Below are 57,671 nucleotides of genomic sequence, written 5' to 3'. Positions count from 1 at the left end.
TTATTATTCCAAATTAGTATCGCTTAGAAGAAATATCGTTGGATATCATTCCAAGTGACTAAAATCATTAATAACATCAAGAGGCCAAAACCAATCAAGGTAATGACACTTTCCGTTTCCACTCGTAGTGGTTTACCCCGAATGCCTTCAACAATGTTTAATAATAGTTTACCACCATCAAGGGCTGGAATTGGTAATAAATTGACAATTCCCAGGTTGATCGACAAGACTGCCAGCAAATAAATCACCGTTCGCAGACCTGATTTAGCCGCTTGCGAGGTCGTGGCAAAGATAGCGACCGGACCACCTAAATCGTTCAAACTGAAGCCATGCGTGACCATCCGGCCGAGAACCTGAAAAATCTGTTTGGTGATATTCCACGAGCCCGTAAAACCATAGGCCAATTTGGCACCAAAACTCTTGTCAGTCTTCGTCGCCCACATCACGCCGATTTGGCCGATGCGATTACCAGAGACCGTCTTAGCAGCTGGTGTTACCATAATTTTTTTGGTTTGACCATCACGTTTGACCGTCAAACGCAACCGTTGCTTGGGACTGTCTTGAATCAGGAGCGAAATCGACTGCGCACTGGTCATCTTTTTACCATTGACAGCGACAATTTGATCACCTTTTTGAATCCCAGCTTGGCGCGCAACCGAATTGGCCGTCGTCGCCGCAACATTAGTCGTCGTACTCGTCACGCCACCCTGCATGAACGCCAGGATTGCAAACGTGATGATGGCTAAGATGAAGTTATTCATGGGACCAGCAAAATTGGTCAGCATCCGCTGCCAGAGCTTGGCTGACTGAAATTGAACATCTACTGGGGCAATCTGCACCTCAGTCCCATCACTTTCGATAATGGTCGCATCGTGGTCGACTGAATAACGTTTAACTTCGCTCTCATCGCCATTCTCATAGCCTTCGATCCATAGCTCGCGCTCTAAGTCGGTCGCCGTGACAGATAGCGGAATCCCGTTGAACAACGTCGTCTTCTTACTAGAATTGATTGAATGGACGATGCCATCCTGACCGATCTGTAAGCTGACTGGCGTTCCGGGTTTCAGTTCCTCATCTTCATCGTCAGCGACTCCGGCCATCCGCACGTACCCACCAATTGGCAAGAAACGTAACGTATAAGTCGTCGCATTCCGCCGAAACGCAACTGCCTTGGGTCCCATCCCAACAGAAAATTCACGCACCAAAATCCCAGCCTTTTTGGCAAAATAGAAGTGCCCAAATTCATGGACGATAACCAAGATTCCGAAAACGATAATGAACGTAATAATTGTAACGATCAATTTAGCGCCCCCTTTCTTCCGCGTTTCGGGTATTCGCTTAGAACAAGCCGAATAAGTGTGCAATTGGGAAAACTAATAACATACTATCAAAACGGTCTAAAATCCCACCGTGTCCTGGTAAAATCTTACCAGAATCTTTAACGCCATAGTAGCGTTTTAAGGCTGATTCGACGAGATCGCCGAATTGCCCCACGATTGATAAGACAATCGTAATCAAAATCATACTGATGGCACTCGCATAGCCAACATGGAACCCGATGGCAAACGCACTCGCGATGATGACGCCAATCACGCTACCACCGATGCAGCCTTCCCACGTCTTATTGGGACTAATGGGTGTCACCTTATGTTTACCAAGTTTGCGGCCAACCATGTAGGCACCACTATCTGTCGCCCACACGATGAACATTAAGAACAACAACATTTCAACGTTGATGCCACGTGCCGCGGTAAAGTAGTTAAAGCCCATCCCAATATACAAAATACCAAGCGTCAACACACCCGCATCATCGAATGAGAACCGATTGCGTGACCAGACCGTGTGCAGCAACAACAGAATAACTAAGAAGTAAACCACGTATTCTTTATTGAGCTGATCTGGTAACCCGTTGAACCATTTTGTCGGCGCAATTTGAATCATAACTGCGAGCATACTAACGATGGCTTCAAATGAAATCAATAGTTTCTTACGCATGATGAGTAATTCACTCATCGCGATGGCACCGAGCAACATGGCAACGATGTCTAAAGTAATCCCACCCACAAAAATGACTGGGATAAATAAAATTAACGCAACGACTGCCGTAATGACCCGTTGTTTCATACTGAAAACTCCCTTTTATTTATGATCAGACAACCCGCCGAAGCGCCGATCACGACTCTGAAAGTCCGCGATACAAGCTTGCAGGGTCGTCGCTGTGAAGTCTGGCCACTTGACATCCGTGAAGACCAGTTCACTATAAGCAATCTGCCACATTAAGAAATTTGAGATTCGTTCTTCACCGCTCGTTCGAATCAGCAAATCTGGATCATTATAAGGGGCAAGTGGTGCCGTCATCAACGCCGCGTCGATGGTCGCATCATCAATATCAGCGACATCTAATTCACCATCACGCACCCGCTTGGCAATCTGTTGCACACCCGTCACGATTTCGGCTCGCGAGCCATAGTTAAGGGCAAAGTTTAACACCATACCGTCACACTGCTGCGTATCCGCAATCGCATCTTGAACGGCTTTTTGCGTGGCAACGGGCAACCGGTCGATATACCCCATCACCTGTACCCGCACATTATTCTTGACTAAATCGGGAACGAACGTGTCAAAGAAACTCACGGGCAGCTGCATCAGGTAATTGACCTCGTCAGTTGGCCGCTTCCAATTTTCAGTAGAAAATGCATACAGTGTCAAGACTTTGACGCCTAAATCACTGGCTGCGATGGTAATTTTTTTGACCGTGTTCATGCCTTCTTTGTGTCCAGCAATTCGCGGTAAGTGCCGTGACTTTGCCCAGCGGCCGTTGCCATCCATAATGATGGCGATGTGTGCTGGAATGCGGTTTGGATCCAGTTGAATCTCAGTTTGATCGGCAGGATCATCCTTATTAAAAAAAGCGAACAAAGCGCACCTCCATAAAATTAGCTTAACTATGCACTATTTTACCAAAAAATGCAGCAATTAACTATTCGTCAACAAAAAAAGGCTTGAATTTCTCCAAGCCTTAATAAATTGGTCGGTAATTAGCCTTCCAAAATTTCTTTTTCTTTGTCCGCCACGATCGCGTCGACATCCTTGCCGGCTTGATCGGTCAGCTTTTGGGCTTGATCTTCCAACTGATGAAGTTGGTCATCAGTGAATTGACCATCCTTGTGGCCCTTCTTCAAAGCTTCCATGGCGTCACGCCGAACGTTCCGTACCGCAACCTTCGCACGTTCACCTTCAGCCTTGACATCCTTGGCTAATTCTTTCCGGCGTTCTTCCGTCAATTGTGGAATCACCAACCGAATGGCAGAGCCGTCATTAGCAGGACTGATTCCTAAATCTGAAGCCAAAATTGCCTTTTCGATTTCCTTAAGGGCGCTCTTATCAAACGGTGTCACCATTAAGACCCGTGGTTCTGGGACCGTGATTGCGGCCATCTGATTCAATGGTGTTTGTGCGCCATAGTAATCTGCTGAGATCCGGTTCAACAATGAGGCGTTGGCGCGTCCGGCACGAATGTTACCTAATTCGCGTTGGAGTGCGGCTTCAGCCTTCTTCATCCGTTCTTGTGCTTCTTTTAAAATTGGTTCTGTGACTGCCATCTTATTTCCCCCTGACTGTTGTACCGATGTGTTCACCGGCAACGACTTTCCGAATATTGCCAGGCTCGTTCAAGTTGAAGACCACAACCGGAATATCATTATCCATCGACAATGAACTAGCCGTCGTATCCATGACTTGAAGGCCCTTGTTGATAATATCAAGATGCGTTAAATTATCGAACTTGACCGCGTTGGCATCCTTATTAGGGTCGGCGGAGTAAACACCATCAACCCCATTTTTAGCCATCAGAATTGCATCTGCGTTGATTTCTGCAGCCCGCAAAGCAGCGGTCGTATCGGTTGAGAAGTATGGACTACCCGTACCACCGGCAAAAATAACGATTCGCCGCTTTTCCAGGTGCCGCATTGCCTTACGCCGAATGTAAGGTTCCGCGATTTGCCGCATTTCAATCGACGTTTGGACCCGTGTCGGAACACCAATCGACTCCAAGTTATCTTGAAGCGCGAGTGCATTCATGATTGTTGCAAGCATGCCAATATAGTCGGCTTGTGCTCGTTCCATTCCCATCTGGGCACCGGCTTCACCGCGCCACATGTTGCCACCGCCGACAACGATTGCAATTTGTACGCCCATGTCATAGACGTCCTTTAATTCCTCTGCCACCGTTTTAATGACGGGTGGATTGATTCCAAAACCCTTTTCACCCGCTAAGGCTTCACCACTAAGTTTTAGAATCACGCGCTTATATTTAACTTCCGACATCGTCTTGTCCTCCTCGAAATTATCTGTCTATTATTTTACCATATATTTGAATTAGCGTTTGGCTTGCAAGCACAATCCGCGCGAAAAATTAACCGAATTCTCTTTTTAAAGCGGCTTCACGCCCTGGCAACAAAAAAGAGACCGCGGCAAAAATGACTTTTTGTCGCAATCCCCAATTAGCTAATCCTTTAGACAGTAATTAGTCTTTGATTTGGCTCATAACTTCATCGATAAAGTTGTCAGCCTTCTTTTCGATTCCTTCGCCAACTTCGAAGCGAATGAATGCGTTAACCTTGCCACCCTTTGATTCAACAAAGTGTGCAACCGTTTGGTCAGAATCCTTAACGAATTCTTGGTCGTCTAAGCTGATTTCTGAGAGCCATTTGTTCAAACGGCCTTCAACCATTTTTTCAACGATCTTTTCAGGTTTACCTTCGTTCAAGGCTTCCTTAACTAAAACTTCTTTTTCATGTGCTAACCGGTCAGCAGGCACTTGTTCGCGGTTAACGTATTCTGGGTTGATGGCAGCAACGTGCATGGCAACATCCTTAGCAGTTGCACTGTCCGCACCGTCTAACACAACTAAAGCGGCAATTTGGCCACCATTGTGGATGTATGAACCAAAGTTTTGGTCGGCACCCTTTTCAACCACTTGGAAACGACGAAGGCTGATCTTTTCACCAGTAACTTGAGTCGTTTCGATAACGTCATCCTTAATCGTACCGTTAGCCGTCTTTAAAGCTAAGGCATCGTCAACAGATGCTGGGTTTTCTTCTGCGATCTTGTCAGCAACTTCAGCGACTAAGTCCTTGAACTTGTCAGTTGAAGCAACTGAGTCAGTTTCACAGTTGATTTCAACAATGGCAGCCTTGTTGTCTTTGATGGCAACAGCGGCGATACCTTCAGCGGCAACCCGGCCACTCTTCTTTTCAGCCTTGGCAACCCCTTTTTCACGTAAAACGTCAACGGCTTTTTCCATGTCGCCTTCAGTTTCAACTAACGCCTTTTTAGCGTCCATCATACCAACACCGGTTTTATCACGAAGTTCTTTAACTTGTGCTGCAGAAATCTTTGCCATAGTTTACTCTCCTTTGAGTCTCTTGTTTTTAGATAAAAAGCTGCCCACAAAATCAGGCCGTAATGGTCCGCGATTTTTAGGCAGCCTAATTATTTCAATTAATTATTTGTCAGACTTTGCGTCGTTGTCGCCTTCAACAGCTTCAACGATGTCTTCCAATGAATCAACGGACTTCTTAGCATCCTTGTCATCTTTGAAAGAATCTTCAGTAACGTCTTCGTCTTCACCTTGACGACCTTCAATGACAGCGTCAGCCATCTTAGAAGTGATCAAACGAACGGCACGGATAGCGTCATCGTTTGATGGGATAATAACATCGATATCATCTGGATCGGTGTTCGTATCAACCATGGCAACGATCGGAATGTTCAACTTTTGAGCTTCCTTAACCGCAATTTGTTCCTTGCGAGGGTCAACGATGAAGATAACGTCTGGAATCCGAGGCATGTCTTCGATACCGCCCAAGAATTTTTCGAGCTTAGCCCGTTGCTTCATTAATAATGAAACTTCCTTCTTAGGTAAACGTTCGAAAGTACCGTCAGCTTCCATCTTCTTCAAGTCTTTAAGACGCTTGATCCGAGTTTGGATGGTGTTCCAGTTGGTCAAAGTCCCACCTAACCAACGATGGTTAACGTAGTATTGACCTGCACGAGTTGCTTCTTCTTCGATTGAATCTTGGGCTTGTTTCTTAGTCCCAACAAACAAGATAACGCCATCATCAGCGGCAGCGTCCTTAACGAAGTTGTAAGCTGAGTCGATCATCTTGACCGTCTTTTGTAAGTCAATGATGTAGATTCCGTTACGTTCCGTAAAGATGTATGGTTTCATCTTTGGGTTCCAGCGACGAGTTTGGTGACCGAAATGGACACCGGCTTCAAGCAATTGTTTCATAGAAATAACAGCCATAATAAATGTGCCTCCAAAAATTTGTTTTATTCCTCCCCACTGCTCATCTAATTACGACACTCTCCCGAGCACCGCCGCAATTATCCCAGTAGGTGTGAATTGGTTTTAACACCGAAAATTAGTATACCGAAAATCCCGGTTGTATGCAAGCAATTTCAGCAAGAATTTGTGAATTACAGAAAGTGTGTTAAAATACTATCTCGCATAGGGGGCTCACTTAATTATGATAAAAGCCATCATTTTTGATCTTGACGATACGTTATATGATCAAAAATCACCGTTCGTCGCTGCTTTAACAAAAACTTATCAATCGGTTTTAAGTCAGGACGAATTGGCAAAAATATTTAATCGGTTCCACGATTTCAATGAACAAACCTTTAATCAAGTCATGGACACGACGATGAGTCTTGAAGCTTGGCAGACCGCTAGAATTCGCCACGCCTTAGCACCCATCGTCAAACACGTCAGTACCGATTGGGCCATTCAATTTGAAATGACTTATCAACAGGCGCTCGACCACATCAGTTTGTTCGATGGACTGGCTGGCACGCTGACCAAGCTAAGCCACGCGTTCAAAATCGGCATCATTACGAATGGTCCAGCACCGATCCAACATCAAAAGCTGCACCAACTCCAAATTGAACATTTTGTTCACCCAGACAATATTTTCATTTCTGATGAACTGGGTATTGCTAAGCCGGACCCATCCATCTTCACCACTTGGGCACATCAGGTCGGCATTAAGGCTAATGAAGCCGTCTATGTCGGTGATAATGCGGCGCTAGATATGACCAGCGCCAAACACGCCGGCTGGCAAACTTTTTGGTTTAATTATCGACACAATGACCAAGTCACTCCAAGTGTCATTCCGGACCAAATCATTCAGAGCCCTGCTGAATTAAACGAGCTCCTACTAGCATTGGTTCAAGCAGCCAGTGCGTCGTAAGCTGAAGCATCGTGAGTTGATTTCGATTTTCAGTGATATTGTTAAAACAGACCTTAGTCAGCAAGCTTGGCTGAGGTCTGTTTTTTTGTTGCGCAATTCGCAACAGTCTTGATTGTTAAAACCGTAAACATATTAAAAAGACGTGATAACCGTCCCAGTTGCCCTGGTATACGTCGTCTGCTTGTGCAGTCTTAACAGTTCGTTAGGTTATTTATGCTGTCCTGACCCGTCTTAAGCAGCTGTACAACTTCGGTTAATTGACCTGTATCCTTTCCAATTTGAGATGCAGTCAACTCGGTGCCTGATATCTGTCCGTTGTACCGATTGCGCCACCGTGATATGATATCACATGCAGAGACAGGGCTACTTGAACTAGCCTTGTCTTGCAAGTTCGACGCAATATCTTAATTTGCAACATCGTACGAGATTGCTTTTTTACTGTCGTTAAAAACTTAAACCACATTATATCAGTTTTAACCCTGATATTTTTTGCACGGTTTAAATTTAGGACTGCACGACTGTAAATGTCATACGCGACTGCAAGCAAAAGGATAGCTTGAACTGCCGATACGACAATCATCAAAGTAAAGCACCATCATGACGCACCGCAACACCTCATTCAATTTCAATTAACTTTTGTAAATGTTGTCCTGCGCCATCGCTGCGATGTACCACACGGCCTAATTACCCGTATGCAGCGAATAACTGATCGTGTCGCCTTATGCTTTGCAGATCGGTTCCAATACAAAAAGTGTGTTCTAGCCTTCTTTAAAGGAAGTTTAGAACACACTTTTTCTTTTTCAGTCACTGCGACGAACATCGATGCTTTTGGCTCATTAAAAATCCAGTCTAGATATGGCTGCTGCTTTTGAGCATAGTCGCTGACTTTGCGAGATGCACAACATCCCGGCAATGCGACATGCGATGGAACCAGCACCAAATCAAAATAACATTCTTAAACTTATGGCTCATTTGTACCGCCTACAAATGGATTTTGCGATAAATATAGTTATTCAAAGGCTTATCAACGCTCGTCAGGTACATTAATATCATGGCGACAATAAAATACACGATATTAAAATAGACATTATTAAATAAATAGATTGCTAATGCCACCACAAGGATCAAAAGTAAAAATGAAATCCACGAAATGAATATTTTTAACCGTTTTTCTTTCATTGGTTTGCCTCCTCAATCCCTCAATATTCTGAAATATAAATGTACGCATTGTGCTAGCTAAATTGTCATGATTCATGGTTAAATCATGACAATTTGGCGTCCTGTTCGTCTGCCGGTGCGCGCCTTAGTCCGACTTCCGGGGCTGGCTGACAACGCTGGAACAGGGCGGACATCGATTTGAACTCACGCAGAAACCCACTGCGCAATTTCAAACACGAGTCTTCTTCTAGCCCGGGAAACTCACCCGGACAAGAAGAACTTCGCCCTTGAGCATTGTCAGCCAGCCCCTACAGTCGGGAACCCGCTCGAATGGCAGATGAACAGCCACCTATCTGGGTGCAATTGACCACTGAATATTAAGTGACTGGTCCTTCAGGCAAACTTTTAGTTGGTATCGATAAAGACTTATAGCATTTAATTACTGAGAAGATTTCTGAATGCTATTTGCTCATCTCAATACCACAAATTCAATGGCAATTAGTCTTGAAATGAGTCGATGAAATTACCGTCGTTTAGAATTTGAGATTTTGCCATCTCAGGTGACTAGAGGAAATTCTGACAATTTCAGTGAAACTGCGTGTCCGAAGTATTAAATCATGGATAAGGAAGCTGAACAATTATTAGAAAACAGCTGATAGTTTAATGCCAAAATGACCGTCTACTTAGGAGCCAACGATCAATCCATCAAAATTTGAGTCCACAATATTCGCCTTTCGAATACCATCCAGGCTGGAGGGTGTTTCTGACAATGCTCAGCGTTTTTCAGAGTGTGAGGTTCAGACGGGTTGGGACTGAGGATTAGCCTAGCTAGAGCGTTAAGCGGTGCATTTCCGCTTGGCGTTCTGGCGTAGCTAACCGGAAGTCCCAGTCTGACCTGAACACGTTTCATCCATACTGCAGCTAACGTGGAAGACCAGTATTTAAGACGTGGGCTTTCGGCTTAAATCTGTGTCCATCGCGTTCCAGCGTTGCCAGAAATACCTGGAAGCCGGTGTAGGACGAACAACACGACAGCTTTACGCTAAGTCGCACTTTTTCCAGCGAGTCTCAGCTGGCAGCACTTGAACTTAGAAATTGTCATGATTTAACCATCTTTAAGGCTAAATCATAACTAGCACAACGCGTAAATGTGTATAAAGCTAATAAGCACGAATTCTCGGCTTTTCGATGCACAATGCAATATAACCAATCGCCTAAAATTTCAGCTTTAATGATTGCTGGTTTGAGGCCATTTCACAAGACTTAGGCGACGAGTTCACGTTTTTCCTGCTTGGCGCGCTTAATTCGTCGTTGAAACAATTCTACCATTATCAAGCGTCCCCCCTCAAGTACATGTGGCCATCCGTGCTGTGTAATTCCAATTAAAGAAGGACAGAATGGCATCGCTTTCTACCGGTCGACAGCTGCACGCGCATTCTTGTAATCAATTCCTTCCAAATTCAACATAAAAATAAAAAAAGATGGTAACGGAAAATCCAGAAAGATTTTTCGTTACCATCCATTTTACAAACCGAAACCTAAGTCCCAGTTGCTTTTAATTAACGATTGTCGAAATTAGTCAAACTTAACTTGCGTGTCAGCTTTACCAGTTTCGATGAATTGCTTGTTGCTGTTCATTGAAACGTGCACCATGTTGTGAACGGCAGTTTCAGTGTAGAAAGCCGTATGTGGTGTAATCAAAACGTTGTCACGGTTGAACAAGTTCATGAAGACCTTGTCATCAATCGTTTGACCTTCAAGATCCTTGTTGAAGATCTTAGTTTCGTATTCGTAGGTATCGAGGGCAGCACCGGCAACTTTGCCACTGTCCAAGGCTTTGATCAAGTCTTCTGAGTCGATGAGTGTCCCACGAGCGAAGTTTAAGATGTAGGCGCCATCTTTCATCTTGCTGAAGGCATCCGCATTTAACATGTGGTAGTTATCCTTCAATGCAGGAACGTGTAACGTGATAACATCAGCTTGGGCGTATAATTCGTCCAAAGTATCAACGTACATACCTTCTTTTTCAAGTTCAGCATTCCGGTAAACATCGTAACCGATAACCTTAGCACCGAAACCTTTGAAGATATCAATGGCTGCGCGACCGATACGGCCAGTACCAATAACACCAACAGTCATCGTGTTTAATTCTTTAGCGATGTCTGGAGCCCAACGGAAGTCTTGCTTAGCTAACTTCTTGTTGAACATTGGGGTTTGACGTAATAATTGCATCAATTGCGTTACTGATAATTCAGCAATCGCATTTGGTGAGTATGCAGGTACGTTAGAAATGTTTAAGCCACGTGCTTTAACAGTAGGAACGTCCAAGTTATCAACACCAACGTTACGAAGAGAGATGTTCTTAACCCCTTCGTCGGCTAACTTGTTTAATACTTCAGCAGTATAGTCCTTTTGTTGGTATACATCGGCACCGTCGAAGCCTTTAGCTAAGTCAACGTTGTCTTCAGTAAGTAATTCTGGAACTAATTTTACTTCAACATCTGGGTTTTCTTTCATCCAAGTATCGAAGAATGGACGTTCGTCATCACGTACAGCATATGCAATAATTTTCATTACAAAAATTCCTCCTATATATTGATACATTAAACATTATAACAGTAAATGCCAGAAATAAAATCATAAATTGTGAAAACTTTGCTAAATTTTTACATCGTGTGCTGACAAGTATTTTAGCTTGGCAGCTCTCGATTGATGTTTGAAGGCATATTCGGCCTTTAAGGCGCTTGATTTATCATTGAAAGTTTCATGGTAGATCATTTTAACGGGCCGTCGTGATTTGACCCGCGTATACTTGGCACCCTTCCCGGCATTGTGGGTCGCGAGCCGCCGTTCCAGATTGTCTGTAAAGCCGCCATAGAGGGTCGCGTCTGCACAGAGCAACACATAAAAGTAGTACTGCTTGCCAGTCACTTGGTCAGCATGATGTGTATCAGCAGTTTGTTTGGCCATTGACTCTGTGGAAGATTGTGAATCGGCTGTCGACGCGTTGGCCTTCAGCTTTTTTTGTTTCGACTTTGGCTTTACCGGCTTCAATTTTTGGGACTTCGACTTTGGTTGTGTCGACTGCGACTTTTTTGACCGCGGCTTTAGTGCGACCTGCTTACCTTTCGTCCGTCGCTTAGAAGCCGTAGTAGCTGGCGTCGCTGGTTCAGATTCAACTGGTTTATGCTTTTGTTTCGCCATAAAGTAACGTGTGCACCTCTTTTCCATAGGTGCCATCGGCGTGGTAAACGACTAACGGCGGTAAAATTCGAACGCCGTTTGGTTTGCCGTCCTTGATCATTTCGATCAGGACCATGTTCGCTTCCCGGTCAGCCTTGGGATGCACGAATCGCAGCCGTTTTGGTGCTAAACGGTGAGTCTGCATTAAGGTGAATAATTCATCTAGACGTTCTGGACGATGAACAAAGTAGGCTTTGCCATTCATTTTAAGTAAATCACTTGTCACAGCTAAAATCTGATCCAAGTTGGCCGAAAGTTCATGGCGCGCGATGGCCAGGTGCGGATTGGGATTTTTGACGCTCTGTGGCTGGTCCTTAAAATAAGGTGGATTACACAGCACCGTATCCACGGAATCTTTGGGTAGTTGCTGCGTAATTTTTAATAAGTCTTCATTAAGTACCGTCATCTGCACCGTCAAATCATTCAAAATAACGCTCCGTTCGGCCATATCCGCAAGGCGCGGTTGGATTTCGACAGCGGTGATGTGGCCGTGCGTCTTGGCACTGACAAATAACCCAACGGCACCATTGCCAGCACACAGGTCGACGATTTGACTCTTAGCCCCCTTCGCAACCTGGGCGAAGTCCCCCAATAAGACCGCGTCTAATGAGAACGCAAAGACTTGGGAACTCTGAATAATTTGAACTTGTTTACTATATAGTTGGTCAATCCGCTCATCGGCGTGTAACGTGACATCTGCCATGTTCGGCCACCTCTCTTCTGAATTCACTGCAACGTTATCATACAATTAACTTGCAGAATTTATCAAATTTCGTCATACTGTGAGCAGTTAGTAATTGAAAGGAAGATCGTCATGTTTTATTCATTCATGCGCGGGCTCGTCCGGCTCATCATCACGGCAATCAATGGTCGCCCCCGTTATCAAGGACGCGAAAACCTTCCCGAAGGCGCTTATATCCTGGTTGGACCGCACCGTACTTGGTTCGATCCGCTGTACTACGCCCTCGCCGGCAGTCCAATGAAATTCAGTTTTATGGCTAAGGAAGAATTATTTAAAAATCCGGTCTTGCGGTTCATCCTGGTTCATGCCAATGCGTTTCCAGTCAACCGGAAACACCCCGGTCCGTCCGCCATCAAGACGCCCGTCAAATTTTTGCGAAGCGGCAAATTATCACTGATTATGTACCCTTCAGGAACGCGCCACTCGCAAGAATTAAAAGGCGGTGCGACCGTGATTGCCAAGATGGCGGGTGTCCCACTCGTTCCAACGGTATATCAAGGCCCATTGACCTTCAAACAACTGTTTAGTCGCCAGCAAGTCACCGTACGCTTCGGTGAACCAATTTACGTTGACCGCAAGCTCAAACTCGATGATGCCGGTCAAAAACTAATTGAAACACAAATGTTAACGGCGTTTGATGACTTGGATCGACAAATTGATCCATCCTTCAAATACGTTGATCCTGCTAGTACCAAGAAATAGGTCTAGCCATCAAAAAAGTGTCGGTTGCAACTTGCGACCGGCACTTTTTTGAATGCTTACTTTTTATCGTTTTTAGAAGCAGCCTTCATCGAGTTCAACATCTGATGAAGCTTCTTTTCGGATGGGCGCTGACCCATTTGCATCATCATGCTCCGAAGCATTTCTTCGCTAATCGGCGGGTTTTGCTTCAAGTAGTTTTGCATATAGTGTCGCGCACCAAAGAAACCACCGGTTAAACCGACCAATACACCGATCACGACGATTAAAATCCAAATTCCAGTAGACACAGTCATTCCCCTCCCTTATTACAGTCTTCATTAAACTAGTCTACACAAATTAATAATAAAAGAAAAGGAAAATTTGTCAGTTGGCAAATTTTCCTGAAATCGGTTAATCATCCCGGAGACCGCGATCACGTTGAACCTGGCGGACCTTTTCTGGGGTAACTTCCTTACCGTCCTTATCATAGACCTGAAGCATTTCGACTTGTTGCCGAAACCCAGCCCGGAATTCTTTTAAATATTTTTCGCGTAACTCTTGTCGTTCCGCTTCTTCTAACTCGGTGAGCCCTTCAGCTTTCGCCTTATGAGCCAACTCATTGATCCGAGCGATTAATTCTTTTGAAATCAAAGCAGCAGCTCCCTTCATCAAAGCAATATACACGAAAATGGACACTAAATCAATTAATTGTGTTTGTCAACCGAACATTTGTTTGAAAGCTGGCAAACGCTATGCTACAATTGGTTTAACCATTAATGACAAAAAAATGAGGTGCCAAGATGAGTAAAACATCGGAAAGCAAACAAATGGCCGTTCTCCGTTTTATTTATGAACGCGTCAATGAAAAAGGATATCCGCCAACCGTACGTGAAATTGGCGAAGCCGTTGACTTATCTTCGACTTCCACCGTTCACGGACATATTTCACGGCTTGAAAAGAAAGGGTTAATTCAAAAGGACCCGACTAAGCCGCGAGCAATCGAAGTCACGCCTGCTGGTTTTGAAGCCCTCGGAGTCGAAACAACGCCCCACCAGATTCCAGTGCTTGGGACCGTCACTGCCGGCCAGCCAATTCTCGCAGTCCAAGAAGCAACTGACTATTTTCCAATTCCAAAAGAACTCGAATCATTTGGCGGCGATCTGTTTATGCTGACGATTCGCGGTGAAAGTATGATCAACATTGGCATCATGAATGGTGACCAAGTCATCGTTCGCCGTCAAAGCTCGGCTGACAATGGCGACATCATCATTGCGATGACCGACGAGAACGAAGCCACTTGCAAGCGGTTCTTCAAGGAAGCAGACCATTACCGCCTACAGCCAGAAAATGATACGATGGCGCCAATTATTTTAAATAACGTCTCCGTATTAGGTAAAGTTGTGGGACTCTACCGTGATATGCTCTATCAATAAACACTAATTTAAGGTGGCCTTGTGCCACCTTTTTTATTTTTCAGTCAAACAATCACCACTTCGGAGACGTTTAATTGTAGGTCGTGCCAATTAATCTGGGCGATACGGCTGATTCCACTTTCCGGCCCCGCTACAAACCAGTACAAGTCATGGGTCATGTGATGATTTTGGCATTGCACTGGCTGCCAAAGATAAAATATTTGAATTCCACCCGAACTGGTCGATAGTTCAATGGTATAATGATTATACTATTTCAAACATTGGGAGTTGGTTACATGTTGTTCCTAGCCATTATGGGCTTGATTGTTTTTCTATTAGCATTATTTTCTGTGATTTACGCACGTCAAACCGGTGGTGGTTGGAAGTTTCTGACAGTCGTAACGGTTCTGAGCGCGGTGGTCACCATCTATGCGGTGATCAAATTGCCATACTGGCCTTATAACCAGTCACACGCCGCAACCACCAGCCAGACTGCTTCGAGTTCGACAAGCAGTTCCAGCACGAGTAAGTCTAAAACGACGAGTTTAAGTTCCTCACAAGTTGTCTTTAATGAAGGTAGCGCCAAGCGTGAGGCTGCGACGACTAAGTTGAACGAAGAAAATATTCTCAAACAGTTGCAGGAAAATTACAAGTCAATTGGTACCGTCGCCTTCACGAAAGCCACTAAGACATATACGATTACTCCAACCGGTAAAAAATACGTCAAATCGTTAAAAACGATCAAATCGTATCCTGATGAAAACCAGAAGGCCATCACGACAATCACTTCCAATTTCAAGTCCCTATCCAAGTCGCTTAAAAAGAATTTAGCTGCTGGCTATACGATTCAACTTTTGCAACCTGATACGACAGATAAGACCTTGTTGAGTGTCAAAGATGGTGTCATTACCGCTAATAATTTCAAATAACAAAAAGCACTTGTTCTAGCCATCTTGCTAGTAACAAGCGCTTTTTTATTAAGCCTCACGATCCAAGTACTGGCGTTGCTCATCCTGCTGACCAGTCAAGACGAATCGATGAGGATCATCGGCCACATCAATGGTCTGGTCATCCGCGCGCCAAGCTAACTGTCCGTTGAACAGCTTTTCGTACTCGGACACACTGACCCGTTGACGGCGTGCTAACCGTTGTGGTAACCCAACATCCAAGCCGGCTTGGTAATCTGGTTGCAACTCACCCGTGAAGAATTCACCTTCAGCCCCGGAACCATAACTGAATAAGCCTAAGCGGTCACCGGCCTTTAATTTGTCATCAGTCAACAATTGTGACAACAAACTCAAGTACAATGAGCCGGTGTACAAGTTACCCACCTGTCGATTTAGTTGCCGAGCGTGCTCGAAATGGGCGAGCCAACTCGCTTGTTGGGCATCATCTACTAATGGCAAGGCGCTCCGAAGTGCTTTAAGTCCCATCTTTGTATATGGCAAATGAAAGACGAGCGCCGCTAAATCTTCTGGCTGCATGCCCGTTTTCTGCAAGTATCCCTTGAAGACATCTTGAAAATAATCGATATAGATGTTTGATGAGTATTTGCCGTCCACCAAGGCAGTTGTATGATACAACGGTCGCCAAAAATCCATGACATCTTCACTCAGCACACATGATTCGGTCCCCAGCGCTAAGACTTGAGGATCAGCACTGACTAACATGGCGACTGCACCGCCGCCCTGAGTGGGTTCACCAGGTGTGTTGAGTCCGTAGCGTGCAATGTCGCTACCAATAACGAGTGCTTTCTTATCAGGATGAGCGCGGACGTGGTCTTGCGCCAATTGCAATCCTGCCGTAGCCGCATAACAGGCTTCCTTCATTTCAATGGTACGGACCCGGCGATTCAATCCTAACAGCCGGGCTACATAGATGGCACTGGCCTTTGAGTTATCAATGCCTGACTCCGTTCCAACAATCAGCAAGTCGATTGCTTCAATGTCAGCGGCTGTTAACATCGGCGCAGCAGCGTTTGCGGCTAAGGTCACCGTATCCTGACTCGGTGGGATGACCGCCATCCGTGACTGACCAATTCCAATCAAATATTTGTCAGGTTCTTCCTGACGTGCCGTTGCCAACTCTGCCATATCAACGTATAGATGTGAGGTTGCAAAATGCAACTTGTCAATTCCAACTTTCACGTTCGTTCCTCCAATTTATTCAGACTGAAGCTAGCCTTAATGTGCCCGGCCTAGTGGTCCCAAATAATGAAAATCCGGGTCCTTACCCACGCGGTAACAACTGAATGCCTGACTAATCTCATTATGAAAGGTTACCACAATTGCCGGTGTTGCCCAAGTGGAGGCCGCCCAGAAGACCGTATCATCAAATTCACGGTTATCATTTGGATAACGATGGTAACCCGTTGTACTGTCCCAAATCGTGCCATGCGTATTGAGCCAATCTTCTGCGAGTCCGGCTTCCACTTGAGCCATCACATCCTGGTTATCGCGAATCAGCCGTGCGAGTTTGTCCCAATCTAGCTGCCACGCATGTACTTCTGGCAACTGATTACGCGTGCCAAGCGGCGTATGTTCTAAGGCAATCGGTGTTAAATCCACAAAATCCATGCAACCACCCTTTCAGGCCATGTTCATTAACTATCCGAAGATTTCTCAACTATTATATCATGTTGCCATACATTTATGATTGCCCTAGCTTGACCTGAAACGGGTCCCATAAGTTATGCTTGGCATGAAAAGTTGAAGTAAGCGTTAATCATTTAGTAAGGAGCGAGCAATCATGGGGTTATTCCGTCGTCAGTATCAAATTCGTCTACACCAACCCGTTACCGGTTCCGCCAGGACCATCCAGTCATTGCCATCGGTAGCGCATCAAACGCCATTGATGCGCATTCAGCCAAATGACAGGATCATCAGTGCGCCCCTCGATGGCGAGATTGTCGCTCTGTCACCGCGGCATTTGACGATTACTGCATTGAATGGTCAACAGTTTGTCCTCCAAATCGAGACGACTGATTATCATGCCATGGTTGATTGGCAAGTGCGTATCGGGGATTCCGTCTCACCGCTGACTATTTTAGGCCTTTTGGAGGGCTCGCTGACGGCGACCTCGCTGGTGGTTTCACGCGTACATGCAGTGAGTCAGATGACCAAAGCGGTGGTCACAAATAGTTAAGATTTCTATATGTTTAATTTGTATCATTAAGTGAGAAATCGAGTCATTTTACGGAAACTGTGAGAGGTGGATGAGACCGACATCCGCGGCTCCAGATTCATATTCCAACAAAAGGGCCCCACATCGCAATTAAGCGTTGTGAGTCCTTCTTTTCGCGTGTTAATGATTGCGCTAGTGATCGTTCAATTTGTTACTCAAATCAATCGTCCGGGGCAGCTAGTTCCATTATTATTCATTATTACAATTTTTGTCGTTTGAGAACTGATTGCTTTATGTCTGAATTCAGGCTATGATATTCATACTGGTTGAAACCATCTGGCCCGTTTACCATTAGCGTGCAAACGTGGTCCACATTTTCAACTGACGACACGGCGTCGCACTTTATACCCCGTGTGGTCATTGACTAAACTAATAATAATGCAAAGGTCGGATTCAATAATTATGAAAACCATGAGTCTAGTTGTTCCCTGCTACAACGAGGAACCTACGATTGAAATTTTCTACAACACTGTCGAGAAGGTGCTGGCCGACAATCCGGAAGCTTTTAATGACATCACCACGGAATACGTTTTCGTCAACGACGGTTCTTCCGATGATACACTAACCGTTCTTCGGAATTTAAACGCCGCCCATCCTGATACGGTTCATTACGTGTCATTTTCACGAAACTTCGGCAAGGAAGCCGGCTTGTTAGCTGGGTTGCAGCACACGATTGGCGATTACGTCGCAGTCATGGATGTCGACTTACAAGATCCACCGTCGCTCCTACCAAAGATGTTAGCAATGATTGAAACCGGCGATTATGATTGTATCGGTACAATGCGGGAAAACCGCGCGGGCGAACCATTCATCCGTTCCTTCTTGTCTCGGTCCTTCTACTCGGTCGTCAACAAAATCTCAAAAGTCCAAATTATTCCGAATGCCCGTGACTACCGGCTCATGACCCGGCAAATGGTCGATGCCATTTTGGAGCTCCCGGAATACAATCGGTTCTCAAAGGGAATCTTCAATTGGGTCGGTTTTCGAACGACTTATTTAAAGTTCGAAAATCAGCCCCGTTCCGCCGGCGAAACTCACTGGTCAATGTTGCAACTCTTTAGCTATTCAGTAGATGCAATCGTTGACTTCTCCGACGTGCCACTAAAAATTGCAACTCTGACGGGTGGTCTCTTATCCGCCGCTTCAATTATTAGTATCTTTGTCGTTATTATTCGCAAACTCTTGTTTAATAACAGTGTCGGTGGTTGGGCTTCATTAGTCACGATCTTCCTTTTCATCGGCGGAATTCAGTTATTCTGCTTGGGAATCATCGGCAATTATATCGGTAAGATTTATATCGAGTCGAAGCATCGGCCACATTATATTGTGCAGGAAAAGAAGTAAAACCTGTTTTTGATATAAATTGAATTTAGAAGGAAAGCTGCTGTCGGATGATGGCGGCTTTTTTTGGTGTGACGCAAAAAAGCCTAACAGTGCAGAAAACACCGTCAGGCCTATATTTCTTAAATGACACCTTACATCGACACAATCACAATATCTCGCCATTGGTCCCTGATTCGTTGGCCGTCAATCACATAATTCAACACTTCATCCGGATTATCGGTCTCAAACATATGCATAAAGTCACCATTATTCTTTGAAATCAATCGCTTACCCTGTAGCGGACCAATGTACCATTCAGTATCATGAATTTTAATCTGAATATCCATGCCAATCTCGATGGTCACTCGCAATTGCTGTAATGACTGAAGCTTGTCCGAATATGGATCAATATGATCTAGTATCATTAATATTCACAATTCTTTCTGCGGGAGGTAACTTACTCACCGTATGATAGCATTAAACCAGCCTCTTGTAACCTCCTCATCTTTGTTATATATCTGTTGGGGACAATTTAGGCATAAAAATAACACTCACTCAAATTTGGTGAGTGTTATTTTTATGGTTGAATTAAAGTCCAAATATTTGTTTAGCTTGTTCCATGGCTTTTTGAATATTTGCTTGTACAACAGGGTCATTATCCAGCTTACGTGTCTTTTCCATATCTTCCTTGGATAACGGCAAACTATCTGTATCATCACATACCAGATAGAGTTTTTCTTCTTTTGACATACCTAACTACCTCCCAATTATAAGCGGGACCAATCACGTTCAAATTAGCTTCTGACGTATGTTACATCTGTGCTGGAATAGATGATACCAATAACGATAGGGCCTTACCACTGTACGTTATGTTACACATGGCAGCTACCCTTAATCTGAGCTAACATGTTTGAATATGGGCTCTCATTCTATATTGTTACTGTTATAAGGCTGTTTTAGGATCTGTCACATCGATGACCGTTCAAAAACAAAAATGTTGCATTCGCTAATCAAGACTATATGTGCTTAATAGAACTATATCGACGCTTAAAATGGCAACAAAAGTAAAGCGCCTCATAAATTGTTATTTAATTAAAGACCAAATTTCCGTTTGAATTCTTCGATCTCTTTACGAATTTTAGCTTGTAAAATTGGGTCATTATCAAGTCTTCGATCATTTTCAATTTCTTCTTTCGTGCGCGGCTCACCAGGTGAATCGTCGCACACCAAATAAAGCTTTTCGTCTTCTGACATATCTAAGCGCCTCCAACTAATAAATACCGACATTTAGTTTCCAATTGGGCTTTCACCCATAAAAATCTTTCTTCTCGAAGTCATTGTATCAGAATCCATAACGTTTTACTACAGAATGCTATTTTCACTGGACGTAACCCCTTGACCCAGCTACCAAGATTGCTGGGGCGTCCTCACCTATATCTTCACTGCATCAAGGTGTCCATTTCTAATGGATAATCAAATCTGTACTACCAAGGCTTCTGAATCATGTTTGACTGATTACGACAAAATGAATTCAATTTGTCTGCTATTCCAACAACCAGTGCTACTGACATTTAGACTGCCTACTCGTCTATAGTTCACTCTAGGTTTGCGATTCTATCCTTGAGTAATGCATTACAACCACCAATTAATTAGTGTAGATATTATGATTATTTTCCAGAATAATTGTCAGAATTTTTGAATAAATATTTGTTATGGCCTCAAATTATGCTATACTAATTGAGTACCACATGGAGAGTTGGCAGAGTGGTAATGCACCGGACTCGAAATCCGGCGAACCGGCTAATACCGGCGCGCAGGTTCAAATCCTGTACTCTCCTTTTTAAAGCAGTAGAGACTAGTCAGTGAAATAAGAACCCCGACAAATCAACGTTTGTCAGGGTTCTATTTTTTTAGAAAAGGCTAAAAAGGGCTAAAAAAGAAAAGCATTTTGCGCATATTTTGCGCGCGGTATCTAACAGTATGCCTAGGATTGACGATTGTTTGAAATTCTTCTTTTGCGCAAAGGGCTGAGTACAGGATTTCTGGAGCTTGATATAGCGCCGTTAGTAGCACCCTTGCGCAAAATATGCGCAAAATTATTTTTGCTTTTGAATAGGTGATTTCGCGATTGGTTCTCGGAGATTGCTTAAGGATTTTACAATTTGATCATCTGTCTTAGCTTTATACTCGTCAATTAGATACGAGTACACGTTGGCGGTGATAATAATATTACTGTGACCAAGTCGCTTAGAAATTGCATAGAGGTCAATGCCGCGAGCTAAAAGGTAAGCGACGTGAGTATGACGACATGATTGAAAATGAAATCCCTTAAGCACAATGTTGTTATGCAAAGACTCACGTAAGGTTTTATTAATAGCTGATGAGGTTGGAATAGTACCGTATTGATTGACAAATACTAAATCTTGACTGCCACGTTTTGGTATTTCAGATAGTATACCAATCAGCCATTTGTCAATACGAACGGTCCGATGGGATGACTCATTTTTTAAGTCTTGAAAAGCCTGGTTGGCTTCGTTCCAGGACTGGGTGACTTGGATGGTATTGAAAAGTGGGTTGATGTCTTGCCACCTGAGTCCTTGAATTTCACCGGGACGCATGCCAGTCATAAGTGCCGTGATAATCATATACTTGCTAGTGAAGTTCTTATTACGCGTCTTAAGTAGATAATCCAATAGTGTTTGTAACTGGGTTTCATTAAGGAGCCATTAAGTCCTTTAGCGATTTAATTCAGGTTGAGCCATATCCCAAACTTTGGTCGGTTGGAGGGTATGGTTCTTTTTATTTTAATTTACTAGCTGTGTACAAACATTTGATAGGTATCCTTTTTGGTGTTGATAACAAAGGTATAATTTATTTTACCTGACTTTTTTGTGATATATTGATTTGGCTTTTCAGAAGCAGATTTGACACCAGCTTCTAGTATGGCGGTATCTGCGTTCAAACTATCTCCAATGACATACACAATCTCGTTGAACCAAGAATAATCGTATTGAGTATAGACGTTCAACCCCAACAGTTTGCCATCATCTGTATGGATTGAAAAAGCATTGTTTTTGGTGTCATCAGCATAATTTTTATCAGCTAATGGTGCAGTTGGCAAAAAATTGATACTGTTGCCGTCGTGAAAATCATAAGCATCATAGAAAGTTGAATATTCTGCGATGGCAGTTTCGCCTTTAAAGTCAATAGTTTTTGCGTCACTCATATCTTTATTATTAGAGATATCAATTGTAAATTTATGAGCTTTGCTAGGGATTTCAAATGAGAACTTTCCATTTTTGGTTTTTACTTTGCTTGTACCATCGGCATCTGTATTCCAATAGATGGCAGACTCACTACTTTTTCCAGTTACAGGAATGGTAAACCCATTATGTGAGTCATGCGACTCTGCAGATAGACTTTTTCCACATCCAGACATAACCATTCCGATTGTCAACATGGCCCCGAACGTCACAGCCTTTTTCAAGTTCATTTACATGTCCTCCAATGATATAATAATATTTGTATATCAATATCATTGGTTATCACGTCTTACTGTTAACGGCAGTGAGACGTTTTTTATTTGTTTTGGTTAGCTATTCGCTCAAAGAATTCGGCAATTGTTCGTTGATCTTGCTGAGTCAGTACGTTGCCTTGATATACCAGGTCTTTGCTATCATGGTATTCTTCTAATTCCACTTTAGTCACCTCACAAATTAAAACATTAATTCGTAAAACTCATCAGGCAAGCCATACGCCATTTGAATGGCATTAAAATCGGCAGGCGCCATATTGTTCTTTATATAGGGCGGTAAGTTCGCTACAAGCGAACAGATTAGCTTCGCGTTCCATTGCCTTCCCAATGATTCCCAATAGTATAAAGTGCAGCGCAAGAAGTATGGTCAATGCCATGCTTTAACTCGTGTGCCATCACTGCATACTTGCCTTGTGTCTCCCGTAGCTCATCTGATATACCGATGTACACATCGCCACTCTAGGCAGTGGTACATATTCCTTCTAAGTCGCCAAGGTTTGCGTATTCAACGTGGTATCCTAGGCTGTCCGCGATCATAAAAGGGTCGAAAGTTCCGATTTCTTCGGCAAGTTGATGAACCTGTAGATACAATTTGTAACTACTCATCAACAACACCTACTTTTTATTATCATTATTCCGATGCTTTTGTTTATCCCCCCAGAACACGCCTTCCAGGAAAGCCCGTACCTTGATTTTAGTTTCCTCGTTCATATCCATGCCTTGGAAACCCATTGGGACATTTGACTTAAGCCACTCGTCAAGGTCGATTTTATCGTTCTCAGTTGCCCATGATGGAGCTGTAGTCTCCCGGCCAAGCAAATAATCGGTTGAGACATCGAAATAATCTGCAATCTCTTCCAACTTTTTGGCACTAGGATTGGTTTTCTTCAAACGATACAGTGTATTCTTCGAATATCCTAGTTCCGATTCCACATCATTAACAGATTTTCCCTGTTTTTTTGCAAGAAATTTTATTCGCTCAAACAGTGTCATAACAGCAATCCTCACATTCTCAAAAATAGTATTTAAAACAAATGCATAAAATAGTTTGGCACAATTATGCAAATGTTTTAATATTAATTTAGTAAGCTAATTGAATAACCAAACACGCAATATTAAAAAGTATTGATTTAACAAGTATTCGACGTTCCCCAACGTTTTATTGTTTATCAATGGCTTTATATAGGCTTATTTAGCTATGCCTTAATATTAAAACATTTGCGTAAAATGATCAACAATTATTAAAACTATTTTGAGATGGTTATTGAACTGGCTTACATATTTATAGCTAGAAGGAGATGAGTTTAATGCCAACAACATTAGCAGGTCGCGAATTAACCAAGAAGTACATTGACGATCGCAACATTAGTATCACAAGTTTGGCCACCACGTTTGGAGTCGGAAAGATGTACATGACACAGGTACTTGCCGGTACCAAGAAGTCAGCAGCAGCAAACGAGCTAGTTTTGAAAATTATTGAGACTTTTAAAATTCGACCGAACGACAACGATTAGTTAGGAGGTAAATAGATGAGATTACCGCGATGGTTAACAAATCTGTTTCTAAAGAAAAATGGATACGTGAAATGCCCTAATTGTAGGAGTTACACGCATCCAGGTAATTATTGTGAGCAGTGTGGTACTAAACTTCCCAGATAGATTTTTTGACTGCTTCAGATGCGATGTCAACAAGGATATCACGTAGTCCCTGAGCAACTACTGTACCGGCTTTAGCTGCATAAATCTTAAATTTAGTGCTAGCTAATTTTGTTTTAGGGGTATCGGACAGCAAGTCAGGAATAGATCCTTGAAAATCCTTAACTTCATCACTACTTAACTCGGAGTAACTAATTAAGTCCTGTGCTGACTTGACGGCCGATTCAGTCCAGGGGTAAGGTTTGCCACAGTTTTTACAATATTTAGGGATTGGTACTGGACCAGTTGATAAAGATATGATTCCATCTCCGCTTGCATCATAATATCCAGCAATTGGATAATCACAATTTGGACATTTGCTAATGACTTTTGCACCACATTTCTCACAAAAACCATTAGCATCAGTTCCCCAGATTAAAGATGATCCTACTTGATGGCCGTTCAAGCATACAGATTGTGCATGTTGAGTACTCATGATTTTTCACCTCGATTGTATTGGGTTAATTAAATTATACATTATTCGCTCATAAGAACGAAGGAAAGTTAGATGACTGAAAAAATAGCATAATAAAAGACTATCACACATTCACCAATAGTCTATTTAGAATTGTTTGGACGATTATAAACCCATGCAATATCTTTCAATTCAATCGCAATATTTTCCCAATTACTTGGTCCATCTCCAACATCGGCTAAAAAATGTGTACTATCGAGAACTTCAACAATTCCAGCCGTACGACCATCCTTTAATACAACATCATCAAATTCTTTAATCTCCATGCTTAGCCTCCTCAACAAATATAGTGGTCATCCGCGTTGAGCCATGATTATCAGTCCACGCCACTAACATGTTGGTGGGTTGATCGAATATCCTTATCATAAACAATAATGTTTTGTTGATAATGCTTACCGTGTCCTGGATCACTTTTGAGTATTGAGGGGGTGTTTTACGGCTACATCCGTTGCAGACATGCTCAATACTCATTCATCAATGATTCGATAAATCTTACAAGCTCACTTATCCAACGCGACAATAAGTTTGTATTTCTTAGTATAGCGCAGTTTTACTCATTAAACTTTGTTTGATTGTAATGGTAATTAGCTTTCATGCCAATTAATCGTCCACGTTGCTGCTGATTGTACCAAACTCCTCAGATGGCCCTTGCACAATTGTTGGACTCACATATTAAAAATGCTGAGACCTGTCGCAACAAGAGAAGGACATTTTGCGCGATGCACTGAGCTCAGCATAAATTTCATGGATTCCCCAGCATTACCTTTCTGCTATCATAAAATCGAAGTTTGGTTCTCTCACTTCAAACATATTGTCATCTACAAATATAATTTTTGGAAGTCGGCCTTTCATATTCTCCCCATATATTGAATCCAAAATTAATTCCTTCTTCCTGCTTTATCACTGAAAGACACCAAAATTGAACTCATCTTTTAATGGCACGCCTCGCAACATATCGGTATAATTTAACGAAGGTGACACGTTTCTGGAAAGCACCTGGAATTAGGCAAAAGCCAGTACAAATGGGGGGACAATCATGAAAAATTGGAGTAAATGTAATATCTGGCAAAAATCGGTTGTCGTAGTAATGCTGCTTCTTCTAGCATACGAAATCGTCACAACCGCACAAGCACTAATAAGATTTTTCAAATAACGTCCGCTGTTGATCTATAAATGTCGCATGTCCTGTGACCAGCAAGAGGATTCAGCGGACGATGATAACAGTGGCAAACAATTACGTCAAGATGCCGATAGCCACCTGTTGGGGAAGTTATAAATTTTCAAAAGCTCATGGATAAATGCTCATACGCACCTCAAAAATTCAAAAATCCTCGCACTTGTTAGGTCGAATTAGTGCGAGGATTTATTTTTGTATATCCCAATGATGCATTTTAGGGCAACTATGAAAACCTTCAACATCTTAATTCCAAGTACTGTAAACATTCCCCCAACTCACTAATAGCCCACTCCCGTTAATCAATCCTTCTGCTCCAGCGCCGCCTTCCCAAACACAAAGAACGACAACACTAAGCCGGCACAGGATAACACGAACAAAATACCGTAGCATAACACATCCCCAACTGTGACTAGCGTCTTAGGAAATCCCGCCACCGACACCCACAGAAAAACTGCACTTAGCCAAAACCAAAATGAGCGATAGAACCGAACTGGTCGACGTAACTTCATGATGCACTCCCCCTCGTCTCCGTATCAGTGATGATTCAAACTAAAGCTCGTTTGAATAACGCTAATTATAGGCAGGCCTCATGACAACACAAGTGAATTAACGCTATGTTGCTGTATATTGCAGGCGAAAAATACACTGTTGTGTTTGTTAAGTAGCGATAGTTTCTCTCGATGCTGAAAAGTCATGCCGGTGACGTGCGGAACCCGCGACTGAACCGTCTTAATCAATCGACTTACAAGCTTTAGACCGAAAATCCCTTGCTTGGTTTCGAGTACATCTAACCGCTCGCCCATCCAAAACACTCGCTTTTGGCAACCGCGCTATGCTATGATGAAAACAATTCTAAAAGGAGGTTCCGTCAATGACACAACTATTAGTGACGACAACGGAAAACATTCCGGGGCACCCCTACGAAGTTTTGGGGGAAGTATTTGGCTTAACCACTCAATCTAAAAACTTGGTGCGTAACATCGGGGCGGGCTTAAAAGGACTCGTTGGTGGCGAAATCAAGGATTACACCAAGATGCTCGAAGAATCACGCGACGTGGCAGTAAATCGGTTGCGCGATAATGCCAGTGCGATGGGCGCTGACGCCGTGGTGATGATGCGCTTTGATACTGGCTCCATTAGTCAGGACATGCAATCGGTCGCCGCGTATGGTACTGCGGTCCGTTTTATTAATACGGACTCAACCGACACAAATGCATAATCTCATTTAAAACGACAGAAACGGCTTGCAGGTTTATTCTTGCAAACCGTTTTCTTCTCATATCAATTATTTGCGTCATACAATTACGGCACTTTTCCATTATCAACGTCGGATAAACAAGCACCCACCGCTAACTAGCAGCATGCCTATGCCAGTGACATACGCCGCTGCTGGGCTGACAACATTATCCAGCAGTACTAGGCCAACGCTACCAATTGGCATCGAAATGGTGACCAAAGAATTAATAATGCCGCTCAAACTACCCACGATACTTCCATCAGCAACTTTTAGCAAACTTGCCATCAATTTAGGATTTGCTTGTCCCATGCAAAATCCACCAATCGCCATAATTGCCACTACCAACCAATAATTCTGCCAACTGAGCAAATTGATAAACAAGCCCGCAAACATGATCATAGTTGTTAACATGACACTGCGAAACGACCATTTCTGAAACCAACCTGTATGTAACAAATTCCCAACAATATTGCCTATCACAGTTGCGGTATTCATCACTAAGACCGCCACTCCAAACGAAAGTGGTAAATAGTCCGCGCGGTGGATCAAGTACAAATTCAACAAGGCGTCTACACTTGCGCCGACCGCATTCAATAACGAGAGGCTCCCCAATAACGCCAACACGTTCATGTGTGTCCCCGATTCCATTACCCGTCGTACTTGTTGGAGCAGTTGGCGAAATGACGGGGTTGCGGCTTCCGCAATTGTCGGCAGTTTTAGCGTCCCATAGCCGGACAGTAGCACGATGCCCGCAATCAAGAACGTGAGCGCGTTCAAATATCCAGCGACCTGATAATTCCCCGTCGCAGCCAAGATGCTGACCCCCAGTGCCTGCCCCATCGTCTGCATTAGGACGCCGATACCTTGGTTGATTCCGATGGCTTCCTCTTGTTGCTCAGATGCGACTTTGGCTTGTAGTAACGGCATTCGTAAGCTGCCACTAAACATGCCAAACACGTCTGAACACAAATTAATCACAATAATAATCAGTAGGAGCCCAACCTGTTTACCGGTAATGAGTTGCGCCAATACGAGATATAGGCCTGCCTGAACAAATTTCAATCCCGCTAGCCAGCCTCGTTTATTGGGCTGCGAATCTGCCAAGCGGCCGGTCATGATACTAAAGATTCCGGGCAGGACGGTAGCCACCGAAACGATTGAAACCATCAAACTGGCTTGCGCAAAGGTGCGCGCGTACGTTAATAAAATAATGTTGAATAAACCAGTCCCAATAGTTTCAAACAAATCGGCTGCTGTAAGTGTGACGAACGCGCGGTTACGAGCTAGATTTTTCATAATGCCACTCCCCAATCTAATATTATTTATCGTTTAAATTATTTTAAATGATAAATAAACTTTAATCGTTTGATTTCTATTTGTCAAATGGTTAAGCTAGGATTGAGGTGAAAAACATGCCCAAAAACACACTGGCACAGTTTGCAAAGTTGATGGCAGATCCAAAAGTTTCCGCGATTTTGAAGGCCACGAAATCAGAGGATGGCTTAACAACCAAGCAAATTTCAGCCCAAACTAAAATTCCTAATAACCAGTTGTACTACACCATCAACAAGATGCAGGATGCCGACTTATTAACCATCGTTAATCAGGTTCAAGTCAAAAATCTGACCGAAAACTATTATTCTAGCGCCCACCTTTCCAATGAAACGCCGCGGTTTCAAACGGATCTGGATGCGCTCGACACAGATATGACTAACATTTCTGGCACTTGGACGCATACTCACATCCAGGAGGTTTTACAATGGATTATGCTACTCAACCATGACTTTAGTGAAACTTTCAGAGAAGAGATGGCTGATAAGCAACCTGACGAAGCATCCGTTTTCTTCAGCAACGCGACCTTAAACTTGTCCGCTGCTGGTGAACACCAATTACGGTTAGATATTATTAAATTGCTTGGTAATGCTGAAAAGAATGACCCGGATCCCAACTCCAAGGACAAGCATCAGGCGAAAATATTAATTGAAAAGTGGGAATAGCGTGTGCACTGTACGATTACGTTGTTTTGATCAGTTGGTAAAGTTCACGAAATATCAATAATTCAACTAAGTGCAAACAAAAAGCCCCGGATGACTAATATATCGTCATCCGGAGCTTTTTACATCTTGGCTTTAAAATTGCATCAAGCTCAACATGTCATAATCTTTAATTTTATCGCGGCCATGCAAGTCTTTCAGTTCAACCAAAAAGGCCGTTCCGACCACATTGCCACCTAATTCTTCAACCATTTGAATCGTGGCAGAAATCGTACCACCCGTAGCCAACAAGTCATCCGTGACCAGCACGTTTTGACCAGGCTTGATTGCATCTTTATGCAGGTACAATGCGGATTGCCCATATTCCAAATCGTAGGTTGCCTTGACCGTTGCGCGTGGCAACTTACCCTTCTTACGGGCTGGCGCAAATCCGACCCCTAGCTCATAAGCGACTGGACAGCCAACAATAAAGCCCCGTGCTTCGGGACCGACGATCATATCAACGTGCTTGTCACGTGCAAACTGAACGATTTGGTCAGTCGCTTCTCGGTAAGCAGCGCCGTCAGCCATCAATGGTGAAATATCCCGAAAGATAATGCCAGGTTCTGGATAATCCGGAATACTAGCCACATACTTTGTTAAATCTAATGCCATTTGTTCTTAACAGCTCCTTCAATTCTTAACCGCAGCCTGGTTCTTCACCCATACTTGGAGCGCTGCGGATTTACTATATAAAAGCGTTTCTTCAGCAACGATTTGCTGCTCGCGTAGCTGATAACTAGGGGCGTGATGTAAATCCGCTCTGGACGGATTCGAAACGCCATTCATGACACCATCATTTATTTTAACAAATCCGACCTCAAAAAACACCTGTATCATAAAAATAAGCAAATTTCGCTCAAGGTGTAAATGTTTAGCGACCTGCGTCAATTGATGATGAATGTCGACATCATGGTGTGCCGCGGTGAACTGGAACAACTTCGCAAACTGCTCACGATTCGGCATCCCGCTCATGTAGACCGAGTCACGCCGATACAAGTACAGCGTCACTTGATCAAGGGCGATTGATGACAAGACCTGCGTCATATCAGGCAATGTATCGGGGCAATCAACGATGAAGACCGCTTGCCCGGCCGTTACCGTAGCGAGGTCAACATCTTCTTCCCCGACCCAGACGGCCTTGGCTTGCGCCCCCATGTATTGTTCGACCTGTTTCATAATACGCCGATGGAAGAATAAGTAGGTTCCCGGTGCCTGGAATAAATGCGCCGATAAATGTTGGGTACGCGCATCAATGACTTGCGTTCCCGTCACAGCAACGTCTTTAATCATAATCTGCGGCTTGGTCTGCCCATTCCACGTATTTTCGCTGAGTGCACCGACTAACGTGACATCCGTGGGACTCGCCTGAATCGCTGGTAAAGCGTCACCCATCGAAAAGCCAATCGCATCCACGGTCGTATCACCATCACCCAGTTGCAGCTTCAAGTGCTGCTGGTCACTCCCAATCGCTCGCGCTTGTGGAATCGTGGTCGGCACTAGTTTGAACAAGGGAGCCGGATTATCAGTGCCAAACGGGGCCAAGGATTGAATGTCTGCCAACGTGTCTAGCGTCGCATCCGCCACTGACAAGGTTCCGTCAATTGCTAACTTGACCTGCGCATTATCCGCTAATTGTTGCTGGACGGCCGCGTCTTCCATGGCAGTCTTCAGCGTTTCCAACTGATCTGCCATGACCGTCAGCCCGACCGCCATGTGATGACCACCAAAGGCGACCAACGCATCACGAACTGGGTCGATCGCCGCAAACAAATTATAGGCTTCTACACTACGACCACTACCTTTCAAGCGGCCATCCGCGTCTTCATTCAAAACGAGAGTTGGTTTGCCAGTCGTTTCAACGACGTGACTAGCAACGATTCCTAACACACCCTCATGCCAGCCTTTACCGGTAATCACCAGTGTCTGCCGGCCCTGATTCTCAGCTGATTGTGCTTGTTCAATGGCGCTGGCACTGATCGTTTTGACCAACCCTTGCCGTTTCTCATTCAATTGATTGACCTGCTTAGCCAATGCGGTCGCCCGCTCTTCATCTAGCGTGGTCAATAATTCGACGCCGCTCTGTGCAGATTGCAACCGTCCGAGCGCATTCAACCGTGGTGCGATGCCAAAGCCAATACTCGTTTCAGTTAACTTGTCAGGTTGTAAACCGGCTTCTTGAATCAAAGCGGCCAACCCGGGGCGCGTCGTCTGTTGGAGCACCTTAAGGCCCAGCGTCACGATGGTCCGATTTTCGCCAGTCAGGCTAACCAAATCAGCGACGGTTCCAATCGCAGCGAGGTCCAAGAGTTCTTCGGGCACCTCTTCAATCAAGGCCGTGGCGACTTTAAAAGCAACACCGGCACCGGAAAGTCCGCTAAACGAATAATGACCTTCTGGATGACGAGGATGCACGATTGCATAGGCATGCGGCAATTCAGCGGGCAGTTCATGATGATCAGTCACGACGACGTCCACGCCTTGCGCTTGAACCTGATCAATGACCGCGTTGCCAGCGACGCCGTTATCAACCGTCACAAACAGTTGGGTGCCCTTTGCAATCAAACGGTCAAACGCCGCCTGGTTCGGCCCGTAACCGTCTTTAAAGCGGTCCGGAATGTAGTAGTTCACATTGGCGCCAATTTGGTCCAACGTTTCATACATGATGGCCGTGCTGGTCAACCCATCGGCATCGTAATCACCATAGATCGTAATTTGATCACCGGCAATCACCGCTGCTTGAATCCGTTCGACCGCCTTTTCCATATCATGCATCGTCGTCGGGTCCAAGAAGGGCTGCTGATCTGCATGTAAAAATGGTTCCGCCGCTTCGGGTGTGTCAATGCCGCGCGTGATCAACAAACGTGCAACTAATGGTGACACCTCCGCAGCCTGCGATAACGCATTGACGGCCGTTTCAGAAACGGCCGTCGTCTCGCGTGATACCCATTTTTTCTTTGCCGCTAACATGGCATCCTTCCTTTCAAAAGCTTACTTGTCGGTTGTCGTGGTTGGTTGTTCTGGCACCGACCGTTTTTGTTTTCCTTTATTATTGAGCCGTAACGTCAATTGTTTATTTTCTGCCGTCAACTTTTCAATCTTTGCTTGAGCTGCTGCAAGTTCTTCGGCATGTGCCGACCGTTCCTTTGATTCATTGACCGTCGCCATCAAAACTGCCGTAACAACGCCCAAAATCAGCGTAATCACAATGACCAGAATTAATGGCCAGTGAACGGCTGTCACCCCAAAATTGATCCGAACTGGTTCCACATTTAAAATGGCAAAGATAATCACGACTAACGCGATCACCAGTGCACTCACTAACCGCCATTGATTTTTCATTCCACTCATCCCCTATTTAAAATTAAATACCGTGCCAGTCAGCCAGTCCCCCAGCTTCGGCGCGACCTGATAACCTAAATTAGCGACCGACATGAGCCACGGCCGATTGAGCTCGCGCTGTCCGCGGCCAATGCGACTGACGATCAATGCCGCAAACTTGACCGGATTAAGCGCTAAACGGTCCATACGTTCGATATAATCCCCATCTGGATCGGCAATTTTGAAAAAGTCGGTTTTGATGGGACCCGGATTGACCGTCAACACGTTCACGTGGTCCGCTTTCAATTCCAATCGCAAAGCATTGTCATACGCGATAATTGCGGCCTTACTAGCAGCGTATACCGCTGACTTGGGCGTCGCAATCTTACCGGCCATCGAAGCCACGTTCACGATTTCTCCGGCGTGTTGCTGAACCATCCGCTTCGCAGCGAGTTGGCTCACGTACATCGTCCCCAAGGTATTGACCCGCAACATCCGTTCCATGGTGGCCGCTTCCATATCGACCACATTGGTCATGTCCCCAAAGCCAGCCGCATTAATGACCACATCAAGACGACCAAACAAATCATCGATAGTCGCAAAAACTTGGTCGACGGCTGTCACGCGACTGACATCACAGGTGATCGCAATTGCTTGTTGCTGTGACAAGATTCGACACTGGTCAGCCACTTGCGTCAACCGTTCACGACGACGCGCGGCGAGCACGACATTCGCGCCCTGAGCGGCAACCGCCAACGCTAATTGTTCACCGAGACCGCTGGAAGCACCCGTTACTAACACCGTTTTACCTGCTAAATCTGCCATATCCGCACCTAACCTTTCTTAGGAAGTGGAATTTCGATCACGTCAAAGTCACGGACTACTTTCGACGCCTTAAAAACTTTCTGGGCTTGATTTTGTAATTCTTTGCTCAATTTGCCAGTATACCGCGCTGAAATATGCGTCAATAACAATTGTTTGACGCCTGCTTGTTTGGCAACTTGGGCAGCTTGCGTGCTGGTCGAATGGTAGTAATTGTGGGCTAACTTGCCCTCGTCCTTGCCAAACGTACTTTCATGCACTAATGCATCCGCATCTTGTGCCAAACTCAGGGCATGTGGTGTTCGCCGCGTATCGCCCAAAATGGTGACAATGCGCCCTTTTTGTGGCGCCGCAATATAGTCTTGCCCGTTGATCGTCCGTCCATCAGGCAAAGTTACCGTTTGACCGGCTTTCAATTGACCATAAACGGGGCCACTCGGAATATTGAGTGCTTTTAAGCGGTCCGCTTGCAGTTCACCCGGATGGTCGGCTTCTTCCACCCGATAACCAAAACAAGCAATTCGGTGGTCTAGCGGTTCGCAGCTGACCTTAAACGTCGCGTCTTCAAACACGGTCCCGGCCTTCGTGATTTCGTGAAACTTAAGTGGGTATGACAAATGGGTTCCGGAGACCCGGAGCGCCGTTTGAACAAAGTCCCGGACACCGACTGGGCCGTAAACCGTCAGCGGTTCATCGCCACCTTGAAACGACCGCGAGCTCAATAGTCCCGGCAATCCAAAGATGTGGTCACCGTGTAAATGGGTAATAAAGATTTTGGCAATTTTACGGGGTTTTAGCGTCGTCCGTAAAATTTGATGTTGAGTGCCTTCACCAACATCGAATAACCAGACTTCATTGCGCTCATCCAACAGCCGGAGCGCCGTACTGGTCACATTGCGGAATTTCCCCGGTGAGCCGGCACCGGTACCTAAAAATTCTAATTGCATATTTTTGTTCGTCCTATCTATACAGTCTGCTAACTATTTTACCGAATCTAACGGCAATTAACAATTGTTAGCACTGCAAAGTCTCGGCTGGTCACTGAAGTTAATCGTCACCAACCGCCATTAAAAATGGGTTCAGTTTATTTTAACATGACAGACCAAAATTATCGCACTCGGTTTCGACCTTTCACCTTAAATGATTGTGGTTATTTAGGGTCATCCGTCCGCAACCGCTGCCTTTTGATTAGTGTTCGGAGAAGCAAATACATTGTAACAGTCGATCTGTCATGAATTATGGCTGAAACGTGCCAATTCTTAGGTCAAAAGCTGCCAGCTGAGACCGCTGGAAACAGTGCGAGTTACCGTAAACTTGCCGTCGTGGCGTCGCCCTACGCCGTCTTCCAGGCATTCTGGGCAATAGCCTGAACGTGGTGGGCACAGATTTAAGCCGACAACCCACGGCTTAAATACTGGTCTTTCATGTGACTGCGATATGGATGAAACGTGCGCGAGTCAGACTGGGCCTTGCCCCGAATACCTTCCAGCCGGGATAGTAATCGAAAAGCGAACATGGGCGGACCCAACTTTTGATGGAATATTCGTTGGTTCGCAGTAAACCGTCATTTTGACATCTAACTGTCAGGCTTGTATCAATGCTAGCTAAACTTCCTCCAATGTTTTAAGTCTTCGAACCAGTGCTTCACTGAATTTATCAGAATTTTCTTCAGTCGGTTAAGACAGCAAAGCCCTGACTTCTAGATGAATTCAATGCGATCGTCGAGCTTGAAGACTAGTTACTATTAAAGCTGTCCATAATATTTAGATTATTTTTTCAGTAATTCGATGTCACAAGTCATCATTGGTGTTGATTTGAAGTTCGTCTGAAGGACCTGTCTCCTAATATTCAGTAGTCAATCGTACCGAAATAGGCGGCCGTTCATCAGCCATTCGAGCGGCTTCCCGACTGGAGGGGCTGGCTGACAATGCTCAGTAGCCAAATTATTCTTAGCTGGAAGTGTCTTTCTTCCGGCTTAGAAGAAGACTCGTATTTGAAATTGCGCAGTGATTTTCTGCGTGAGTTCAAATCGATGTCGGCTTACGTTCCAGCAATTGTCAGCCGGCCCCGGAAGTCGGAATTGGACGCGCACTGGCTGACGAACAGTAAACCAACGAATTGGCACGTTTTAATCCTACTTAGTGCTGAATTATAATAAGCGCAATGCGTTAGCAGATATCGGCGAATTCACCAATACCAATCTGGCAACCATGACCGTTTGCAGCCGAACATGACCAAATGTGACCGTTTTCACGGTTTCCGTCATTCGCATTTAAGTACACCGCTCAGTCGAGATTGATTAACCCTCGGTGCTATCGTATACTGCTATTGAATGCACAAAACGTGAGGTGATCACCATGCGACTGATCGATTTTAATCTGTCGACCGCCGACTTACAACAAACATTACCCCTCTATTGGGAGGTCAATCGAAATGAACTCCAGCCAATTCAAAGCGTCAGTCTGGTTCACCAGCAATTAGTCCTAGTAGCGGCTAGTAGTGGTCATCCGCTGACGTTGGACCAGTTCAATATGCGGACTCGCCAAATCAATGGTCAGGCCCAGCTTTATATTCAGACGGAACCACAGCCGTTACGATTATTTGGTTACCGCTTGAGTGAACAACGATTATTATTTGGATGACCGAATTGAGACCAAAAAGACACGACTATAGCCGAATGCTATAATCGTGTCTTTTTTGATGTGAATTAACCGGCTAGAAGCATTTCTCTCCAACCCCTCACAGCTGGCGTATGCCTAGATTATGGCACTGCAGTAATTAGGCATACCACCGAATCCTGATCTCTGCTATGTTAATCCATAAACTGGAATGAGTAGTCGAGAATTTGAATCGTATCGTCATTCTTAGCACCAGCAGCTCGGAGCGCATCGTCCACGCCCATCCCACGCAGTTGTCGTGCAAACCGCATCAAGCTTTCTTCGTGATCTAAGTTAGTCATCTTGAAGAGTCGTTCGAGCTTTTCACCTGAGAGCACGAACAGACCTGGTTCTGGATTATCAACCGTAAAGTCAGCATCCGTTTCTGTCGTGTAATCGCGGTGCTTAAGATCATCGACACCCTTGATTGGGAATTGTGGCGTCGTGTCTAATAAGTCCGCCGTTTTGGCAAGCAACGCCTTCAACCCCTGTTGTGTGATCGCGGATACCGGATAAATCGCGGGTGTTGTTGGCAACGTGTCGTCAGTCGCAAGCTTGGCCTTGAAGGTTTCCAAGTTCTCCGCGGCATCTGGCATATCCATCTTAGTGGCGACAACGATTTGTGGCCGTTTGAGTAAGTCCGGATCATAACTCGTCAGCTCATGATTGATTTTGTGATAATCTTCAAACGGGTCATTTTCCTCGACCCCACTCATATCAATCAAATGCAAAATAACGCGAGTCCGTTCGATATGGCGCAGGAACTGAATTCCTAAGCCGACCCCGTTAGCAGCGCCTTCGATCAGTCCTGGCAAGTCCGCCATGACAAAGTCACGTCCATCATCCAAACGAACCATGCCGAGGTTAGGCACCAACGTCGTGAAGTGGTAAGCGGCAATCTTAGGCTTCGCACTCGTTACGACTGAAAGTAACGTGGATTTTCCGACTGATGGGAACCCAACGAGACCAACATCTGCCAGTACTTTCAATTCCATTCGAATGGTTAATTCGTCGCCTGGTTCACCATTTTCAGCGATTTCTGGCGCTGGGTTCTTAGCACTGGCAAAATGAATATTGCCCCGACCACCACGGCCACCTTTTGCGACCACTAATTGCTGGTCTTTGTCGACGATATCACCGATCAACTCGCCGGTCTCCGCATCCGTCACCGTGGTTCCGAGTGGGACTTTGATAATGGTGTCCTTGGCAGAACGCCCCGTCATTTGCTTAATCATCCCATTACCACCAGCGGCAGCCTTGAACTTGCGCGTATAACGGAAATCCATCAACGTCCGTAGCCCTTCGTCAGCTTGCAAGATGACGCTACCACCACGGCCGCCGTCACCACCAGCTGGTCCCCCGTTTGGCACAAATTTTTCACGGCGGAAAGCAACCATGCCGTTACCACCGTTACCGGCCTTTACATCTACTTTTACTTGATCAACAAACATGTTCTTTTCTCCCGTTTCTTCTATATTATTATCTACGAAATCTGATCGTGCGAAATTAGATACCTGACCTAGTATACAAATCTTCGGCGGCTTCGTCAAAAGTTCCACGCCTAAAGGTGGCAGTTGACGCCAATTTACGACGAAATGACGGTTTGATGACGGCTTTTGAATTTTTTTGACAGTTTTTGAAGGTTTTTGTTGCATTTTGATGCTTAAACAGGTATATTATTATGCGGAGGGATTTGAAAGTGCTTACAGAAGAACGACAACAGTACATTTTAAATACGATCCGCTTCAAGGGCATTATTAAAATCAAGGACATCTGTTCTGAAACCAATTGTTCGGAATCGACCGCTCGTCGAGACCTGCAACAATTAGAGGAACAGGGCGAATTGCTCCGCGTCCATGGGGGTGCGAAGTATATGAACTCACTCCAAGAGGAACCCGCGATGAATGATAAGGTCTCCCGCAACGTGAACGCGAAGGACCATATCGCGCAGCAAGCAGTCGCCAACATTCAGATTGATGACGTAATTTATTTGGACGCCGGGACATCAACACTGGCGATGATCCACCATTTAAATCCAAGTTATAACCTGCGTGTTGTGACTAACGGGGTCGTCCACGCTTCCGCCTTAGCGGACATGGGCATTCAGACCTACTTGCTTGGTGGCAATTTGAAAGGCACCACCAAAGCCGTGATTGGTCCCGAAGCGGTCAAATCGTTGGAGGAATACCGATTCAACAAAGTTTTCCTTGGAATCAACGGTGTCCACCCAAAGTTCGGGCTCACCACGCCCGACCCTGATGAAGCGGTCGTCAAAAAAACCGCAATCTTGCAAAGTGAAGAAAGCTTTATTTTAGCTGACAACACTAAGTTCGATCACGTCTCGTTTGCGCGCGTCGGTGATTTGTCCAGTGCGACGATCATCACCGACCAGCTGACACCGAGCGTTGCCGAACAGTACCAACCATTAACTACGATTCAGGAGGTTCAATCATGATTTACACCATTACCGTCAATCCATCGATTGACTACGTGGTTCAACTGCCCCACATGGCACTCGGAAGCGTTAATCGCTTAGCGCACACCGCCAAGTTGCCTGGTGGTAAAGGAATCAATGTTTCACAGATTTTAAATGACTTAGACCAACCTAACAAAGCACTCGGCTTTATCGGTGGCTTTACTGGAACCTTTATCAGTGACGCGCTGAAGGCCAAGGGTCTGGATTGTCATTTTACCCCGATTGCTGATGACACTAGAATCAATGTCAAGATTCACGCCGAAGAAGAAACCGAATTAAACGGTGCTGGTCCTGACATTACTGCCGCTGAAATCGATGCCTTCTATACCGAATTAGCGCATTTAACGCCAGATGACGTTGTTGTGATGTCCGGTAGTTTGGCACCGAGCTTACCAGATAGCTTCTACTATGACATTATTCAAAAAGTTGAAGCTGCTGGTGCGAACTTTGTCATTGACACTACTGGTGAAGCCTTGAAGAAGACCTTACCAAGTCACCCACTCGTCGTTAAACCAAATAATCATGAACTCGCTGATTATTACCACACGACGTTTAACAGCCAAGCTGATATTATTGCGGCTGGCCAACGGATGCTGGCAGAAGGCGCGCAACACGTGCTGATTTCAATGGCTGGTGATGGTGGTCTCCTGATCACAAAAGATGCGGTCTACTTTAGCCCCGCACCTAAGGGCCACGTGATCAACTCGGTGGGTGCTGGTGATTCAATGATTGGTGGTTTCGTCGGAACGTTTGCCAAAACCCACGATGCGGTCGAAAGTTTCCGTTACGGCCTCGCATGTGGTTCCGCAACGGCTTTCTCAGAAGACATTGCGACCCGGGCCAAAATCGATGAAATTTTACCACTCATTCACATCGAACAACTCGCTAACTAATGAAAGGACTGTTACCTTAACATGGATATCCGCGATTTATTACTAAAAGATGTCATGATCATGGACATGCAAGCCACGACCAAGGATGAAGCCATTGATGAATTAGTTCATAAATATGCCGAACAAGGCGTCATCAATGACGAAGCACTCTACAAACAAGACATCATCAAACGGGAAGCCGAATCAACGACTGGGATCGGTGATGGGATCGCAATGCCCCACGCCAAAGATAAGGCCGTTAACCGGGCTACCGTGCTCTTTGCCAAAAGTAAAGACGGTGTTGACTTCAACGCGTTGGATGGTCAACCCGTTCACCTCTTCTTTATGATTGCTGCTCCAGAAGGCGCCAACAACACCCACTTGGCTGCACTGGCCGCCCTCTCAAGCTTGCTGATCGACCCTGACTTAGTGGCCAAACTTAAGAATGCACAGTCACCCGAAGAAGTACAACAATTATTCGGTGATGCGCAAGCTGCCAAGGAAGAAAAAGAAGCGAAGGATGCCGCTGCGAAAGCTGAAAAAGAAGCTGCAGCAGCCAGCACCCCTACTGATCAGAAACGGCCATATCTCGTTGGGGTTACCGCTTGTCCAAACGGTATCGCCCACACTTACATGGCTGAAGCCGCATTGATCAAGGCCGGTGAAGCAGCTGGCGTCGACATTAAAATCGAAACGAACGGTTCTGAAGGGGTCAAGCATTTATTGACTGCCGACGAAATCGCGCGGGCCGATGGGGTCGTGATTGCGGCTGATAAGAAAGTTAAGATGGCCCGTTTTGATGGTAAACACTTAGTAAACCGCCCCGTAACGGACGGAATCAACAAAGCTGACCAACTAGTTCAAGAAGCCTTGAGTGGCAAAGCGCCCGTTTATCACGATGCTGATGGCGGCGATGCTGATGATGACGAAGCTGGCAGTGCAAACGGTAGTGTTTGGGGCGAAGTTTACAAAGACTTAATGAACGGGATTTCCCACATGCTGCCATTCGTTGTTGGTGGTGGGATCTTAATGGCCCTCTCCTTCATCATCGAACAGTTTGCTGGTAGCAAGAGTCTGGCCTTCACCTTCTTCAACCAAGCTGGTAACATGGCCTTTGCTTTCATGGTACCCGTCTTAGCTGGTTACATTGCCGAATCGATCGGTGATCGTCCTGCGTTGATGCCTGGGTTCGTTGGTGGTTTCATGGCGACGGTCTACACCGGTGCTTACGGTGGTGTTTACACCGCTTCGATCACCGCTAATGCCAAAAGTCCTGCTGGTTTCTTAGGTGGTTTAGCCGCTGGTTTCTTAGCCGGTTACATTACCGTTTGGATGAAGAAGTGGACTAAGAACATGCCACAATCCTTAGACGGTATGAAGCCAATGTTGATTTTCCCAATTCTCGGCTTATTAATTATTGCTGCGCTGATGTTCTTCGTTGTTAACCCAATCTTCTCTGTTATCAATGCCTGGATTACCCACTTCTTGAACTCAATGGGTACTGGGAACGCCGTCCTACTTGGTTTAGTGCTCGGTGGAATGATGTCGATCGATATGGGTGGTCCTTTCAACAAGGCCGCTTATGTCTTCGCAACGGGTGCCTTTACTGCCACCCAAGATGGTAACTTGATGGCCGCTGTTATGGCCGGTGGGATGGTGCCACCATTGGCAACGGCGATTGCAACGGCATTCTGGCCAAAGAAGTTCACGGATGACGAACGTAAAGCTGGGATTTCAAACTGGTTACTTGGGATTTCCTTCATTACTGAAGGTGCCATTCCATTCGCCACTGCTGACCCATTGCACGTCATTGGTTCTAGTGTTGTTGGTGCCGCCATTGCTGGTGGTTTGACGCAACTCTGGGGCGTTGCAGTCCCTGCTCCTCATGGTGGCCTGTGGGTTTCATTGCTCGCCACAAACATTTGGGGTTACATTGGCGCAACCATTATTGGTGCTGTCATTGCCGGTGTGATTCTCGGGGTTTGGAAGCCTGCTAAAAAAGCTTAATTATGCATAGTTACAAAAAGACGATCGTAATGATCGTCTTTTTTTGTTGGTTTCCATAACTTACTCAGCTAACCCTGCAAATAAACGGGTATAATAAATTTAATAGGACTTCTAGAATCGAGACGATTAAGATGAAAATATGGAAACCATTACTCGCCCTGCTGACCATTAGCGGTATCAGCCTGGTGCTCACGGGCTGTCACTCACAGCAAGCTACCACCATCCCCGCCGTCACCCACAAAACTTTAACGGCAATGGTCATTAGTGATGATCACGTGATTGCGCCTAGCCTGCATGATAATGGTAAGGCTTTCAATCAGTATGCGGGCAATGACGCGGGTGCGGATTTAAAGTACAGTGCAACGATATTTAAAGCGTGGATTGCTCAAGCGTTAAAAACGAAGCCCGATGTCGTGCTCATTAGTGGTGACATCACCAATAACGGCGAGCAAGCGAGTCATAAATACGTGGCCAAACAGCTCAGGCGATTGACCAACCACGGCATCCGCGTTTACGTGGTTCCCGGTAATCACGACTTAAATAATCCGATTGCCCGTGGCTTCAAAGGCCAGCATCAATACACCGCTGAGGCAACCAGTCCGACTCAGTTTAAAAAGATTTATCACCAAGCAGGCTACGGTCAAGCCAGTGAACAGGACCCGAATTCGCTGAGCTATTTAGTCAAGCCTAGCAAACGAACTTGGTTTCTGATGCTCAACTCTGCCATTTATAAAAGTAATTATCAACAAGGCAACTCGACCGTTGGCGGCGGTTTGACGGATGGCACCCTCCAGTGGATCGCCAAAGTGGGCCGTCAAGCAAAAAATGCGCAGGCAACGCTGATTCCAGTCCTCCATCATAATACGATGGACCATACCGTGATTCATCAGGACTACACGATTGGTTATGCTGAAGATGTACGCAAAGCCTTCACTTCTGATGGCATCAAACTCTCGCTGACCGGTCATATTCATGCCCAAAACATTAAATCGACCAACGTCAACGGCCATTCACTGACCGATATCGCCAGTGGTGCCTTGATACTTGGCTCACATTACTATGGGACATTGAAAATTAATCAGGACACTGGTACTGCCACTTACCACGCCACGCCGCTGAACGTCAGCGCTTATATTAAACGGCATGATGGAGCCAAAGCCATGCGCGCCTATCAAAAGTATGACCATGACGTGCTCTACGCAGCCGGGTACAACGCCGCCCTCAGTCAGTTATACGAGGATCGTGATGAAACCAATCTGTCGACCGCGAAAGTCAATCAGCTGGCACGTGGCATGGCCGCAGCCAACATCGCCCTCTTCCGCGGCACCGCTGTTCAGGATAGTGCCGCAATTCAGGCCTGGCAGAAGATGCCCAAAGACACCAGTCTCCGCGGGTTCGTGCTCGCAACGCGGACGCTGCATGGCAATGTGGATTGGTCTGGTAAAGTTCGATAGGACGGGAAAAGCGACAGCAACTTTGAGGTTGCGGTCGCTTTTTTGTCGGACTGGAAAGCTCGCAGACATGCCCAATCATCCTCTGCTAGCTTCTCATTCGTATCATTCGTTCAATAAACGCCCATAAATAATCACGTTTGAAAAATACACCAAGAAAGATCATCAGAATCATGAAATACCTCAGCCAAAAATTCCAATACGCACTTAACAAGATGAATCCCAGTGTTAGAAAGATCACAGTAATTAACAGTAAGAGCTTAGCGCTGTATGGGACGCTACCAATTTCTTTTCGACAAATTCGATTCATGAAAATATAATGAAAGACTGCATACAACATGTAACAAGCCAACGTTGTATAGCCTGCCGCATAGTACCCAAAAAGTGGTATCAATAACCAATTGAGCACCAGGTTCAACACCGCACCGAAGATACTAGCAACCATAATTAAAGTGGTCCGTTCGTAATAAAATTCAAATTTTGCAAATAAATCAAATGCAAATATGAAAAAGACGCTCATTGCCACTGGTGGAATGATCCAGGTGGCGCTGTAATAGGTGCTCGGTGCAAAGATGGCAACAACTTCCGGTGCAAATGCAATTAAACAGATGTTTACCGTCGCAATTAGTATGAGTGCCCCGTATGCGACACCTGCAATCTCTTCAATCCGCTTATCCTTAATTTTTTGGTAGATCCACGGACTCAGTGTTTGTGACAAGGCAACATTAAACAATATCATAATCTGTGAAATCGAATAAGCTAAGCTATATATACCTGCACTTTTAGAATCTACCATGTTGGCAATCATGATGCGATCGGCACTACTGAGCACAATTTGTGATAAATAATGTGGCACTAGGGGTAGATTAAACAGTAAAGCATGGCGCCAAAACCGTTTTGAGTAAAATATTTTACCACGCGCCATTTGTATCAAAAACAAACCAGAATAGCCCAGTAGTTCAACCAACGTGAGCCCGACAAAACGTGCGGTAACTTTGTCTTGGGCATGAACAACAAGTAACACACCCACAATTGGTTTTGCAAATGAAACCAACAGTGTGACCAGTACTAAGGACTTATATTTGACAGCGACTCTTTGCTCACCAGCCCAAAAGTTAAATACCGATGAGGTCCAGACCATCAATAACATTGCTAACATCTGAGTAGTCGTTAACGAGAAAATGGCATTCCAGAACTGATGAAAAATCAGATAGATAATCGTCCATACCAGGACTAACAAAATTGTCAGCCCCTGCAACGCTGATGAATACTCACTGCGATTTTGATCAAATTTTACCAAACCTTGTGTATAAGCACCGTAACACAGATTTAATGACACAATGATGGTCACAATCGTTAGCCAGGAAGATAACACGTTAAATTGACCATATTCTGAAGCAGACAGCAACCGTGTGAAGATGGGGGTTGCAATGATGGAAATCCCTTTCTCTAAGAAGGCACAGATCAGAAACCAAATTGAAGCCTTAATTTGAACAGGAAAAGATCGATATTTATTTTTGATACTGACTAACATAACTTCTCCTCTCTCATTAGACTGCTGCGTTATGACCTTCTCTGATCGGCTAACTGACCTGCCACTGGCGCCTTGACCGGATTTTCGGCGAGCATGCTGCAATTCGTCCGGACAGCCGCCCCTTCTAATCGTCGTGACTAATCACAATCATTCGAATGTGATCTGGCATTCCAATCGAACCAACTAATATTGTGCGAACAAACAAGTTTCAATCTGCTGCTCACAAAACTAACACCGCGTAACTCGCAGCGACGTTTCACCGTACGCGCTCACTTGCAAACCAAATGACCCTGAAGCTGAGATAATTGATGACAAACTGAAAATTGTTTTTAGTCGTAAACATCGCTTTGATAATTCGATAACAAGCATGGCCAATTTTCTTGTTTCTCAACGCGTACATTGCCAATTCAAAATGATACTGGCCACGATTGAACTTTTGGCGCATCGGCTCATCATTTATTTTGGCGAATAAATCATAGTCGTCAGATTTAAAGGTGTCGTGGCCGGTACGTTTTCGTTGCGCATATAATTTCTGAATATATCGCGACACAATATAGGTCTTCCAAGCATTGCTCGTCATGCTATTGTCACGCAAGCGATACTTCAAAACTTGCGCATTGATCGACCCAATTTTCAACCCACTAGCAATCATCCGCAGCCAGAGATCGTAGTCTTCTGCAGTTGGTAACAGTCGATATCCACCAACCTGTTCAATAGCTGACTTGCGCATCAACACAGTCGGGTGAATAATGGTCGACCCATACGGCAACAATTTCGCAATCAGTCGTTCATCTTCCGGGATTATGGACTTTCCGCCAGTCACGATGCCATTTTCATCCATGTAAGCAATGTTTCCGGAGACCAAATCAAGGTGCCGTCGTTTGAGCTCGTCCAACTCCAGCTCTAGTCTCCTCGCTTCTGAAATGTCATCTGCGTCCATGCGAGCAATCAGTTCATTACTGGCTAACTCGATTGCCTTATTGAGACTCGCCGCTAAACCGATATTTTCTCGGTTCAACACTAGCTTAATGATATCCGTCTGGCGATCGTAATCCTGCAGTAATGCTTTCAAATCACTTTGATTGGGATCGTCGAGTACAATGATGAACTCAGTTGGTAAATAGGTTTGTCTCAAAATAGAACTAATCGCTTGCTGGACCTGTTCAGGCCGCTCGTTGTAAACGCTCATAACTACGCTGATTTCCATGTTCTCTCCTCATTCTGTGGTTCGGTTGAAAATAAGTAACACATAAATATAATTGATGTCAAAACAACACCGCTCCGAGCGACTTCACCCTTATAGTTCGCAATTATCAGGACGACAAAAAATGCTAGAAACAGCATGGATCCACGAACTTTGACCTCAGCTTTTTGATGACAAGTGATTAAGTGGGCAATAATCGTGCTATAAAGAATGCCCATGTAAACTAGGCCACCCATAAACAGGTCGTTGATATAACCAATATCAGAAGTGCCAAACCAAATATTGCTGGTATTTCCACCATAAACGCGCACACCGTATCCAAATAGCCAGGACCACAGGCCGGTCGGAAATAGCAAAAACGAGTCGGTCAATTGTTCATAATTTCCTTGCTTATTGCCCTCAAATACAAGTGCCAATGTATCCTCGAAGCCGCTAACGATCCAAGTATAGGTGTCTGGCTGGATAGCTTGTAAAAAAGACAGTCCTAACATGACAAATCCGATACTCGTGGCAACTAACACACTGCCTTGTACGAATCCTTGAAAGCTAGCTGCCATTCGCTTTGCTAACATCAAGGCAAAACCAAACACTAACGTCACCAAACCAGTACGGCCATTCAGCACAATAATGAACACACAAAATGGTAGAAACCAATAATATTTTTTATTAACATTCATGCCCAAATAAATCGCCATCAAGCCGATGATACTGTGATAGATGGGAGTAAAGAAAGTATAATCACTGCTAATCCCATATAAGCGTTCACCGTAAACAAACTGATTTTCAATGATGCCCGCTGCCGTTCTCGCTAAAATCGCTGCTCTCAATCCTGAACTAACTAGCATGATCAACGCAAAGAAGCATTGAATCACAACTAGCCACAGCAACCAACCCAGAACTTGCTCGGCACTCATCTGGAAATATTTTCGCAAAACTTCCAACCATAACACCAGAGCAATAACGTTGATGATAATTGCCGTATTTTGGATAATGCGGGGATCATTGTCAACTAGTAACGCTCTAAACGCAAAATACACCATTGATAATGAAACACCAATCACAAAAATTTTCAGTCGATTCAGCGTCAGTCCGATTTCTTTAGGCGATAGAACCAGTACACAACTCATCATGATTCCAAGCGTCACAATCATTGGAAGATAAGTGTTAGCCCAAAAGTTTGGTTGATAAATTAAATAAAATCCGACCAGAAATAATAGCGGTTTCCAACACTTATTTTTCGCTTGACTACCGACTTCGATCATCGCTCAGAACCTCTTGATAAACTCGCTGGATTTGGTCGATAAACCGGGATTTGTCGTAATAATGTAGATCAGCGTTCGCTAGTCTTAATTTGTTTTCGCAATAGAATTCCGCATCTGAAAAAAGACGGGTTAAGAATTCGATGAGTGCGTCTTCTTGCATATAGATAAAGCCATTCACTTTCACGGCAGTCTGCGAGATGCCACCTACAGGAGGTGCAATCGGAATCGCACCTAGCAGCGACGCCTCAACCATCGTCAGGCCAAACCCATCTGATTTTGAAGTCGACAGCACGACCTTGGCAGCCGCCATGTATTGATACGGATTGCTCTGAAAACCTAATAACTTAATTTGTGGCGTCGCCTGGATTAAGTGGCTAATTCGTTCCTTAAGAACGCCATCGCCGATAATGCCAATTGTCAATTCAGGATTGGTCACTAGCAATTGTTGTGCAATTTCCACGAATTTTTCCGGATCTTTCACTTCTGCTAAACGACCAACAAATAATAAATCAAACGTCTGTGCAGGCTTTGGGCTTGCCATCTTGACGATTCGAGCCATATCAATTCCATTTGGGACAATGGTGACATTTGATAATTGATGCTGGTACCGATAGGATTCTTTCGCATAATCCGAAACATAGAGCACTTGCGCACTTTTTCGCCCAACGTACTTGAAAGCAATACTCTTCCAGTTGCGACCCGTTTGCCACCGTGGTGCTTGGTGGATGTGGGTCACGATTGGGATGTGGTGAAACAACAGATTAACCAGGAAGCTGGCTTTAAAATCATGAGCGTGAATAATATCAGGGTCAATCGCCTTCATGGTCCGCACAAACTCAAAAATTCGCTTTGGATTAAAAGTTCGATAGTCAATTTCTGCATCCGTCAGGCACGCTTGAATCGATCCAGCTGGCGAAAAGTACGTGAAGTCATAAGCCGTTTTTAAATTTTCACTGATATTAATGGCAACTTGTTCAGCACCACCTAGTTTGGAAGAAAATAAGACATGAACTACTTTAGTCATCACAAGGTCCCTTCATTTAAGCCAAGCATTGCAAATAGCAAGCTTGAGTTTGTTCTAGCATCGCCTGTTCAGTATATTGATGCTCGTAAATTCGATACGAATTACGTTTTAGCTGCGCCATTTGATTTGATTGGTAGAGTAAAATGATTTTTTCAGCGATTTGCTTGGGATCATTATCGACTAAAAAGCCATTTTCATGGATTAATTCGTCAATACCACCAACGTGAGAAGCAATTATTGGTAGGCGCTGTGCCAATGCTTCCACTAAACTGATGGGAAGTGCCTCATAATCTGAGATTAAGACGGCAACATCGGACTGACGATAATATTGCTGAACATTATCCACGACACCCCGAAATTGCACCTTCGAACTCACATTCAAACGCACTGCTAAATTTTTGCATTCTTGAAGCAGTGGCCCGTCGCCCAGTAGGTTACAGATAATTGGGACTTCTTCAGGTAGCTCCGACAACGCCCGGATTAGGATATCTTGTCGCTTGGGCGCATCAAAACGTGCCGCCATGGATAACACAAACCTTTCTCGACGTTCAGGTTTTACCGGTGTATCCAGCGCCGTAACGCCATTATGAATCACACACCCCGGACGTCTCTTAGTAATCACACCGTTTTGCACCCCCAGCTCATAATCAAACTGCGAGACGCAGATGTAATAGGTCGTTAAATGGCGCAATAGCTTCTCAATACTTTTCATTAACAGTTGCCGCTTCTTCCCGACTCCCGGCGTGAACCCCCATCCATGGACTGTGAATATGACCGTTAAAGCCCAACCTGGCTGTCGCTAACCGCCCAATCATTCCGGCCTTTGAGGAATGTAGATGGACAACATCCGGACGCTTACTTCGCAGTAACGTTCTTAAGGCATGAATGGCACTTAAATCGCGCATGGGCGCAATTTGACGTACTAAGCTGGAAATTGGCACAACGTCCACCGATGGAAAATCGGCACCGATTCTCGTACTTAGCCAACCCGTCTTGCCACAAACTAGGGTGACAGTATTGCCCAGTCGCACCTGTTGTTGGATCAAGCTATATAAATGGGCTTGCGCACCGCCCCAGGTGGCCTGCGTGATGACATAAACAATTTTCATCTATCGTGCACCATCCCCAGTGAAAATCACCTTGACTGTCCCCAGCAACATCCGAATATCAAACCAGACTGAGAAGTGCTCAATATAGTAATTGTCCAACTGGCACTTTTCTCCTGGCGTAATATCATAGCCCCCATTGATTTGGGCATAGCCCGTAATGCCTGGAATAATGCGCAATCGCTTAGGAAAATCAGGGTGCTGCTGGCTAAACTTTTCCGTTAATACCGGTCGTTCCGGGCGCGGGCCAACTAAGCTCATGTCACCCTTTAAAACATGCCAAAACTGCGGTAATTCATCAATGCGGGTCTTGCGCATGAAACGGCCAATCGGTGTGATCCGCGGATCGTTTTTCTGGGCCCAGACCGCACCCGTTTTTGCTTCCGCATCAAGATACATCGATCGAAGCTTGATCAGTTCAAAGCTCGTGCCCATCCAGCCGACGCGTTCCTGCTTGTAGAAGATCGGGCCATCCGACGTGAGTTTGATAATAATCGCGAACAATAAAATAATTGGTGCACTCAACACGGTTCCCACTAAGCCAACACTCAAATCAAAACAACGCTTTAACCCTAGTCGCCAGCCCGTTATCGGATCACCAATCTGGGTCATAAATTTGTATTGGAATTCGTCATCTACAGCTGCCTCATTCACTTCGACTTCATGCATCCGCCCGTTCCCCTTCCCAATATTTAGTCAATCCTTTTCTTAACGGCCACTCAGTCGAATAGTTCAGCCGCGCCAACTTGCCAATGCTTGCCACGGAATGTGCGACTTCTCCACCGCGTTGTTCCGCTTGCTTGATTTCCAATGACTGGCCCGCAATCTCCTGATACATCTTAATAATGCCGTTCAAACTCGTTTCAGAACCGTTGGCGATATTGATGACCTCGTGTTGGACCTGCTTTTCCGTAATTAGCCAAAGTGCCTGGATGACGTCTTGAATATAGACGAAGTCACGGGTCTGGCTACCATCGCCAAATAAGGTAAATGGTCGTTGATATTTCAAACAATCCGTTAAAATTGATAAGACACCTGAATATGGTGAACTCGGATTTTGGCGTGGCCCATACACGTTGAAGAACCGGACACAGACGGTCGGTAAGTCGTATAACTCACCGTATGCCAGCACAAACCGTTCCGTCGCATATTTATCAATCGCATAAGGTGAAACTGGTGCGACCCGGGAGTCCTCACGCTTAGGTAACTCTGGCAAATTGCCATAGACAGCCGCGGATGAGGTAAACAGAAATTGTTTGATTGGCAATTGAATCTTGCGAATGTACTCTAATAAATTAAATACGGCCGTATGATTGACGGCATGCGTTTCTGCTGGTCGTTCAATTGAATCCGCAACACTTGCGATAGCGGCCAAGAAATAAATGTAATCTGGTCGTTCGTCTGCAAGTAGTTGTTGCATAAATTCATCATTACAAACATCAGCGACATAAATCGTGACGTCCTCCCAATGCTTGATGTTGCTGATGGCTCCCATCGATAAATCATCAACGACCACTACGTCAAAGCCAGCTTCTACCAAATGATCGACCAAGTGCGACCCAATGAAGCCCGCGCCCCCCGTTACTAATGCTTTCATGATTAATTACCCCTCTCAAAATAGCCAAAATTTTCGTTGTCGACGCGGCTGCACGATTGCAGTCGCCATGACTTTTTCCCCGTTCAATAAGTGCCGTGCGTTTGCTTCAAACCGTTCTACATAACTTTCATCCAAATGTGCGAGTGCTTGATAGCCCGCTCGCAATCTGAAGCTTCGCTGAGGCATCAGATGCGCATCCGACGCAATCACTTGCACCAACCCGCATTTAATTAATTCCAGCGTTGTACATTTAACCTGATAACCTAAATCCCCCACTAAACTGCCCGCCGTTGCTTGTGCTAAACACCCCTGCTGTACTAAGTCATAAAGTCGCTCAGGGTGCGCAATCATTTCCGTATTGCGTTCCGGATGTGCGATTACCGGAACCGTCCCTCGTTGCAATAATTCGAACACGACTTGGGACAAATAATTGGGAACGTGCTCATGTGGCAGTTCCAACAACACATAACGCTGACTCGCATCAATCCCCAACAGCTGCTGCGGACTGGTCACTAAATCATCACTCAGATGAATCTCTTGACCGGCAAACACCGTTAGCGGCACTTGTTGCCGATCTAGCTCGGCTTGTAATCCCGCAACTGCGGCGGTGACCACCGGACCTGGATTCTGATAATGCCGATCCAAATGGTGCGGCGTAGCAAGCACGTAACGAATGCCATCGGCCACCGCCTGACGAGCCATCGTGACGGCTTCCGCCAGGGTATGCGGACCGTCATCCAGCCTTGGTAACAAGTGACAATGTACATCAACATACTCAGTTTGCTTCAGTGCCATAATAGCCATACCCATAACCGTGAGTTTTGACGTCGACGTCATTTAACACGGCCCCCAATAGCTGCGTATGAGCTTTCTTCAATGCCCCGACCGCTTGACGGACTGCCGTCTTTTCCACCCCGTTTTGGCGAACGACTAGCATCGTGCCGTCGACCTGCCCAGCTAAAATCCGAGCATCTGTCACAGGCAGTACCGGTGGTGCATCCACGATCACCAGGTCTAACTTACGAGTCGCGACTGTCAAAAACTCAGTCATCTTGTCACTCGCTAGTAATTCAGCCGGATTAGGCGGTTTGGGGCCACTAGGCATCACGAACAAATGCGCTAGTGCGGGATGAATGGCATCATTGACATCCTCAAGTTGTCCACTCAACCATGAACTTAGCCCGCGTTGATTTGGCACTCCAAAGGTCTGATGGACGGTCGGTCGCCGCAAATCCGCATCAACCAATAAGACCTGTAACCCTTTTTTGGCATATTCGATCGCCAAGTTACCGGCCACCGTAGACTTGCCTTCCCCCTGAATGGCTGATGTAACCATCAACGTTTTCAATGGCTTTCCAACCATCGCGTAATTCAAATTGGTCCGAATCGTTTTAATCTGTTCCGTCACCACTGACATCGGTGCCGTGATCGTCGTCAATTGCACCCCCGACGTTTCAGCGGTTGTTTTTCGCTTTAATCGCTTTAATCCCATCTTAGTCCCCCTAACTAAACGCGTTTGATGGCAGGTTTGGCCGCAGTCTGTGGTCGCTGCTTGGCGGCTAAGTTATCTGCCTTCGTGGCCACTACCGGCTGATGATTGACTAATCCTAAACTCGTAAGTTGTAAGTCATCAGTTAAAAATTCCAAGGTCTGTACCCGTCGATTCGTCAGGATTCGAACACTGGCATAGACCAGGCCCAGCAGCAGTCCCATCACTAATCCCAGCAGAATATTAATCATTTTCTTCGGTGAAACCGGTGCATCAGGCGTCTCAGCTGGCGCGACGATCGTCACATTATTCACCTTGATAATCTGTTTGACCTGCGATTTAAACGTCGTGGCAATTTGATTGGCAATTACCGCACTGGCCGACGCGTTATGATCACGGACGACGATTGAAAACACCTGTGAATTAGCCGTGCTCGTGACACTCACCGCTTGCTTAAGTGTATTGACTGACCGGCGCAGTCCATGCTCATCCATTAAATCTTGACGAGCCGGCTTTAAGACGACCGAATTAGTGATCAACTCTTTATAGGTGGTGATCATCTGCACATCGGCTTGTTGGCCCGTTAAATCGGTTCCCGCACTGCTGTGTTTGCGATTGACCAGAATTTGGACATTCGCTTGATACTGCGGTTTTACGACCCACAGCGTTACGACAGTCGCAATCAGGCCGCCCAGCAATGTCAAACTCAACAAAACTTTCCAATAGTGCCGGACAAGTTTGACCATAAAATCAAACGTTATTATTTGCTCCATTTAACACGCTCCAATATCTCTTAATTGACTTTTACTTTAGGAATGTCATTCATTGTAGAAAACTAATTGCAAACAACGCAATAGTTTTCAACTTTTTTCATTAAACTCATATAAATGCAAGCGAATATTCGAAAATCGCCAGTTTTAAATTGACATATTAGTCAATAGTGTTATATTTATTGATAGTTACTACTCAAAATAATATAAAATGTATAATAATTTTACTTTTCTCCTGCTAGTATTCACTTACAAACGTTTCGATTAAATATCAGCCAACGTCCCTAACCAATTCATTTTTCAACTAATTAAGCTATGGACTAATGCATCATGCACAGGTCCTTTACAATCACAAAAAAAGACCACCTAATCAGTCCAAAAACTGATCAGTGATCTTTTTTAGCCTAAGTGGCTCCTTTTTGATAATGTTTCGGTGTCACGCCGCCACCGGCCAATGAAAACTTGACCGTCTGTGCGACATTTTTGGCAATGCCTAACGCTTGAATATCCTCAACGGAGGCAGCCGCAATCTTGCTCATTGAGCCAAACTTCCGCAATAGCTTATTGCGTGTCTTGGGCCCAACTCCCGGAATTTCGTCCAGCCGTGAACTCAACGAATGCTTGGTGTGGACCTGCCGATGGAACGTAATGGCAAAACGGTGCACCTCATCTTGGATGCGTTGTAACAAATAAAAGCCTTGGCTCTTCGGATCAAGATGTAAATGTTGATCCCCAGCTGACGCTAACAAGTCCGCCGTCTTATGATGTTCGTTCTTGACCATCGCAGCGACGGGCGTATCCAGGCCTAACTCGTTTTCTAAGACGTCCTTAGCCGCTTCCAGCTGAATCTCACCGCCATCCATTAAAATCAAATCAGGCAGTGCTGCATGCTCTTTTAGCAGCCGAGTATAACGCCGCCGAATCACTTCACGAGTTGACGCCGCTTCATCAGCATGGTCGACCGTCCGCAATTTGTATTTTCGATACAACTTTTTATTAGGCTGACCATCCGTAAAGACGACCATCGCTGAGACCAAATCAGCCCCCTGGATATGCGAGTGGTCAAACGCTTCAATCTTATGACCGGCTGGGATTCCTAGCGCGTCTGTGATTTCTTTCATCGCACCGGTGGTCTTGAGTTCATCCAATTCCAACAAGCGGAACTTCTCTTCTAAGACGATGCGCGCGTTTTTGTGCGCCATATCTAACAAATCTTTTTTCTGGCCTCGTTGCGGCGTGCGCACGGGAATCCCTAAGATATCACTCAACACTTGTTTGTCCAACCCACTCGGCACTAGGACTTCGCGTGGCAGCACATTATTCTTGCGATTATAAAATTGCAAAATAAAACTGGTCATTTCCTCGGGTGCCGTCGACACCACAGGGAATAGCCGCTTCTCACGTTTCATCAGGCGTGCTTGCCGAATAAAGAAGACTTGAATCGAGAGCCAACCTTTGTCCAAGTAAAAGTTGAACAAGTCCCGCGGTGTATTATCGTTCGAGATGATTTTCTGCTTCTCGACCGTCATTTCAATATAGTTCAGCTGATCGCGCAATTCTGCCGCTCGTTCAAATTCCAATTCTGCGGAAGCTTTCGTCATCCGTTTCGTCAGTTGCTTCTTGACCGTCTCAACGTGACCATTCAAGAATGACTTAATCCGCTTAATTTGTGCGTCATATTCCGACGTTGGTACCGTCTTGAAGCAGGCTCCCAAACACTGACCCATATGGTAGTACAGGCACGGCCGATTTTGAAAGCCATGACAGCGTCGGAGCGGATACACTTTTTGAATGAAGTTGACCGTTTCTTGCGCCGCATAGACGTTGGGATACGGCCCAAAATAATAACCGCCATCTTTACGGACATCACTGACAATCAAAATCTGCGGATCGCGCTCGTTTGTGATTTTGATATACGGGTAGCCCGTGCCCTTTTTTAACTTAATATTAAAGTACGGCTGGTGTTTTTGAATCAGTGTAATTTCAAGCAGAAAGGCTTCCTTGTCCGTCGAAGTCACGATGAATTCAAAATCCGCGATTTCCGAGACCAACCGCGCCGTCTTACCGGTATGGCTACTCTTGAAGTAGGAACGCACCCGATTCTTCAAATTTTTAGCCTTACCCACATAAATGATCTGGCTATTTAAGTTTTTCATCAGATAGCAACCAGGTAAATCTGGTAATAAGGCTAATTTATGTTCAATATGCGCGGATGCCATGTGACACCTTCCCTTCGTTTAGATTAGCATTATTAGTATACCGCCTGCTAGCATGGGGCTCAACCAAACAGCCCGCAAATATGATTTTAATTATGGTAACCAGATACCTAGCCATCTCACCGGATCAACTGCCAAGCATGAGACCAATCTGACGCCAGTTCGTGTTCTAAACTTAAATTAATCAGATTACCAACAACCGTTGACAGATAATCTTCAATCAACCAAATTTTGAACCATCCACGCAGCTTGCAATACCGCACAACTACCAGCCAGTCGCCACCGTTCGCACAATTCCTGACGTCAATTACTCAAGCACGTCCCCCGCCGCACTTCAACCCCTAAAAAAGCGGCAACCGAGAGCATCCCGGTTGCCGCCACTAACTTACATTAAAATTTTAGAGAGAAAATCTTGGGCCCGTTCCGTTTGTGGATTGGCAAAAAATTCATCAGGCGTATTATTTTCCTGAATATAGCCGTCAGCCATGAACCAGATCCGGTCAGCCACTGACTTTGCAAAGCCCATTTCGTGCGTCACGACCACCATCGTCATGCCGTCTTTGGCTAGTTCTTGCATTACATTCAGCACTTCGCCGACCATTTCGGGGTCAAGCGCTGACGTTGGTTCGTCAAACAGCATCACCTCGGGGTTCATTGCCAACGCCCGCGCAATCGCGACCCGTTGTGCTTGGCCCCCAGATAAACTGCTTGGAAAGGCATCCGCGTGGTCATCCAGTCCAACTCGTTGCAGCAATTCATGAGCCGTTTTAGTTGCAGCGGCATCATCCACGTGCTTGACCTTCATGGGTGCCAGTTTGATGTTTTCCAACACCGTCATATTTGGGAACAAGTTAAAGCCTTGGAACACCATTCCCATTTTTTCCCGCAAAGCGTTAACGCTCTTGGTATCCAGGGTGGTTAAGTCTTGGCCTTCAAAGGCAACTTGGCCGCTAGTAGGCGTTTCTAGTAGGTTTAAGCACCGTAAAAAGGTACTCTTCCCACCACCAGAAGGGCCAATCACAACGATCACCTGGCCTGGTTCAACTTTTTCGGTAATATCCTTCAACACGTCGTTTTCACCGAAGCTCTTCGCAAGGTCTTTAACTTCAATTACTGGTTTAGTCATGTTGCATTCTCCTTTCGAAGTAGTTCAAAATCCGTGAGGCGGTAAAGGTCAAGATAAAGTAGAGCACCATGATGACCACGATTGGTGCAACGCCCCGGTAGGTATCAGAACGAACAATGTTGCTTTGATAGATCAATTCAGTAACCCCAATAATTGAGACGATCGAACTATCCTTGATCAAGGTAATAAATTCGTTACCAAGCGATGGCCAAATATTCTTCAACGCTTGTGGCAAGACGACGTAGCGCATCGTTTCACCGTTAGACATCCCAAGACTCCGTGCAGCTTCGGTCTGACCGACATCCACTGAGTTGATTCCACCACGAATATATTCAGCGACGTACGCACCGGAGTTCAAGGAAATCGCAATAATCCCAGAAGTCAAGGCTGGCAGATTGACGAATAGTCCGAGACCAAAGTAAACGAACATCACTTGGACCATCATTGGCGTCCCACGAATAAATTCAACGTAGGCCGTCGCTAACCACCGAATGGCCGTCTTGAGCGGATTGCCCTTTGCCATCCGAGCTAAGGCGAGTAAAATCCCGATGATAAACCCGAAGAAGACTGAGCAAACCGTGATGATTAAGGTATATTCAATCCCAGTCGCAAAGGCTTTCCAGTAGTGACCCATCGAGGTATTGACAGTGTTAGTCTTTAAATACTTGCCGGCAGCTGGTAAATATTGCTTCTTAACTAAATTTTGCTTCTTGATCCGATCAACCGTCTTATTAACCTTGTTAACTAAGCTAGTCGACCCTTTCCGAAACGCGATTGCGGAACTGGTGGCACTGGAACTCATGTTGAAACCACTTGGAATGGCAACCAAATTCTTGTTGTTTGCCACATAAGCTTCAGCAGATGGCTTTTCCATGGCAACCCCGTCAACTTTATGGCTTTGGAGGGCTAAGATCAAATCAGATTGAGAGGTCATCCCTTTAGCTTTGGCAGTGGTCTGCTTCTTAACGGCGTTGTATTGCGTCGTCCCAGTTTGGGCACCCAGTGTCCCATTCTTGAAAGAATCTTTGTTCTTGTACTTGCCCTTATCAGTCTTGTTGATGACAATATCATAACCACCCTGATAGTAGACATGCGTGAAGTCAACGTTCTTCCGCCGTGAAGGGGTTGGGTTCATCCCAGAAATAATCATATCGATTTTCCCAGTCTGGAGTGCGACTAGTAACGAGTCAAATGACATCGATTTGATCTTCAGCTTGACGCCCAAGTCCTTGGCAACTTGCTTCCCAATCTGAACATCCATCCCGACAATCTTGCTCTTGCCATTGACTGTCGCCTGAAATTCATATGGCGGATAGTCTGGTGACGTCCCCATCACTAGGACACCCTTTTTTTGAATTTGTTCTAATGAATTATCGGCCGCTTGAGCATGTTGGGTCTGTCCGATTGGGACCACCGTCATGATCAGGGCCACAATAATGGTTAAAAATAACCCAAATCTTTTTTTCATAGGTATTCTCCTCGTTTTGTAATTTACAAGAATAAAGTATAACCGCATATGATTATTTATGCAAGTATTTTTGAAAATTTCTTTATTTTATGCATAAAAAGGCCATTTATACACGTTTTG

Annotated in this window: 57 protein-coding genes, 1 tRNA gene and 1 pseudogene; 15 read left to right on the top strand and 44 right to left on the bottom strand. The window is 45.1% G+C overall.

All coding sequences use genetic code 11. The features are described from left to right. Window positions 1-23: 23 nt before the first annotated feature. The 7 genes from rseP to rpsB form a co-directional block, all read right to left on the bottom strand. Entirely contained in the window at window positions 24-1,301 is a 1,278-nt protein-coding gene (gene rseP / locus MZO40_RS05640; RefSeq protein ID WP_105961150.1) for an RIP metalloprotease RseP, read from the bottom strand. Window positions 1,302-1,338: 37 nt separating this feature from the next. Beyond that, the gene (locus MZO40_RS05635; RefSeq protein WP_050338486.1) at window positions 1,339-2,124 is read right to left on the bottom strand and encodes a phosphatidate cytidylyltransferase; all 786 of its coding nucleotides are present in this window, start codon (window positions 2,122-2,124) and stop codon (window positions 1,339-1,341) included. A gap of 15 nt (window positions 2,125-2,139) precedes the next feature. Continuing rightward, on the bottom strand, window positions 2,140-2,919 hold the full coding sequence (locus MZO40_RS05630) for an isoprenyl transferase (protein ID WP_050338485.1): 780 nt from the start codon (window positions 2,917-2,919) through the stop codon (window positions 2,140-2,142). 119 nt (window positions 2,920-3,038) lie between these two features. Further along, window positions 3,039-3,602, bottom strand: coding sequence for a ribosome recycling factor (gene frr / locus MZO40_RS05625; RefSeq protein ID WP_003638966.1), 564 nt, complete (start codon window positions 3,600-3,602; stop codon window positions 3,039-3,041). 1 nt (window position 3,603) lies between these two features. Beyond that, entirely contained in the window at window positions 3,604-4,326 is a 723-nt protein-coding gene (gene pyrH, locus MZO40_RS05620) for a UMP kinase (protein ID WP_003638967.1), read from the bottom strand. Window positions 4,327-4,525: 199 nt separating this feature from the next. Beyond that, entirely contained in the window at window positions 4,526-5,404 is an 879-nt protein-coding gene (tsf, locus tag MZO40_RS05615) for a translation elongation factor Ts (RefSeq protein ID WP_003638968.1), read from the bottom strand. A 102-nt stretch (window positions 5,405-5,506) separates the two neighbouring features. Next, the gene (gene rpsB / locus MZO40_RS05610; RefSeq protein ID WP_003638969.1) at window positions 5,507-6,310 is read right to left on the bottom strand and encodes a 30S ribosomal protein S2; all 804 of its coding nucleotides are present in this window, start codon (window positions 6,308-6,310) and stop codon (window positions 5,507-5,509) included. A 223-nt stretch (window positions 6,311-6,533) separates the two neighbouring features. Between rpsB and MZO40_RS05605 the strand changes: the two genes are divergently transcribed. After that, entirely contained in the window at window positions 6,534-7,256 is a 723-nt protein-coding gene (locus MZO40_RS05605) for an HAD family hydrolase (RefSeq protein WP_105961152.1), read from the top strand. A 2,733-nt stretch (window positions 7,257-9,989) separates the two neighbouring features. Here MZO40_RS05605 and MZO40_RS05600 read toward each other — a convergent pair. The 3 genes from MZO40_RS05600 to MZO40_RS05590 form a co-directional block, all read right to left on the bottom strand. Further along, window positions 9,990-10,988, bottom strand: a complete 999-nt coding sequence (locus MZO40_RS05600) for a D-2-hydroxyacid dehydrogenase (protein ID WP_050338482.1) — start codon at window positions 10,986-10,988, stop codon at window positions 9,990-9,992. Between the two features lie 84 nt (window positions 10,989-11,072). Continuing rightward, on the bottom strand, window positions 11,073-11,384 hold the full coding sequence (locus tag MZO40_RS05595) for a GIY-YIG nuclease family protein (RefSeq protein WP_105960719.1): 312 nt from the start codon (window positions 11,382-11,384) through the stop codon (window positions 11,073-11,075). A 214-nt stretch (window positions 11,385-11,598) separates the two neighbouring features. After that, window positions 11,599-12,360, bottom strand: coding sequence for a tRNA1(Val) (adenine(37)-N6)-methyltransferase (locus tag MZO40_RS05590; protein ID WP_105960716.1), 762 nt, complete (start codon window positions 12,358-12,360; stop codon window positions 11,599-11,601). 111 nt (window positions 12,361-12,471) lie between these two features. Between MZO40_RS05590 and MZO40_RS05585 the strand changes: the two genes are divergently transcribed. Then, window positions 12,472-13,101 carry a 1-acyl-sn-glycerol-3-phosphate acyltransferase gene (locus MZO40_RS05585; protein WP_105960717.1) on the top strand — a complete coding sequence of 210 codons (630 nt, stop codon included), beginning with the start codon at window positions 12,472-12,474 and terminating at the stop codon, window positions 13,099-13,101. Window positions 13,102-13,157: 56 nt separating this feature from the next. Here MZO40_RS05585 and MZO40_RS05580 read toward each other — a convergent pair whose 3' ends face one another. Both MZO40_RS05580 and MZO40_RS05575 read right to left on the bottom strand, forming a co-directional pair. Beyond that, window positions 13,158-13,394: a YneF family protein gene (locus tag MZO40_RS05580; protein WP_021336711.1), complete on the bottom strand. Its 237-nt coding sequence runs from the start codon at window positions 13,392-13,394 to the stop codon at window positions 13,158-13,160. A gap of 97 nt (window positions 13,395-13,491) precedes the next feature. After that, window positions 13,492-13,749: a DUF896 domain-containing protein gene (locus tag MZO40_RS05575; protein ID WP_031267439.1), complete on the bottom strand. Its 258-nt coding sequence runs from the start codon at window positions 13,747-13,749 to the stop codon at window positions 13,492-13,494. Between the two features lie 131 nt (window positions 13,750-13,880). Between MZO40_RS05575 and lexA the strand changes: the two genes are divergently transcribed. Both lexA and MZO40_RS05565 read left to right on the top strand, forming a co-directional pair. Beyond that, window positions 13,881-14,513 carry a transcriptional repressor LexA gene (gene lexA, locus MZO40_RS05570; protein ID WP_003638977.1) on the top strand — a complete coding sequence of 211 codons (633 nt, stop codon included), beginning with the start codon at window positions 13,881-13,883 and terminating at the stop codon, window positions 14,511-14,513. A gap of 275 nt (window positions 14,514-14,788) precedes the next feature. Then, window positions 14,789-15,421, top strand: coding sequence for a hypothetical protein (locus tag MZO40_RS05565; protein ID WP_105922295.1), 633 nt, complete (start codon window positions 14,789-14,791; stop codon window positions 15,419-15,421). A 48-nt stretch (window positions 15,422-15,469) separates the two neighbouring features. Here the strand turns inward: MZO40_RS05565 and MZO40_RS05560 are convergent, their stop codons facing one another. Together MZO40_RS05560 and MZO40_RS05555 are read right to left on the bottom strand one after the other, a co-directional pair. After that, entirely contained in the window at window positions 15,470-16,639 is a 1,170-nt protein-coding gene (locus tag MZO40_RS05560) for a hydroxymethylglutaryl-CoA synthase (protein WP_105960718.1), read from the bottom strand. Window positions 16,640-16,675: 36 nt separating this feature from the next. Continuing rightward, on the bottom strand, window positions 16,676-17,068 hold the full coding sequence (locus MZO40_RS05555) for a hypothetical protein (protein WP_252133151.1): 393 nt from the start codon (window positions 17,066-17,068) through the stop codon (window positions 16,676-16,678). A gap of 172 nt (window positions 17,069-17,240) precedes the next feature. Between MZO40_RS05555 and MZO40_RS05550 the strand changes: the two genes are divergently transcribed. Together MZO40_RS05550 and MZO40_RS05545 are read left to right on the top strand one after the other, a co-directional pair. Continuing rightward, a complete protein-coding gene (locus MZO40_RS05550) occupies window positions 17,241-17,636 on the top strand; it encodes a hypothetical protein (RefSeq protein WP_088771152.1) in 396 nt (131 codons plus the stop codon). A gap of 441 nt (window positions 17,637-18,077) precedes the next feature. Continuing rightward, window positions 18,078-19,019: a glycosyltransferase family 2 protein gene (locus tag MZO40_RS05545; protein WP_101873368.1), complete on the top strand. Its 942-nt coding sequence runs from the start codon at window positions 18,078-18,080 to the stop codon at window positions 19,017-19,019. 131 nt (window positions 19,020-19,150) lie between these two features. On the opposite strand, the gene MZO40_RS05540 is transcribed toward MZO40_RS05545, so the two are convergent. From MZO40_RS05540 to MZO40_RS05530, 3 genes are all read right to left on the bottom strand, one after another. Then, the gene (locus MZO40_RS05540) at window positions 19,151-19,423 is read right to left on the bottom strand and encodes a hypothetical protein (protein ID WP_225083784.1); all 273 of its coding nucleotides are present in this window, start codon (window positions 19,421-19,423) and stop codon (window positions 19,151-19,153) included. A gap of 163 nt (window positions 19,424-19,586) precedes the next feature. Then, entirely contained in the window at window positions 19,587-19,748 is a 162-nt protein-coding gene (locus MZO40_RS05535; RefSeq protein ID WP_158296983.1) for a hypothetical protein, read from the bottom strand. A 342-nt stretch (window positions 19,749-20,090) separates the two neighbouring features. After that, entirely contained in the window at window positions 20,091-20,252 is a 162-nt protein-coding gene (locus MZO40_RS05530) for a hypothetical protein (protein WP_158296982.1), read from the bottom strand. 496 nt (window positions 20,253-20,748) lie between these two features. Between MZO40_RS05530 and MZO40_RS05525 the strand changes: the two genes are divergently transcribed. Then, a tRNA-Ser gene (locus MZO40_RS05525) sits at window positions 20,749-20,836 on the top strand. Window positions 20,837-21,094: 258 nt separating this feature from the next. Here the strand turns inward: MZO40_RS05525 and MZO40_RS05520 are convergent. The 3 genes and pseudogenes from MZO40_RS05520 to MZO40_RS05510 form a co-directional block, all read right to left on the bottom strand. Next, window positions 21,095-21,706 (bottom strand): annotated as a pseudogene (locus MZO40_RS05520) (site-specific integrase); the annotation flags it as partial. A gap of 104 nt (window positions 21,707-21,810) precedes the next feature. Then, on the bottom strand, window positions 21,811-22,491 hold the full coding sequence (locus MZO40_RS05515) for a hypothetical protein (RefSeq protein ID WP_252133150.1): 681 nt from the start codon (window positions 22,489-22,491) through the stop codon (window positions 21,811-21,813). 657 nt (window positions 22,492-23,148) lie between these two features. Then, complete coding sequence (locus MZO40_RS05510) at window positions 23,149-23,526, bottom strand: helix-turn-helix domain-containing protein (protein WP_101873336.1); 378 nt, start codon at window positions 23,524-23,526, stop codon at window positions 23,149-23,151. A gap of 314 nt (window positions 23,527-23,840) precedes the next feature. Between MZO40_RS05510 and MZO40_RS05505 the strand changes: the two genes are divergently transcribed. Beyond that, a complete protein-coding gene (locus tag MZO40_RS05505) occupies window positions 23,841-24,047 on the top strand; it encodes an XRE family transcriptional regulator (RefSeq protein ID WP_122217891.1) in 207 nt (68 codons plus the stop codon). Between the two features lie 127 nt (window positions 24,048-24,174). Here MZO40_RS05505 and MZO40_RS05500 read toward each other — a convergent pair whose 3' ends face one another. The 3 genes from MZO40_RS05500 to MZO40_RS05490 all read right to left on the bottom strand — a co-directional run bounded on the left by MZO40_RS05500 (window position 24,175) and on the right by MZO40_RS05490 (window position 26,388). Continuing rightward, window positions 24,175-24,663, bottom strand: coding sequence for a DUF2321 domain-containing protein (locus MZO40_RS05500; protein WP_252133149.1), 489 nt, complete (start codon window positions 24,661-24,663; stop codon window positions 24,175-24,177). A 122-nt stretch (window positions 24,664-24,785) separates the two neighbouring features. Then, entirely contained in the window at window positions 24,786-24,968 is a 183-nt protein-coding gene (locus MZO40_RS05495; RefSeq protein WP_105960653.1) for a hypothetical protein, read from the bottom strand. 1,210 nt (window positions 24,969-26,178) lie between these two features. Continuing rightward, window positions 26,179-26,388 carry a hypothetical protein gene (locus MZO40_RS05490; protein WP_050338472.1) on the bottom strand — a complete coding sequence of 70 codons (210 nt, stop codon included), beginning with the start codon at window positions 26,386-26,388 and terminating at the stop codon, window positions 26,179-26,181. Window positions 26,389-26,750: 362 nt separating this feature from the next. Between MZO40_RS05490 and MZO40_RS05485 the strand changes: the two genes are divergently transcribed. Beyond that, window positions 26,751-27,098: a heavy metal-binding domain-containing protein gene (locus MZO40_RS05485; RefSeq protein WP_021337964.1), complete on the top strand. Its 348-nt coding sequence runs from the start codon at window positions 26,751-26,753 to the stop codon at window positions 27,096-27,098. Between the two features lie 102 nt (window positions 27,099-27,200). Here the strand turns inward: MZO40_RS05485 and MZO40_RS05480 are convergent, their stop codons facing one another. Further along, window positions 27,201-28,412: an MFS transporter gene (locus MZO40_RS05480; RefSeq protein ID WP_105960654.1), complete on the bottom strand. Its 1,212-nt coding sequence runs from the start codon at window positions 28,410-28,412 to the stop codon at window positions 27,201-27,203. Window positions 28,413-28,528: 116 nt separating this feature from the next. Here MZO40_RS05480 and MZO40_RS05475 point away from each other — a divergent pair, with 116 nt between their 5' ends. Continuing rightward, on the top strand, window positions 28,529-29,113 hold the full coding sequence (locus tag MZO40_RS05475) for a helix-turn-helix domain-containing protein (protein ID WP_050338470.1): 585 nt from the start codon (window positions 28,529-28,531) through the stop codon (window positions 29,111-29,113). Between the two features lie 132 nt (window positions 29,114-29,245). On the opposite strand, the gene MZO40_RS05470 is transcribed toward MZO40_RS05475, so the two are convergent. The 5 genes from MZO40_RS05470 to rnz are packed head-to-tail and all read right to left on the bottom strand — an operon-like array spanning window position 29,246 to window position 34,239. After that, window positions 29,246-29,764: an adenine phosphoribosyltransferase gene (locus tag MZO40_RS05470; protein WP_003638988.1), complete on the bottom strand. Its 519-nt coding sequence runs from the start codon at window positions 29,762-29,764 to the stop codon at window positions 29,246-29,248. Window positions 29,765-29,782: 18 nt separating this feature from the next. Continuing rightward, window positions 29,783-32,119: a single-stranded-DNA-specific exonuclease RecJ gene (gene recJ, locus MZO40_RS05465; RefSeq protein WP_252133148.1), complete on the bottom strand. Its 2,337-nt coding sequence runs from the start codon at window positions 32,117-32,119 to the stop codon at window positions 29,783-29,785. Window positions 32,120-32,140: 21 nt separating this feature from the next. Then, window positions 32,141-32,491, bottom strand: coding sequence for a lipopolysaccharide assembly LapA domain-containing protein (locus tag MZO40_RS05460; RefSeq protein ID WP_050338468.1), 351 nt, complete (start codon window positions 32,489-32,491; stop codon window positions 32,141-32,143). Window positions 32,492-32,503: 12 nt separating this feature from the next. Beyond that, window positions 32,504-33,295: an SDR family oxidoreductase gene (locus MZO40_RS05455; protein ID WP_050338467.1), complete on the bottom strand. Its 792-nt coding sequence runs from the start codon at window positions 33,293-33,295 to the stop codon at window positions 32,504-32,506. Window positions 33,296-33,303: 8 nt separating this feature from the next. Further along, window positions 33,304-34,239 (bottom strand): ribonuclease Z, encoded by a 936-nt coding sequence (gene rnz / locus MZO40_RS05450; protein WP_050338466.1) that lies wholly within the window; start codon window positions 34,237-34,239, stop codon window positions 33,304-33,306. Between the two features lie 1,410 nt (window positions 34,240-35,649). Between rnz and MZO40_RS05445 the strand changes: the two genes are divergently transcribed. Beyond that, on the top strand, window positions 35,650-35,934 hold the full coding sequence (locus MZO40_RS05445; RefSeq protein WP_050338465.1) for a hypothetical protein: 285 nt from the start codon (window positions 35,650-35,652) through the stop codon (window positions 35,932-35,934). A 170-nt stretch (window positions 35,935-36,104) separates the two neighbouring features. Here MZO40_RS05445 and obgE read toward each other — a convergent pair whose 3' ends face one another. Further along, on the bottom strand, window positions 36,105-37,400 hold the full coding sequence (gene obgE / locus MZO40_RS05440) for a GTPase ObgE (RefSeq protein WP_050338464.1): 1,296 nt from the start codon (window positions 37,398-37,400) through the stop codon (window positions 36,105-36,107). A gap of 248 nt (window positions 37,401-37,648) precedes the next feature. Here obgE and MZO40_RS05435 point away from each other — a divergent pair, with 248 nt between their 5' ends. The 4 genes from MZO40_RS05435 (at window position 37,649) to MZO40_RS05420 (ending at window position 42,758) form a co-directional block, all read left to right on the top strand. Further along, window positions 37,649-38,404 carry a DeoR/GlpR family DNA-binding transcription regulator gene (locus MZO40_RS05435; protein ID WP_003638995.1) on the top strand — a complete coding sequence of 252 codons (756 nt, stop codon included), beginning with the start codon at window positions 37,649-37,651 and terminating at the stop codon, window positions 38,402-38,404. Beyond that, window positions 38,401-39,318 carry a 1-phosphofructokinase gene (gene pfkB / locus MZO40_RS05430; protein WP_003638996.1) on the top strand — a complete coding sequence of 306 codons (918 nt, stop codon included), beginning with the start codon at window positions 38,401-38,403 and terminating at the stop codon, window positions 39,316-39,318. Before MZO40_RS05435 ends, pfkB begins: the two co-directional genes overlap by 4 nt. A gap of 21 nt (window positions 39,319-39,339) precedes the next feature. Continuing rightward, window positions 39,340-41,304, top strand: a complete 1,965-nt coding sequence (locus MZO40_RS05425; RefSeq protein WP_105923686.1) for a fructose-specific PTS transporter subunit EIIC — start codon at window positions 39,340-39,342, stop codon at window positions 41,302-41,304. Between the two features lie 131 nt (window positions 41,305-41,435). After that, window positions 41,436-42,758, top strand: a complete 1,323-nt coding sequence (locus tag MZO40_RS05420; protein WP_252133147.1) for a metallophosphoesterase — start codon at window positions 41,436-41,438, stop codon at window positions 42,756-42,758. 85 nt (window positions 42,759-42,843) lie between these two features. Here the strand turns inward: MZO40_RS05420 and MZO40_RS05415 are convergent, their stop codons facing one another. The 14 genes from MZO40_RS05415 to MZO40_RS05350 form a co-directional block, all read right to left on the bottom strand. Beyond that, complete coding sequence (locus MZO40_RS05415; RefSeq protein WP_105921346.1) at window positions 42,844-44,289, bottom strand: lipopolysaccharide biosynthesis protein; 1,446 nt, start codon at window positions 44,287-44,289, stop codon at window positions 42,844-42,846. A gap of 256 nt (window positions 44,290-44,545) precedes the next feature. Further along, window positions 44,546-45,496: a glycosyltransferase gene (locus tag MZO40_RS05410; protein ID WP_088771127.1), complete on the bottom strand. Its 951-nt coding sequence runs from the start codon at window positions 45,494-45,496 to the stop codon at window positions 44,546-44,548. Beyond that, entirely contained in the window at window positions 45,481-46,755 is a 1,275-nt protein-coding gene (locus MZO40_RS05405) for a polysaccharide polymerase (protein WP_105921348.1), read from the bottom strand. The genes MZO40_RS05410 and MZO40_RS05405 overlap by 16 nt, the downstream gene beginning before the upstream one ends. Further along, window positions 46,739-47,779: a glycosyltransferase gene (locus MZO40_RS05400; protein WP_105961079.1), complete on the bottom strand. Its 1,041-nt coding sequence runs from the start codon at window positions 47,777-47,779 to the stop codon at window positions 46,739-46,741. Before MZO40_RS05400 ends, MZO40_RS05405 begins: the two co-directional genes overlap by 17 nt. Window positions 47,780-47,795: 16 nt before the next feature. Beyond that, window positions 47,796-48,491, bottom strand: a complete 696-nt coding sequence (locus tag MZO40_RS05395) for a glycosyltransferase (protein WP_252133146.1) — start codon at window positions 48,489-48,491, stop codon at window positions 47,796-47,798. Next, window positions 48,478-48,888, bottom strand: coding sequence for a glycosyltransferase (locus tag MZO40_RS05390; protein ID WP_252133145.1), 411 nt, complete (start codon window positions 48,886-48,888; stop codon window positions 48,478-48,480). Before MZO40_RS05390 ends, MZO40_RS05395 begins: the two co-directional genes overlap by 14 nt. Further along, window positions 48,889-49,554: a sugar transferase gene (locus tag MZO40_RS05385; RefSeq protein ID WP_105961077.1), complete on the bottom strand. Its 666-nt coding sequence runs from the start codon at window positions 49,552-49,554 to the stop codon at window positions 48,889-48,891. Continuing rightward, window positions 49,547-50,482: an NAD-dependent epimerase/dehydratase family protein gene (locus tag MZO40_RS05380; protein WP_050338455.1), complete on the bottom strand. Its 936-nt coding sequence runs from the start codon at window positions 50,480-50,482 to the stop codon at window positions 49,547-49,549. The genes MZO40_RS05385 and MZO40_RS05380 overlap by 8 nt, the downstream gene beginning before the upstream one ends. Window positions 50,483-50,497: 15 nt before the next feature. Further along, window positions 50,498-51,277 (bottom strand): tyrosine-protein phosphatase, encoded by a 780-nt coding sequence (locus tag MZO40_RS05375; RefSeq protein WP_105961076.1) that lies wholly within the window; start codon window positions 51,275-51,277, stop codon window positions 50,498-50,500. Next, window positions 51,258-51,974, bottom strand: coding sequence for a CpsD/CapB family tyrosine-protein kinase (locus MZO40_RS05370; protein ID WP_105961075.1), 717 nt, complete (start codon window positions 51,972-51,974; stop codon window positions 51,258-51,260). The genes MZO40_RS05375 and MZO40_RS05370 overlap by 20 nt, the downstream gene beginning before the upstream one ends. A gap of 14 nt (window positions 51,975-51,988) precedes the next feature. Beyond that, window positions 51,989-52,744: a YveK family protein gene (locus MZO40_RS05365; RefSeq protein ID WP_105921351.1), complete on the bottom strand. Its 756-nt coding sequence runs from the start codon at window positions 52,742-52,744 to the stop codon at window positions 51,989-51,991. Window positions 52,745-53,145: 401 nt separating this feature from the next. Beyond that, complete coding sequence (uvrC, locus tag MZO40_RS05360; RefSeq protein WP_105961074.1) at window positions 53,146-54,960, bottom strand: excinuclease ABC subunit UvrC; 1,815 nt, start codon at window positions 54,958-54,960, stop codon at window positions 53,146-53,148. A 382-nt stretch (window positions 54,961-55,342) separates the two neighbouring features. Continuing rightward, complete coding sequence (locus MZO40_RS05355) at window positions 55,343-56,083, bottom strand: amino acid ABC transporter ATP-binding protein (protein ID WP_088771120.1); 741 nt, start codon at window positions 56,081-56,083, stop codon at window positions 55,343-55,345. After that, entirely contained in the window at window positions 56,076-57,551 is a 1,476-nt protein-coding gene (locus MZO40_RS05350; RefSeq protein ID WP_105961507.1) for an ABC transporter substrate-binding protein/permease, read from the bottom strand. The genes MZO40_RS05355 and MZO40_RS05350 overlap by 8 nt, the downstream gene beginning before the upstream one ends. Window positions 57,552-57,671 lie beyond the last annotated feature (120 nt).

It is taken from the genome of Lactiplantibacillus sp. B652, assembly GCF_023806745.1.
In the GTDB taxonomy this organism is placed as follows: domain Bacteria; phylum Bacillota; class Bacilli; order Lactobacillales; family Lactobacillaceae; genus Lactiplantibacillus; species Lactiplantibacillus pentosus.
This window is presented reverse-complemented; position numbering and strand designations above follow the sequence as displayed.

Bases quoted from the DNA above. Each gene is read 5' to 3' on its own strand.
- MZO40_RS05415 (WP_105921346.1), bottom strand. From the start codon at position 44,289: ATGTTAGTCAGTATCAAAAATAAATATCGATCTTTTCCTGTTCAAATT.
- MZO40_RS05555 (WP_252133151.1), bottom strand. From the start codon at position 17,068: ATGGATTTTGTGGATTTAACACCGATTGCCTTAGAACATACGCCGCTT.
- rnz (WP_050338466.1), bottom strand. From the start codon at position 34,239: ATGCAATTAGAATTTTTAGGTACCGGTGCCGGCTCACCGGGGAAATTC.
- MZO40_RS05410 (WP_088771127.1), bottom strand. From the start codon at position 45,496: ATGGAAATCAGCGTAGTTATGAGCGTTTACAACGAGCGGCCTGAACAG.
- MZO40_RS05425 (WP_105923686.1), top strand. From the start codon at position 39,340: ATGGATATCCGCGATTTATTACTAAAAGATGTCATGATCATGGACATG.
- MZO40_RS05500 (WP_252133149.1), bottom strand. From the start codon at position 24,663: ATGAGTACTCAACATGCACAATCTGTATGCTTGAACGGCCATCAAGTA.
- tsf (WP_003638968.1), bottom strand. From the start codon at position 5,404: ATGGCAAAGATTTCTGCAGCACAAGTTAAAGAACTTCGTGATAAAACC.
- MZO40_RS05405 (WP_105921348.1), bottom strand. From the start codon at position 46,755: ATGATCGAAGTCGGTAGTCAAGCGAAAAATAAGTGTTGGAAACCGCTA.
- MZO40_RS05395 (WP_252133146.1), bottom strand. From the start codon at position 48,491: ATGAAAAGTATTGAGAAGCTATTGCGCCATTTAACGACCTATTACATC.
- MZO40_RS05595 (WP_105960719.1), bottom strand. From the start codon at position 11,384: ATGGCCAAACAAACTGCTGATACACATCATGCTGACCAAGTGACTGGC.
- MZO40_RS05375 (WP_105961076.1), bottom strand. From the start codon at position 51,277: ATGGCACTGAAGCAAACTGAGTATGTTGATGTACATTGTCACTTGTTA.
- MZO40_RS05490 (WP_050338472.1), bottom strand. From the start codon at position 26,388: ATGAAGTTACGTCGACCAGTTCGGTTCTATCGCTCATTTTGGTTTTGG.
- rpsB (WP_003638969.1), bottom strand. From the start codon at position 6,310: ATGGCTGTTATTTCTATGAAACAATTGCTTGAAGCCGGTGTCCATTTC.
- MZO40_RS05470 (WP_003638988.1), bottom strand. From the start codon at position 29,764: ATGGCATTAGATTTAACAAAGTATGTGGCTAGTATTCCGGATTATCCA.
- MZO40_RS05460 (WP_050338468.1), bottom strand. From the start codon at position 32,491: ATGAAAAATCAATGGCGGTTAGTGAGTGCACTGGTGATCGCGTTAGTC.
- pyrH (WP_003638967.1), bottom strand. From the start codon at position 4,326: ATGTCGGAAGTTAAATATAAGCGCGTGATTCTAAAACTTAGTGGTGAA.
- MZO40_RS05585 (WP_105960717.1), top strand. From the start codon at position 12,472: ATGTTTTATTCATTCATGCGCGGGCTCGTCCGGCTCATCATCACGGCA.
- MZO40_RS05565 (WP_105922295.1), top strand. From the start codon at position 14,789: ATGTTGTTCCTAGCCATTATGGGCTTGATTGTTTTTCTATTAGCATTA.
- MZO40_RS05530 (WP_158296982.1), bottom strand. From the start codon at position 20,252: ATGTCAGAAGACGAAAAGCTTTATTTGGTGTGCGACGATTCACCTGGT.
- MZO40_RS05475 (WP_050338470.1), top strand. From the start codon at position 28,529: ATGCCCAAAAACACACTGGCACAGTTTGCAAAGTTGATGGCAGATCCA.
- MZO40_RS05605 (WP_105961152.1), top strand. From the start codon at position 6,534: ATGATAAAAGCCATCATTTTTGATCTTGACGATACGTTATATGATCAA.
- MZO40_RS05590 (WP_105960716.1), bottom strand. From the start codon at position 12,360: ATGGCAGATGTCACGTTACACGCCGATGAGCGGATTGACCAACTATAT.
- MZO40_RS05485 (WP_021337964.1), top strand. From the start codon at position 26,751: ATGACACAACTATTAGTGACGACAACGGAAAACATTCCGGGGCACCCC.
- MZO40_RS05510 (WP_101873336.1), bottom strand. From the start codon at position 23,526: ATGACACTGTTTGAGCGAATAAAATTTCTTGCAAAAAAACAGGGAAAA.
- MZO40_RS05635 (WP_050338486.1), bottom strand. From the start codon at position 2,124: ATGAAACAACGGGTCATTACGGCAGTCGTTGCGTTAATTTTATTTATC.
- MZO40_RS05420 (WP_252133147.1), top strand. From the start codon at position 41,436: ATGAAAATATGGAAACCATTACTCGCCCTGCTGACCATTAGCGGTATC.
- MZO40_RS05455 (WP_050338467.1), bottom strand. From the start codon at position 33,295: ATGGCAGATTTAGCAGGTAAAACGGTGTTAGTAACGGGTGCTTCCAGC.
- uvrC (WP_105961074.1), bottom strand. From the start codon at position 54,960: ATGGCATCCGCGCATATTGAACATAAATTAGCCTTATTACCAGATTTA.
- MZO40_RS05400 (WP_105961079.1), bottom strand. From the start codon at position 47,779: ATGACTAAAGTAGTTCATGTCTTATTTTCTTCCAAACTAGGTGGTGCT.
- obgE (WP_050338464.1), bottom strand. From the start codon at position 37,400: ATGTTTGTTGATCAAGTAAAAGTAGATGTAAAGGCCGGTAACGGTGGT.
- MZO40_RS05370 (WP_105961075.1), bottom strand. From the start codon at position 51,974: ATGGGATTAAAGCGATTAAAGCGAAAAACAACCGCTGAAACGTCGGGG.
- MZO40_RS05480 (WP_105960654.1), bottom strand. From the start codon at position 28,412: ATGAAAAATCTAGCTCGTAACCGCGCGTTCGTCACACTTACAGCAGCC.
- MZO40_RS05390 (WP_252133145.1), bottom strand. From the start codon at position 48,888: ATGAAAATTGTTTATGTCATCACGCAGGCCACCTGGGGCGGTGCGCAA.
- MZO40_RS05445 (WP_050338465.1), top strand. From the start codon at position 35,650: ATGCGACTGATCGATTTTAATCTGTCGACCGCCGACTTACAACAAACA.
- MZO40_RS05365 (WP_105921351.1), bottom strand. From the start codon at position 52,744: ATGGAGCAAATAATAACGTTTGATTTTATGGTCAAACTTGTCCGGCAC.
- MZO40_RS05535 (WP_158296983.1), bottom strand. From the start codon at position 19,748: ATGTCAAAAGAAGAAAAACTCTATCTGGTATGTGATGATACAGATAGT.
- MZO40_RS05580 (WP_021336711.1), bottom strand. From the start codon at position 13,394: ATGACTGTGTCTACTGGAATTTGGATTTTAATCGTCGTGATCGGTGTA.
- MZO40_RS05355 (WP_088771120.1), bottom strand. From the start codon at position 56,083: ATGACTAAACCAGTAATTGAAGTTAAAGACCTTGCGAAGAGCTTCGGT.
- MZO40_RS05385 (WP_105961077.1), bottom strand. From the start codon at position 49,554: ATGCATGAAGTCGAAGTGAATGAGGCAGCTGTAGATGACGAATTCCAA.
- lexA (WP_003638977.1), top strand. From the start codon at position 13,881: ATGAGTAAAACATCGGAAAGCAAACAAATGGCCGTTCTCCGTTTTATT.
- MZO40_RS05600 (WP_050338482.1), bottom strand. From the start codon at position 10,988: ATGAAAATTATTGCATATGCTGTACGTGATGACGAACGTCCATTCTTC.
- MZO40_RS05515 (WP_252133150.1), bottom strand. From the start codon at position 22,491: ATGAACTTGAAAAAGGCTGTGACGTTCGGGGCCATGTTGACAATCGGA.
- MZO40_RS05350 (WP_105961507.1), bottom strand. From the start codon at position 57,551: ATGAAAAAAAGATTTGGGTTATTTTTAACCATTATTGTGGCCCTGATC.
- recJ (WP_252133148.1), bottom strand. From the start codon at position 32,119: ATGTTAGCGGCAAAGAAAAAATGGGTATCACGCGAGACGACGGCCGTT.
- MZO40_RS05495 (WP_105960653.1), bottom strand. From the start codon at position 24,968: ATGGAGATTAAAGAATTTGATGATGTTGTATTAAAGGATGGTCGTACG.
- MZO40_RS05380 (WP_050338455.1), bottom strand. From the start codon at position 50,482: ATGAAAGCATTAGTAACGGGGGGCGCGGGCTTCATTGGGTCGCACTTG.
- MZO40_RS05545 (WP_101873368.1), top strand. From the start codon at position 18,078: ATGAAAACCATGAGTCTAGTTGTTCCCTGCTACAACGAGGAACCTACG.
- MZO40_RS05505 (WP_122217891.1), top strand. From the start codon at position 23,841: ATGCCAACAACATTAGCAGGTCGCGAATTAACCAAGAAGTACATTGAC.
- MZO40_RS05540 (WP_225083784.1), bottom strand. From the start codon at position 19,423: ATGATACTAGATCATATTGATCCATATTCGGACAAGCTTCAGTCATTA.
- pfkB (WP_003638996.1), top strand. From the start codon at position 38,401: ATGATTTACACCATTACCGTCAATCCATCGATTGACTACGTGGTTCAA.
- MZO40_RS05550 (WP_088771152.1), top strand. From the start codon at position 17,241: ATGGGGTTATTCCGTCGTCAGTATCAAATTCGTCTACACCAACCCGTT.
- MZO40_RS05575 (WP_031267439.1), bottom strand. From the start codon at position 13,749: ATGAAGGGAGCTGCTGCTTTGATTTCAAAAGAATTAATCGCTCGGATC.
- frr (WP_003638966.1), bottom strand. From the start codon at position 3,602: ATGGCAGTCACAGAACCAATTTTAAAAGAAGCACAAGAACGGATGAAG.